The organism is Luteimonas sp. e5, assembly GCF_054031035.1.
This window is the reverse complement of sequence record NZ_JBSTRX010000001.1, coordinates 872462-930132: the sequence shown is the minus strand read 5'-3', so window position 1 is coordinate 930132 and position 57671 is coordinate 872462. Positions and strand designations below refer to the sequence as shown.

General features: G+C 66.6%; 48 protein-coding genes, 2 tRNA genes and 1 pseudogene (2 of these 51 running past the window's edge). 22 read left to right on the top strand and 29 right to left on the bottom strand.

All coding sequences use genetic code 11. The annotated features are described in order from the left end of the window. The 3 genes and pseudogenes from moeB to ACW11F_RS04365 all read left to right on the top strand — a co-directional run. On the top strand, positions 1–285 hold the 3' portion of the coding sequence (gene moeB, locus ACW11F_RS04375) for a molybdopterin-synthase adenylyltransferase MoeB (protein ID WP_456995647.1). 795 nt of this gene lie to the left of the window's left edge; 285 of the gene's 1080 nt are visible here — the last part of the coding sequence; its start codon lies off the left edge, out of view; it ends in the stop codon at positions 283–285. Positions 286–359: 74 nt separating this feature from the next. Continuing rightward, positions 360–656 (top strand): annotated as a pseudogene (locus tag ACW11F_RS04370) (DUF1428 domain-containing protein); the annotation flags it as partial. Positions 657–674: 18 nt separating this feature from the next. Beyond that, positions 675–1076 carry a DUF1428 domain-containing protein gene (locus ACW11F_RS04365; protein ID WP_456995881.1) on the top strand — a complete coding sequence of 134 codons (402 nt, stop codon included), beginning with the start codon at positions 675–677 and terminating at the stop codon, positions 1074–1076. 50 nt (positions 1077–1126) lie between these two features. Here the strand turns inward: ACW11F_RS04365 and ACW11F_RS04360 are convergent, their stop codons facing one another. Next, complete coding sequence (locus ACW11F_RS04360) at positions 1127–1924, bottom strand: alpha/beta hydrolase (RefSeq protein WP_456995646.1); 798 nt, start codon at positions 1922–1924, stop codon at positions 1127–1129. A gap of 65 nt (positions 1925–1989) precedes the next feature. Here ACW11F_RS04360 and folD point away from each other — a divergent pair, with 65 nt between their 5' ends. The 4 genes from folD (at position 1990) to ACW11F_RS04340 (ending at position 6843) form a co-directional block, all read left to right on the top strand. Next, positions 1990–2853, top strand: coding sequence for a bifunctional methylenetetrahydrofolate dehydrogenase/methenyltetrahydrofolate cyclohydrolase FolD (gene folD / locus ACW11F_RS04355; protein WP_456995645.1), 864 nt, complete (start codon positions 1990–1992; stop codon positions 2851–2853). Positions 2854–2944: 91 nt separating this feature from the next. Beyond that, positions 2945–4405, top strand: a complete 1461-nt coding sequence (gene guaB, locus ACW11F_RS04350; RefSeq protein ID WP_456995644.1) for an IMP dehydrogenase — start codon at positions 2945–2947, stop codon at positions 4403–4405. Positions 4406–4485: 80 nt separating this feature from the next. Continuing rightward, complete coding sequence (guaA, locus tag ACW11F_RS04345) at positions 4486–6054, top strand: glutamine-hydrolyzing GMP synthase (protein WP_456995643.1); 1569 nt, start codon at positions 4486–4488, stop codon at positions 6052–6054. Positions 6055–6381: 327 nt separating this feature from the next. Beyond that, positions 6382–6843 carry an RDD family protein gene (locus tag ACW11F_RS04340; RefSeq protein WP_456995642.1) on the top strand — a complete coding sequence of 154 codons (462 nt, stop codon included), beginning with the start codon at positions 6382–6384 and terminating at the stop codon, positions 6841–6843. Between the two features lie 115 nt (positions 6844–6958). On the opposite strand, the gene uvrB is transcribed toward ACW11F_RS04340, so the two are convergent. Beyond that, positions 6959–8992 (bottom strand): excinuclease ABC subunit UvrB, encoded by a 2034-nt coding sequence (gene uvrB / locus ACW11F_RS04335; RefSeq protein WP_456995641.1) that lies wholly within the window; start codon positions 8990–8992, stop codon positions 6959–6961. A 210-nt stretch (positions 8993–9202) separates the two neighbouring features. On the opposite strand from uvrB, the gene ACW11F_RS04330 reads away from it, so the two are divergent. Beyond that, a complete protein-coding gene (locus ACW11F_RS04330) occupies positions 9203–9733 on the top strand; it encodes a GspH/FimT family pseudopilin (protein WP_456995640.1) in 531 nt (176 codons plus the stop codon). A 319-nt stretch (positions 9734–10052) separates the two neighbouring features. Further along, positions 10053–10129 (top strand) — tRNA-Asn (locus ACW11F_RS04325). Positions 10130–10252: 123 nt separating this feature from the next. On the opposite strand, the gene ACW11F_RS04320 is transcribed toward ACW11F_RS04325, so the two are convergent. Next, positions 10253–11176 carry a hypothetical protein gene (locus tag ACW11F_RS04320; RefSeq protein WP_456995639.1) on the bottom strand — a complete coding sequence of 308 codons (924 nt, stop codon included), beginning with the start codon at positions 11174–11176 and terminating at the stop codon, positions 10253–10255. 72 nt (positions 11177–11248) lie between these two features. On the opposite strand from ACW11F_RS04320, the gene purT reads away from it, so the two are divergent. Further along, positions 11249–12454, top strand: a complete 1206-nt coding sequence (gene purT / locus ACW11F_RS04315) for a formate-dependent phosphoribosylglycinamide formyltransferase (RefSeq protein ID WP_456995638.1) — start codon at positions 11249–11251, stop codon at positions 12452–12454. Between the two features lie 3 nt (positions 12455–12457). Beyond that, complete coding sequence (locus ACW11F_RS04310) at positions 12458–12952, top strand: hypothetical protein (protein ID WP_456995637.1); 495 nt, start codon at positions 12458–12460, stop codon at positions 12950–12952. 21 nt (positions 12953–12973) lie between these two features. Here ACW11F_RS04310 and ACW11F_RS04305 read toward each other — a convergent pair whose 3' ends face one another. Together ACW11F_RS04305 and ACW11F_RS04300 are read right to left on the bottom strand one after the other, a co-directional pair. After that, on the bottom strand, positions 12974–14104 hold the full coding sequence (locus tag ACW11F_RS04305; protein ID WP_456995880.1) for an endonuclease/exonuclease/phosphatase family protein: 1131 nt from the start codon (positions 14102–14104) through the stop codon (positions 12974–12976). A gap of 119 nt (positions 14105–14223) precedes the next feature. Continuing rightward, entirely contained in the window at positions 14224–14970 is a 747-nt protein-coding gene (locus ACW11F_RS04300; RefSeq protein WP_456995636.1) for an arginyltransferase, read from the bottom strand. A 146-nt stretch (positions 14971–15116) separates the two neighbouring features. Between ACW11F_RS04300 and ACW11F_RS04295 the strand changes: the two genes are divergently transcribed. After that, the gene (locus tag ACW11F_RS04295; RefSeq protein WP_456995635.1) at positions 15117–15719 is read left to right on the top strand and encodes an EF-hand domain-containing protein; all 603 of its coding nucleotides are present in this window, start codon (positions 15117–15119) and stop codon (positions 15717–15719) included. A 72-nt stretch (positions 15720–15791) separates the two neighbouring features. Here ACW11F_RS04295 and ACW11F_RS04290 read toward each other — a convergent pair whose 3' ends face one another. The 3 genes from ACW11F_RS04290 to ACW11F_RS04280 all read right to left on the bottom strand — a co-directional run bounded on the left by ACW11F_RS04290 (position 15792) and on the right by ACW11F_RS04280 (position 18138). Beyond that, positions 15792–16607: a putative signal transducing protein gene (locus ACW11F_RS04290; protein ID WP_456995634.1), complete on the bottom strand. Its 816-nt coding sequence runs from the start codon at positions 16605–16607 to the stop codon at positions 15792–15794. Then, entirely contained in the window at positions 16607–17482 is an 876-nt protein-coding gene (locus ACW11F_RS04285) for an acyl-CoA thioesterase (RefSeq protein WP_456995633.1), read from the bottom strand. Before ACW11F_RS04285 ends, ACW11F_RS04290 begins: the two co-directional genes overlap by 1 nt. Positions 17483–17553: 71 nt before the next feature. Next, entirely contained in the window at positions 17554–18138 is a 585-nt protein-coding gene (locus ACW11F_RS04280) for an N-acetylmuramoyl-L-alanine amidase (protein WP_456995632.1), read from the bottom strand. 50 nt (positions 18139–18188) lie between these two features. Here ACW11F_RS04280 and ACW11F_RS04275 point away from each other — a divergent pair, with 50 nt between their 5' ends. Further along, the gene (locus tag ACW11F_RS04275) at positions 18189–18713 is read left to right on the top strand and encodes an alpha/beta family hydrolase (RefSeq protein WP_456995631.1); all 525 of its coding nucleotides are present in this window, start codon (positions 18189–18191) and stop codon (positions 18711–18713) included. Between the two features lie 31 nt (positions 18714–18744). Beyond that, positions 18745–20949: a bifunctional 23S rRNA (guanine(2069)-N(7))-methyltransferase RlmK/23S rRNA (guanine(2445)-N(2))-methyltransferase RlmL gene (gene rlmKL / locus ACW11F_RS04270; protein ID WP_456995630.1), complete on the top strand. Its 2205-nt coding sequence runs from the start codon at positions 18745–18747 to the stop codon at positions 20947–20949. Here the strand turns inward: rlmKL and ACW11F_RS04265 are convergent. The 4 genes from ACW11F_RS04265 to ACW11F_RS04250 all read right to left on the bottom strand — a co-directional run bounded on the left by ACW11F_RS04265 (position 20923) and on the right by ACW11F_RS04250 (position 22844). After that, positions 20923–21366 carry a hypothetical protein gene (locus ACW11F_RS04265; protein WP_456995629.1) on the bottom strand — a complete coding sequence of 148 codons (444 nt, stop codon included), beginning with the start codon at positions 21364–21366 and terminating at the stop codon, positions 20923–20925. The genes rlmKL and ACW11F_RS04265 overlap by 27 nt on opposite strands. A gap of 134 nt (positions 21367–21500) precedes the next feature. Then, on the bottom strand, positions 21501–21932 hold the full coding sequence (locus tag ACW11F_RS04260; protein WP_456995628.1) for a hypothetical protein: 432 nt from the start codon (positions 21930–21932) through the stop codon (positions 21501–21503). Continuing rightward, the gene (nfi, locus tag ACW11F_RS04255; RefSeq protein ID WP_456995627.1) at positions 21929–22675 is read right to left on the bottom strand and encodes a deoxyribonuclease V; all 747 of its coding nucleotides are present in this window, start codon (positions 22673–22675) and stop codon (positions 21929–21931) included. The genes ACW11F_RS04260 and nfi overlap by 4 nt, the downstream gene beginning before the upstream one ends. A 93-nt stretch (positions 22676–22768) precedes the next feature. After that, positions 22769–22844: transfer RNA gene (locus ACW11F_RS04250), tRNA-Ala, on the bottom strand. A gap of 203 nt (positions 22845–23047) precedes the next feature. On the opposite strand from ACW11F_RS04250, the gene ACW11F_RS04245 reads away from it, so the two are divergent. Next, entirely contained in the window at positions 23048–25939 is a 2892-nt protein-coding gene (locus tag ACW11F_RS04245; protein WP_456995626.1) for a TonB-dependent receptor plug domain-containing protein, read from the top strand. A gap of 81 nt (positions 25940–26020) precedes the next feature. On the opposite strand, the gene ACW11F_RS04240 is transcribed toward ACW11F_RS04245, so the two are convergent. The 4 genes from ACW11F_RS04240 to ACW11F_RS04225 form a co-directional block, all read right to left on the bottom strand. Further along, entirely contained in the window at positions 26021–27277 is a 1257-nt protein-coding gene (locus ACW11F_RS04240; RefSeq protein WP_456995625.1) for a dicarboxylate/amino acid:cation symporter, read from the bottom strand. A gap of 91 nt (positions 27278–27368) precedes the next feature. Then, complete coding sequence (locus ACW11F_RS04235) at positions 27369–28229, bottom strand: MurR/RpiR family transcriptional regulator (protein ID WP_456995624.1); 861 nt, start codon at positions 28227–28229, stop codon at positions 27369–27371. Between the two features lie 3 nt (positions 28230–28232). After that, positions 28233–29336: a dipeptide epimerase gene (locus ACW11F_RS04230; RefSeq protein WP_456995623.1), complete on the bottom strand. Its 1104-nt coding sequence runs from the start codon at positions 29334–29336 to the stop codon at positions 28233–28235. Positions 29337–29376: 40 nt separating this feature from the next. Next, positions 29377–30804 (bottom strand): C40 family peptidase, encoded by a 1428-nt coding sequence (locus ACW11F_RS04225; RefSeq protein WP_456995622.1) that lies wholly within the window; start codon positions 30802–30804, stop codon positions 29377–29379. A 284-nt stretch (positions 30805–31088) separates the two neighbouring features. Between ACW11F_RS04225 and ACW11F_RS04220 the strand changes: the two genes are divergently transcribed. Together ACW11F_RS04220 and ACW11F_RS04215 are read left to right on the top strand one after the other, a co-directional pair. Beyond that, a complete protein-coding gene (locus ACW11F_RS04220; RefSeq protein WP_456995621.1) occupies positions 31089–34073 on the top strand; it encodes a TonB-dependent receptor in 2985 nt (994 codons plus the stop codon). A 3-nt stretch (positions 34074–34076) separates the two neighbouring features. Continuing rightward, on the top strand, positions 34077–35702 hold the full coding sequence (locus tag ACW11F_RS04215) for a serine hydrolase domain-containing protein (protein WP_456995620.1): 1626 nt from the start codon (positions 34077–34079) through the stop codon (positions 35700–35702). Positions 35703–35724: 22 nt separating this feature from the next. On the opposite strand, the gene ACW11F_RS04210 is transcribed toward ACW11F_RS04215, so the two are convergent. The 3 genes from ACW11F_RS04210 to ACW11F_RS04200 form a co-directional block, all read right to left on the bottom strand. Continuing rightward, positions 35725–36882, bottom strand: a complete 1158-nt coding sequence (locus tag ACW11F_RS04210) for an isovaleryl-CoA dehydrogenase (RefSeq protein WP_456995619.1) — start codon at positions 36880–36882, stop codon at positions 35725–35727. A 68-nt stretch (positions 36883–36950) separates the two neighbouring features. Further along, positions 36951–38051, bottom strand: coding sequence for a Glu/Leu/Phe/Val dehydrogenase dimerization domain-containing protein (locus ACW11F_RS04205; protein WP_456995618.1), 1101 nt, complete (start codon positions 38049–38051; stop codon positions 36951–36953). Positions 38052–38197: 146 nt separating this feature from the next. Then, positions 38198–39013 (bottom strand): ChaN family lipoprotein, encoded by an 816-nt coding sequence (locus tag ACW11F_RS04200; RefSeq protein ID WP_456995617.1) that lies wholly within the window; start codon positions 39011–39013, stop codon positions 38198–38200. A gap of 101 nt (positions 39014–39114) precedes the next feature. Between ACW11F_RS04200 and ACW11F_RS04195 the strand changes: the two genes are divergently transcribed. The 4 genes from ACW11F_RS04195 to ACW11F_RS04180 all read left to right on the top strand — a co-directional run bounded on the left by ACW11F_RS04195 (position 39115) and on the right by ACW11F_RS04180 (position 46169). Continuing rightward, positions 39115–42630, top strand: coding sequence for a methylmalonyl-CoA mutase family protein (locus ACW11F_RS04195; protein WP_456995616.1), 3516 nt, complete (start codon positions 39115–39117; stop codon positions 42628–42630). 426 nt (positions 42631–43056) lie between these two features. Continuing rightward, the gene (dcm, locus tag ACW11F_RS04190; protein WP_456995615.1) at positions 43057–44298 is read left to right on the top strand and encodes a DNA (cytosine-5-)-methyltransferase; all 1242 of its coding nucleotides are present in this window, start codon (positions 43057–43059) and stop codon (positions 44296–44298) included. A gap of 6 nt (positions 44299–44304) precedes the next feature. Further along, the gene (locus ACW11F_RS04185; RefSeq protein ID WP_456995614.1) at positions 44305–44724 is read left to right on the top strand and encodes a very short patch repair endonuclease; all 420 of its coding nucleotides are present in this window, start codon (positions 44305–44307) and stop codon (positions 44722–44724) included. A 29-nt stretch (positions 44725–44753) separates the two neighbouring features. Further along, positions 44754–46169 (top strand): MvaI/BcnI family restriction endonuclease, encoded by a 1416-nt coding sequence (locus ACW11F_RS04180; RefSeq protein WP_456995613.1) that lies wholly within the window; start codon positions 44754–44756, stop codon positions 46167–46169. A gap of 27 nt (positions 46170–46196) precedes the next feature. Here ACW11F_RS04180 and ACW11F_RS04175 read toward each other — a convergent pair whose 3' ends face one another. Next, positions 46197–46811 carry an outer membrane beta-barrel protein gene (locus ACW11F_RS04175; RefSeq protein ID WP_456995612.1) on the bottom strand — a complete coding sequence of 205 codons (615 nt, stop codon included), beginning with the start codon at positions 46809–46811 and terminating at the stop codon, positions 46197–46199. A 150-nt stretch (positions 46812–46961) separates the two neighbouring features. On the opposite strand from ACW11F_RS04175, the gene ACW11F_RS04170 reads away from it, so the two are divergent. After that, positions 46962–48014 carry a S66 peptidase family protein gene (locus tag ACW11F_RS04170; protein ID WP_456995611.1) on the top strand — a complete coding sequence of 351 codons (1053 nt, stop codon included), beginning with the start codon at positions 46962–46964 and terminating at the stop codon, positions 48012–48014. Positions 48015–48029: 15 nt separating this feature from the next. Here the strand turns inward: ACW11F_RS04170 and sstT are convergent, their stop codons facing one another. The 9 genes from sstT to ACW11F_RS04125 all read right to left on the bottom strand — a co-directional run. Further along, positions 48030–49238: a serine/threonine transporter SstT gene (gene sstT / locus ACW11F_RS04165; protein WP_456995610.1), complete on the bottom strand. Its 1209-nt coding sequence runs from the start codon at positions 49236–49238 to the stop codon at positions 48030–48032. 138 nt (positions 49239–49376) lie between these two features. After that, a complete protein-coding gene (locus ACW11F_RS04160; protein WP_456995609.1) occupies positions 49377–50429 on the bottom strand; it encodes a glutathione synthetase in 1053 nt (350 codons plus the stop codon). After that, positions 50426–52330, bottom strand: coding sequence for a flavohemoglobin expression-modulating QEGLA motif protein (locus ACW11F_RS04155; protein WP_456995608.1), 1905 nt, complete (start codon positions 52328–52330; stop codon positions 50426–50428). The genes ACW11F_RS04160 and ACW11F_RS04155 overlap by 4 nt, the downstream gene beginning before the upstream one ends. Next, complete coding sequence (locus tag ACW11F_RS04150; RefSeq protein WP_456995607.1) at positions 52327–53136, bottom strand: N-formylglutamate amidohydrolase; 810 nt, start codon at positions 53134–53136, stop codon at positions 52327–52329. The genes ACW11F_RS04155 and ACW11F_RS04150 overlap by 4 nt, the downstream gene beginning before the upstream one ends. A 48-nt stretch (positions 53137–53184) precedes the next feature. After that, a complete protein-coding gene (locus ACW11F_RS04145; RefSeq protein ID WP_456995606.1) occupies positions 53185–54531 on the bottom strand; it encodes an FAD-dependent oxidoreductase in 1347 nt (448 codons plus the stop codon). Next, positions 54521–55798, bottom strand: a complete 1278-nt coding sequence (gene kynU / locus ACW11F_RS04140) for a kynureninase (RefSeq protein WP_456995605.1) — start codon at positions 55796–55798, stop codon at positions 54521–54523. The genes ACW11F_RS04145 and kynU overlap by 11 nt, the downstream gene beginning before the upstream one ends. Then, on the bottom strand, positions 55795–56820 hold the full coding sequence (locus ACW11F_RS04135; RefSeq protein WP_456995604.1) for an amidohydrolase family protein: 1026 nt from the start codon (positions 56818–56820) through the stop codon (positions 55795–55797). The genes kynU and ACW11F_RS04135 overlap by 4 nt, the downstream gene beginning before the upstream one ends. Positions 56821–56825: 5 nt before the next feature. After that, a complete protein-coding gene (locus ACW11F_RS04130; protein ID WP_456995603.1) occupies positions 56826–57377 on the bottom strand; it encodes a 3-hydroxyanthranilate 3,4-dioxygenase in 552 nt (183 codons plus the stop codon). Positions 57378–57417: 40 nt separating this feature from the next. Next, positions 57418–57671, bottom strand: partial view of a RidA family protein gene (locus ACW11F_RS04125; protein ID WP_456995602.1) — the 3' portion only. It continues 184 nt past the right edge of the window; the window shows 254 of its 438 coding nt (coding positions 185–438); the start codon falls outside the window, past its right edge — the gene reads right to left on this strand; the stop codon is at positions 57418–57420.

Below are 57671 nucleotides of genomic sequence, written 5' to 3'. Positions count from 1 at the left end.
GTGTTCGATGCCGGCCGCCAGCCTGGCGTCTCGCCCTGTTACCGCTGCCTGTTCCCGGAGGCGCCGGTGGACGCCCCCAATTGCGCCGAAGCCGGCGTGCTGGGCGTGGTGCCGGGCATCATCGGCCTGATCCAGGCCACCGAAGCGATCAAGCTGATTCTCGACATCGGCGAGTCGCTGGTCGGACGCCTGCTGCAGTTCGACGCCCTCGCCATGCGCTGGCGCGAAGCGCGGCTGCATGCCGATCCGGACTGCCCCGCCTGCGGCAGCGCGGCACGTCGCTGAGCCGGCAGCCGCACCTTCACCAGCGAATCATGGGGCCGGGCGCATAGTCGAGCCTCCGTACCGGAAGCCCGCCGATGAGTTATTTCGAAGGCTTCGTCAGCGCCGTCGTCGGTGACGACAAGGCGGCGTACCTGCAACATGCACGCCAAGCGTTGCAGCTGGTGAGGCAGCACGGCGTCGTGCGCATGGTGGAAAACTGGGAAGACGAGATCGCCGACGGCTCGCGCACGGATTTCCGTCGTGCGGTGCAGGCCAGGCCGGATGAGCGCATCGTGCTCGGCTGGTTCGAGTATCCCGACCGTGCGGCACGTGATGCGGCCAATCGCGCGCTGGCGGATGACCCGCAGATGCGCGCGCTGGGGGAATCGATGCCATTCGACGGCCAGCGCATGATCTTCGGCGGTTTCGCCGCGATCCTCGACGTGGGCGATGGCACGGCGGAGGCCGGTTATGTCGACGGCATGGTGCTGCCGGTGCCGCAGGACAACCGCGCGGCCTACCTCGACCTTGCGAAGAAAACCGCGGACACGTTCGCGGCAGCGGGCGCCTTGCGCGTGGTCGAGACCTGGTCCGATGACGTGCCGGAGGGCCGCGTCACCGACTTCCGTCGCGCCGTACTGGCCGAGCCCGGGGAAGCGGTGGTGTTCTCGTTCATCCAGTGGCCGGACAAGGCCACCCGCGACGATGCCTGGCAGGCGCTGATGGCCGACCCCGAGACGGAGGCAAACGAGATGCCGTTCGACGGGCGGCGCATGTTCTGGGGTGGTTTCCGCCCGTTGCTCGAAGGCTGAGCCACGGCGCGCAGGCGATGACTGCGCCCCGCGGGGGCATGAGCCTTGGTTCAGCGCAGGAACTCGCTCAATGCCGCATGCCAGACCGGGTGTTCGGAAACGCTGTCATGGTCGCTGCCCGGCACGGTGACCTCGGTCAGCTGCGCCTTCGGCAGCGCGTGCAGCAAGGCGTCGGTGCTGGCGGCTGGCACCACGTGATCGTGCTCGGCGCGGATCACCAGAATCGGCATGCGCGCGTCGTGCAACCAGCCGGCGCTGTCGTAATCCTCGCGCAGCAGCCAGCGCACCGGCAGCCAGGGCATGTGCAGGCGGGCAAGGTGGCGCATGCGGTCATACGGCGTGACCAGCACCAGGCGGTCGATCGGGCGCTGGCTGGCCACATGCGCGGCGATGCCGCTGCCCAGACTGCGCCCGACCACGCTGATGCGCTGGCCCGGATGGCGTCGCGCCACCTCGTCATGCAGGGCCAGGGCGTCGGCCAGCAAGGCATCGCGCGCCGGCTCGCCATCGCTGGCGCCATAGCCGCGATAGGCCGGCAAGTACAATGGCCGCGTGCCGCAGCACACCGCGAACGCGTGGCGCGCATGCTGCACCGATTCGGCATTGCCGCCGAAATACAGGATCGGGTCGCGCGCATGTGTGCGCAGCTGCCAGCCGCGCAGCACCGCATCGGGCCGCTGCAGGGCGAAATCGGTCTGCTCCGTCGGCACCCGTGTGTGCTGCGGGAAATACAGCAGTTGCCGCTGGCGCAGGAACATCCAGGTGCAGGCGAGGGCGTACAGGGCCGCGAGCACGGCGAGTGCGACGAGGATGAAGCGCGCGGTCGCTGGCACGGCAGGATGCCCCATGTGGTCTGGCCCCGGCAGGGGATCGGTGATAATAGCGCGGTGTTTTCGCCACCGGCCCCGAGCCCATGAGCCACGCCCGCATCCTTGACGGCAAACGCATCGCCGATGAAGCCCTGCTGGAAATGAAAGCCGAGGTCGATGCCCGTGTCGCCGCCGGCAAGCCACGTCCGGGGCTGGCGGTGATCCTGGTCGGCGATGATCCGGCCTCGCAGTCCTACGTGCGCAACAAGCGCCGCGCTGCCGGCATCGTCGGCATCCGCACCCTCGATTACAACCTCGACAGCACCACCGAAGCCGACCTGCTTGCGCTGATCGACCAGCTCAACGCCGACCCCGAGGTGGACGGCATCCTGGTGCAGCTGCCGTTGCCGGGCATCCCGGATGCTTCGCGGCTGATCGAGCGCATCGACCCGCGCAAGGACGTCGACGGCTTCCATCCGCAGAACGTCGGCCACCTGGCGCTGCGCCAGTTCGGTCTGCGCCCGTGCACCCCGCGCGGGATCATGCACCTGCTCAAGGCGACCGGCGAGCCGATCCGCGGCGCCAACGCCACCATCGTCGGCGTCTCCAACCATGTCGGCCGGCCGATGGCGATGGAACTGCTGATCGCCGGTTGCACGGTGACCTGCTGCCACCGCTTCACCCCGCCCGAAGTGCTGGAAGCCTCGGTGCGCAACGCCGACATCCTGGTGGTCGCGGTCGGCAAGCCGGCGCTGGTGCCGGGCGAGTGGGTCAAGCCCGGCGCGGTGGTGATCGATGTCGGCATCAACCGCACCGATGATGGGCGTCTGGTCGGCGATGTCGGCTTCGACGCCGCGGTCGAACGCGCCGGCTGGATCACCCCGGTGCCCGGTGGCGTCGGGCCGATGACCGTGGCCACGCTGATGCGCAACACGCTGGAAGCGGCCGAACTCGGCGACGCGGACTGAGCCCGCGCCCGGCACGAATCACCCACCGGGGCCGCTTGCAGGCAGCGCTTTGCGGTAGAATGACGCGCTTCCCAATGCCGCCGGACACACCATGCTCCGCATCCTGGCCGAAGCGCTCACCTACGACGACGTCTCGCTGGTTCCCGCCCATTCCACGGTGCTGCCCAACGAGGTTTCGCTGGCCAGCAAGCTGACCAATTCCCTGAAGTTGAACCTGCCGCTGGTATCCGCGGCGATGGACACGGTGACCGATGCGCGCCTCGCGATCGCCATGGCCCAGCTCGGCGGCATCGGCATCCTGCACAAGAACATGAGCTGGCAGGACCAGGCCGACAGCGTGCGTCAGGTCAAGAACTTCGAATCCGGCATCATCCGCGAGCCGTTCACCGTTACCCCCGATACCACCATCGGCGAGGTGCTCAAGCTGACCCGTGCGCGCAACATCTCCGGCGTGCCGGTGGTGGATCGCGACGGGCAGCTGGTCGGCATCGTCACCAGCCGCGACATGCGCTTCGAGAAGAAGCTCGACGATCCGGTCTACAACATCATGACGCGCAAGGAAAAGCTGGTCACGGTGAAGGAAGACGCCAGCGACGAAGAAGTGATGGCGCTGCTGCACAAGCACCGCATCGAGAAGGTGCTGGTGGTCAACGATGACTTCGCGCTGCGCGGGCTGATCACGGTGAAGGACATCCAGAAGAAGCTGGACAATCCGAACGCCGCCTACGATGTGGACGAGCAGTTGCTGGTCGGCGCCGCAGTCGGCGTCGGTGGCGACACCGAGCAGCGCATCGAGGCGCTGGTGGCGGCGGAAGTGGACGCGATCATCGTCGATACCGCGCACGGCCATTCGCAGGGCGTGATCGAACGCGTGGCCTGGGCCAAGAAGCGTTACCCGAAGCTGCAGGTGATCGGCGGCAACATCGTCACCGCCGAAGCGGCGCTGGCGCTGCTCGATGCCGGCGCGGATGCGGTCAAGGTCGGCGTCGGCCCCGGCTCGATCTGCACCACGCGCGTGGTGGCCGGCGTCGGCGTGCCGCAGATCACCGCGATCTCGATGGTGGCCGAGGCGCTGCAGGACCGCATCCCGCTGATCGCCGATGGCGGCATTCGCTATTCCGGTGACCTCGGCAAGGCCCTCGCCGCCGGCGCGTCCACGATCATGATCGGCGGCCTGTTCGCCGGTACCGAGGAAAGTCCCGGCGAATACGAGCTGTACCAGGGCCGCAGCTACAAGAGCTATCGCGGCATGGGTTCGCTCGGTGCGATGGAGAAGGGCAGCAAGGACCGTTACTTCCAGGACAGCGCCGAGGCCGACAAGCTGGTGCCCGAAGGCATCGAAGGCCGCGTGCCGTACCGTGGTCCGCTGGCCGGGGTGGTGCACCAGCTGGCCGGTGGCCTGCGCGCCACCATGGGCTATGTCGGCTGCGCCACCGTGGAAGAAATGCGCCGCAAGCCGCAGATGGTCAAGGTCACCGGTGCCGGCATGCGCGAATCGCACGTGCACGACGTGCAGATCACCAAGGAACCGCCGAACTACCGCGCCGGCTGAACCGCCTGCCGCCACGCGCGGCGCGTTGCCCCGCCATCGCGGATCCGGCGCCGGGTCCGCGGCCTTTCCGGAACCCCGACATGTCCCAGCCGATCGACATCCATCGCGACAGGATCCTGATCCTCGATTACGGCGCGCAGTACACCCAGCTGATCGCGCGCCGCATCCGCGAGATCGGCGTGTATTGCGAAATCTGGGCCTGGGATCATGACCCGGACGACATCGCCGCGTTCGCGCCGAAGGGCATCGTGCTTTCCGGTGGCCCCGAGTCCACGCTGGCGGCGAACTGCCCTAGCATCCCGCAGCAGGTGTTCGATGCCGGCGTGCCGCTGCTCGGCATCTGCTACGGCATGCAGGCGCTGGCGCGCCAGTTGGGCGGTGCCACCGAGGCCGGCAACCAGCGCGAGTTCGGCCATGCCGAGCTGGAACTGGTGGGTGAGGATCGCCTGCTCTCGGTGCTGCGCAGCGTGCCCGATGGCGCCAATGTGTGGATGAGCCATGGCGACCATGTCGCGCAGGCGCCGCCCGGCTTTGCCGTCACCGCGCGCACCGAGCGTCTGGACATCGCCGCCTTCGCCGACGAGACGCGCCGCATCTGGGGCGTGCAGTTCCATCCGGAAGTCACCCATACCCGCGGTGGCGAGGCGCTGCTGCGCCAGTTCGTCACCGACATCTGCGAATGCCGCACGCTGTGGACGCCGGCACAGATCATCGAGGACCAGATCGCCCGCGTGCGCGAGACGGTCGGCAGCGACCATGTCATCCTCGGCCTGTCCGGTGGCGTCGATTCCTCGGTGGTGGCGGCCCTGCTGCACCGCGCCATCGGCGAGCAGCTGACCTGCGTGTTCGTCGATACCGGCCTGCTGCGCTGGCAGGAAGGCGACCAGGTGATGGCCACCTTCGCCGAACACCTCGGCGTCAAGGTGATCCGCGTGGATGCCGCCGAACGTTATTTCCAGGCACTGGCCGGCGTCACCGATCCCGAGGCCAAGCGCAAGATCATCGGCAACCTGTTCGTCGAAATCTTCGATGAAGAATCGGCCAGGCTGGACAACGCCAAGTGGCTGGCGCAGGGCACCATCTACCCGGACGTGATCGAATCGGCCGGCAGTGGCACCGGCAAGGCGCATGTGATCAAGAGCCACCACAACGTCGGCGGCCTGCCCGAGGACATGAAGCTGGGCCTGGTCGAGCCCTTGCGCGAACTGTTCAAGGACGAAGTGCGCCGGCTCGGCGTGGAGCTTGGCCTGCCGCGCGAAATGGTTTACCGCCACCCGTTCCCCGGCCCGGGCCTGGGCGTGCGCATCCTCGGCGAGGTCAAGCGCGAATACGCCGAACTGCTGGCGCAGGCCGACCACATCTACATCGACGAGCTGCGCAAGGCCGGCCTGTACGACAAGACCAGCCAGGCCTTTGCCGTGTTCCTGCCGGTGAAGTCGGTCGGCGTGGTCGGCGACGCCCGCGCCTACGAATGGGTCATCGCCCTGCGCGCGGTGGAAACCATCGACTTCATGACCGCGCACTGGGCGCATCTGCCGTACGACTTTCTCGGCAAGGTCTCCAACCGCATCATCAATGAACTGCGCGGCGTCTCGCGCGTGGTCTACGACATCAGCGGAAAACCCCCGGCGACGATCGAGTGGGAATGAGGCGCTGACCGGCGCGCGTCGTCCGATCACGTCGCGGACCGAGGCGCGATCGCGCGCGGCTATGCAGTGGCCCGTTTTCCAGTTCGCGCGTGCTGCGTGCCGAATTCCACGGTCATGCGCATCGGAAGATGCATGTGGAGCCGGAACGCAAGGCGACGGTGCCGGCCGTACCCGCATCGGCGAGCGTCGCAAGCAGGAAGCCGCACGCAGCCGGGCTGTTCGAACATTACAATCGAATGGGCGCACGACGTGTCGCTGGCGCCAAGCGCTCAAGTCGGAATCGTGCGGAAGCGAGTTTCACTATCAACCTCGGGGGAGGGGGCTCTGATGGAGCAGCAGCAAATGGAGTACGTCGGCTTCTGGCCACGGGTGGTCGCCAGCGTGGTGGACGCGCTATTGATGGGGATCATCATCTACCCGCCGCTCACCTTGATCTACGGTGCGGACTATTGGAGCAGCAACGCATTGGTTCATGGTCCGGCCGACTTCCTGCTCAGTTGGGTCCTGCCTGCCATCGCAGTGGTGTGGTTCTGGGTCGCCAAGGGCGCGACGCCGGGCAAGATGGTGATCGGCGCGCGCATCGTGGACGCGGCGACAGGCAAGGACATCTCGCTCGGCAAAGCGGCAGCCCGCTATCTGGGTTATTTCCCGAGTGCGATCGTCTTGTTCCTCGGATGCATCTGGGTCGGTTTCGATGCGCGGAAACAAGGCTGGCACGACCATATCGCCGGCACCGTGGTGATTCGCAACAAGAACCGTGGTCCGCAGCCGGTCCGATTCGAAGGCTGAACCGCGACCCGTACCGGGTTCACTGTACGGACGGTTGCCCAGTCACCCGCACGGGCCGGACATGGCGAGTTGATCCATGGGTCCGCGCTGCCTGCACCCGTACGCAGGCAGCCGTTCACCTCGCCGCTTCGCGCAGGCGCTGCAGTTCGTCGCGCACGCGCGCGGCGTCCTCGAATTCGAGGTCGCGGGCGTGGCGATACATGGCGTCTTCCAGTTCCCTGATCTTCGCCGCCTGCTGCTGCGGGCTCATGCGGCGGTAGTCCTCGGCGGCATCGGCCACGCGTCGGCTGCCGCCGCGTCCGCGGCCGGCACGGGCTTCGGCGGCATCCTCGCGTGCGCCTTCCATGATGTCGGCGATTTCGCGCACCACCGATTGCGGGGTGATGCCGTGCTCGGCATTGTGCTCGAGCTGCTTCTCGCGGCGACGCCCGGTTTCGTCCAGCGCCGCCTGCATCGAGCGGGTGATGCGGTCGGCATACAGGATCGCCTTGCCGCGCACGTTGCGCGCGGCGCGGCCGATGGTCTGGATCAGCGAGCCGGTGGAGCGCAGGAAGCCCTCCTTGTCGGCATCGAGGATCGCCACCAGCGAGACTTCCGGCATGTCCAGCCCCTCGCGCAGCAGGTTGATGCCGACCAGCACGTCGAACTTGCCCAGACGCAGGTCGCGGATGATCTCGACCCGCTCCACGGTGTCGATGTCCGAGTGCAGATAGCGCACGCGCACGTCGTGCTCGGCGAGGTATTCGGTGAGGTTCTCGGCCATGCGCTTGGTCAGCGTGGTGACCAGCACGCGGTCGCCCATCGCCACGCGCTCGTGGATCTCGGAGAGCAGGTCATCGACCTGGGTTGCCACCGGGCGGATTTCCACCGGCGGGTCGACGAGGCCGGTCGGGCGCACCACCAGTTCCACCACCTGGTGTTCGGTCTTGTCCAGCTCGTAAGGGCCGGGCGTGGCGGAGACGAAGATGGTGCGCGGCGAGCGTTCCTCCCATTCCTCGAAGCGCAGCGGGCGGTTGTCCAGTGCCGAGGGCAGGCGGAAGCCGAACTCGACCAGGGTTTCCTTGCGCGCGCGGTCGCCGCGGTACATCGCGCCGATCTGCGGCACGGTGACGTGTGATTCATCGACCACCAGCAGCGCGTCGCCGGGCAGGTAATCGAACAGCGTCGGCGGCGGCTCGCCCGGTTCGCGCCGGGTGAGGTGGCGGGAATAGTTCTCGATGCCGGTGCAGAAGCCCACTTCGGCCATCATTTCCAGGTCGAAGCGGGTGCGTTGCTGCAGGCGCTGCGCCTCGACCAGCTTGTTCTGCGCGTACAGATACTCCAGTCGTTCGGCGAGCTCCACCTTGATGCTTTCGATCGCGTTGAGCACGCTCTCGCGGGTGCTGGCGTAATGCGTCTTCGGATAGACGGTGTAGCGCGGGATGCGTCGCTGCACTTCGCCGGTCAGCGGGTCGAACAGGGCGAGTTGCTCGATCTCGCCATCGAACAGCTCGATGCGCAGGGCTTCGCTTTCGGATTCGGCGGGGTGCACGTCGATCACCTCGCCGCGCACGCGATAGCTGCCGCGGCGCAGTTCGACGTCGTTGCGCACATACTGCAGTTCGGTCAGGTGGCGGATCAGCTCGCGCTGGCCGATGCGTTCGCCACGCGCCAGGATCAGGCGCAGCTTCAGATAATCCTCGGGATCGCCGAGGCCGTAGATCGCGGACACGGTGGCGACGATGATCGCGTCGCGCCGCGAGAGCAGGGCCTTGGTCGCCGACAGCCGCATCTGCTCGATGTGTTCATTGGTCGAGCTGTCCTTCTCGATGTAGGTGTCCGAGGAGGGCACGTAGGCTTCGGGCTGGTAGTAGTCGTAATAGCTGACGAAATATTCCACCGCGTTGTGCGGGAAGAAGCTCTTGAATTCGCCATACAACTGCGCCGCCAGCGTCTTGTTGTGCGCCATGACCAGGGTCGGGCGCTGCACCTGTTCGATCACGTTGGCGATGGTGAAGGTCTTGCCCGAACCGGTGACACCGAGCAGGGTCTGGTGGGCGAGGCCGTCCTCGAAGCCGGCCACCAGCTGGCGGATCGCCTGCGGCTGGTCGCCGGCCGGTGCGTAGGGCGAAACGAGGCGGAAGCCGGCATCGGAATCGTGGTCACGCATCCGCACAATGATACGGATACCGGCGCCGCGGCGATGAACCCGCGGTGGCTGCGCTTGTGTTGCATGCCGGCCTCGGCAGGCGCGCGGGCGTAGTCGGGCGAAATCCGCTGCGGCTTTTCAGGGTTTTCCGATGTCCGGCTGCGGCTGCGGCCGATGCCCGTCAACGCTTGCGGCAGGCAGGCTGTCGGCAACCCTCAATGGAGTGCGGCCATGGCCAGGTTCATCCCTCGCTGCTCCGGTTTCACCTTGGTGGAAGCCTGCATCAGCCTCGCCGTGCTCGCACTGATCACGGGCATCGGCCTGCCCGGATTCCAGCAGCTGCTCGCAGCCAACCGGGTGCGCGCGGCCAGCCACGAACTCAGCGCCGGCTTTGCCTCGGCGCGGCTGGCTGCGGTCAGCCGCAACATCGCGGTGGTGGCCTGTCCGGGCGACGGGCTGCGCTGCCAGGACGACAGCGACTGGAGTCGCGGCTGGATGGTGTTCCATGACCCGGACCGCGACCTGCAGCCGAATCGGCTCGAAGACATCCTCAGCGTGCACCAGCCGCGCAGCGACCGCCTGCGCGTGGTCAGCAGCCAGGGCCGCCGGCAGTTGCGTTATCTGCCTAGCGGGCGCAGTCATGGCAGCAACCTGACCGTGAGCATCTGTGAAGGCGGGCGCCTGCATGCGCGGGTGATCGTCAACAACGTCGGCCGCGTGCGCAGCGAACAGGTCCGGCCGGCGCGGGATTGCCCGGCATGAGGCATGCCGTCAGGTCGCCGTGTGCTGATGGGAGCGCACGGCGGGTTGCGACGTGATGTGGTGATCTGGTGATGCGGCTCGAATGCGGAAGTGGCTGCCTGCATCGGCCACCGCGGCCGATGCCAACGGGCAGGGTGGGGTTGAATGCCAATGGCTGCCGAGCGTTGGAAACCGCTCATTGCAAGCCGCCGGGCCTTGTCCCGCCGTACAGTCAGGGGTCCATCCGCCAGCGGGCACTGGGTGGCGCCTTGGGAGCGCTGCAATGGCCCCTTTCCGCTTGACCCTGTCCGGTGGCGCCACTAAGATGTGCGGCCACCCCGCCCGAATAGCTCAGCTGGTTAGAGCACTTGACTGTTAATCAGGGGGTCGTTGGTTCGAGTCCAACTTCGGGCGCCATTTTTCAAGGGGTTGCAGCGGTTTCGCTCCCCCGGGCTGTCTACTATTCCGGCTCCTGTGCACTATTTTCCGGATTCACGACGTGGGCCTGTCGGCCCTTCGGCGTGTCTGCGTGAGCGCCGCTCAACGCACGTAGGGCAGGTACAGGATCGGTGCCGGGCTGAATTCACCGCTGGCGAAGATGCCGTGTCCGCCATGTGACCAGGCCACGGCCTCGGGTTGCGGCAGCAGGTGCAGGCGCACCACCAGTGGCGGGCTGGCCAGGGCACGTGGCCAATCGAGTTCCGCATCGCGGCGGTACACCAGCAGGTTGTCATAGGTCAGCACGGCGATCGCATCGCGTTCCGGTGCGATGTCGGCGGCGGTGACCTGGCTGCGCAGGCGTGCCATTTGCGGATTGTCACGACGCTCCGCGGCACTGGCCTGGGGGACGCCGACGAGGGTGCCGGCAAGGCGCGCGGTCAGCGTGCGCGGGGCGTCCGCGCGCGGGCGCAGCGGCAGAATGAACAACTGCGGCGGCTGGCGCTTCTTGCTGATCAGCAGGATTTCGTCGCGCACGGCATCCACGGCCACCGCCTCGCAGTCGCGAGCGCCATCCGGCCAGCGGAATTCGATGCTGCGCTCGGGCCGCAGCACGCCACCGGCCCCAACATCCTCCGGTTCGCGCAGGAAATGCAGGTGCAGGGTCTTGCGGATGCCGCCGTTGTCACCGGTATCGGCGATCAACAGCCACGGCTCGCCGTCCAGCTCGAAGCTGGCGATATCCTCCCAATCCTGGTTGATGGCACCTTCGATGTCGAAGGTGCCAAGCACGCGCCCGCGCCGGCTGAGCGCGTACAGGCGCGCGGGATTGCCGCTGTCCTGGATCGCCCAGAGCAGGTCCGGCGCCCGCCGTGAAGCGGCGATGCCGCTGATTTCGTCCAGTTCCTGGTCGGTCACCAGCCCGGCGATCTGCACGTCCGGCAGTTCCGGCGGCTGTCCGCAGCCGGCCAGCACGAGCAGGCACGTCAGGACGGCGAGCAACAGGCGGGGGGCGGGGCCGGGCATGCGCAAAGGATGACAGATCATGCCCAGCGCATACACTGGTCGCTTTCTCCCGCCGAGAGCCATGATTCAGGCATGACCACACTGGGCACCCCGCTTTCCCCGCACGCGATGCGCGTGCTGCTGCTTGGCTCGGGCGAGCTGGGCAAGGAAGTCGCCATCGAACTGCAACGCTTCGGCGTCGAGGTGATCGCCGCCGACCGCTATGCCGATGCACCGGCGATGCAGGTCGCGCACCGCTCGCATGTGCTGGACATGCTCGATGGCGCGGCCTTGCGCGCATTGATCGAGGCCGAGAAGCCGCATCTGGTGGTGCCCGAGATCGAGGCGATCCACACCCCGACCCTGGTCGAACTGGAGCGCGATGCCGGCTTGCGGGTGGTGCCGACCGCGCGTGCGGCGTGGCTGACCATGGACCGCGAGGGCATCCGCCGGCTTGCCGCAGAGGAGCTGGCTGTCCCGACCTCGCCTTACCGTTTCGTCGACGAATACCAGGACTACCGCGCCGCGGTGCGGGACATCGGCTTTCCGTGCGTGGTCAAGCCGGTGATGTCCTCGTCGGGCAAGGGCCAGTCGCTGCTGCGTGGCGAGGACGACATCGATCCGGCCTGGAACTACGCGCAAACCGGTGGCCGTGCGGGCAAGGGGCGGGTGATCGTCGAGGGGTTCATCGATTTCGATTACGAGATCACCCTGCTGACCGTGCGTCATGCCGGCGGCATCGCCTTCTGTGCGCCGATCGGGCATACCCAGGAAGACGGTGACTACCGCGAGAGCTGGCAACCGCAGCCGATGTCGCCGACCGCGTTGGCGCGTGCGCAGGAGATGGCGGCCAAGGTCGCCGACAACCTCGGTGGCTGGGGCGTGTTCGGCATGGAATTCTTCGTCAAGGGCGACCAGGTCTGGTTTTCCGAGGTCAGTCCGCGACCGCACGATACCGGTCTGGTCACCCTGGTGTCGCAGGATCTGTCCGAGTTCGCCCTGCATGCGCGTGCAATCCTCGGCCTGCCGCTGGGCGAGGACGAGCAGGGACGGATTGCCAACCGGGCGCCTTCGGCCTCCTGCGCGGTGCTGGCGCGCGGCGAGGGTGTGCCGGTGTTCGATGATGTCGCCGCCGCGCTGCAAGGCCGGGATGTCGCACTGCGTCTGTTCGGCAAGCCGCGCGTGGCCGGCACGCGTCGCGTCGCGGTCACCCTTGCACGTGCAGACTCGGTGGATGCCGCACGACAGGCAGCAACGGCTGCCGCGGCGGCACTTGGCATCCGCCTGCAGGAGGAATGAGTGATGAGTCAGGAAATCGGCGACACGCAGGACGACGGGCACGAGGAGGCACAGGCGTCGGCCGATTGGCGCGGACGTCCCGGTGCGGGTGCCGAAGTCAAGCAGACCCTGCAGCCGCCGGCGCCGATCGAACCACGTGCGGCGCCGGAAGCGGCGCCTGAAGCCGAGGCTGCCGTGGCGCCGGCTGCGCTGCCGGCCACTCGCGTCATGCCCAACAGCGGCTATGCGGTGTTCTTCTTCCCGCAGGCGATCGAAGCATTGGGCGCCGTGGTCACGCCGTACCTGGTACTCGACAACGGCGAGCCGCATCTGCTTTGCCGCGAGGTCGATACCGCTGGCGCGTTCATCGAGCTGACGCTGGCGGTGGAGGGCGAGGACGGCGTGCCGCAGCAGGTCGATCTGATGGTGCCGGCCAACATGGTGCGGCTGATCGCCTCGGTGCGCACCGACGGCGTGTTCGGCTTCGCACGCAGGACGGGTGGCAACCTGGCGTATTGATATCCGGCCTGTCCGGTCCGGTCACCGTCCCAGCACGTCCACCCACACCGCATGATGGTCGCTGCCATCGGCATGGCGTGCCGCCTCGCTGCCGGGAGCCGGCCAGTACACGCCGGCCTCGCGCACGCGCAGCGAACGTGATGGCAGCACGTAGTCGATGCGCAGGGTGCCCACGCGCGGGCCGAAGTCACCGGTATGGGTGGACGGGTCACCGCTGCGCGGCAAGCCGTAGCTCCGCGCCCGTGCGCGGCCACCCGCGGCACGCGGGATCGGCTCGGCGCGGATACGCGGATGCTCGAGCAGCTGCCGGATCGCCCCCGGCTGCGAATCCCCATCCAGCGGGTCGGCATTGAGGTCGCCGGCGATCACGAACGCGGCGCCATCGGGCAGGCCGCCGCAGCGACCGTCGTCATCGCACAGCCATGGCACCTCGGCAGCGGAAACGTATTCGGCCCACAGCCGGATTTCGTCCGCATTGCGCGCACCGTTGCGGTCTTCCGGGCCATCGAAGGTGGGCGGCGTCGGGTGTGAAACGAGGAAGTGGATCTCGCCCTGCGGCGTGCGTACCGGCACGTCCCAATGCGATTTGGACGAAAGCCGCAGTTGCTTCCAGACCACGTCGGGATAAAACGCTTGTCCGCTGAGCGGATCGCGCGGCATGCGCGCATCCGGCATCGACGCCCATTTGAACAGGCGGAAACTGCGCACCCGCGCACGGTCCAGCGGATAGCGCGACAGCACCAGCATGCCGTACTGGCCCGGGTGCAGGCCATAGCCCCAGGCATCATTGCCGTATGCGCGGCCGCTGCCCCCAACACGGCCATCGCCGTCCAGATCCAGGCCGCTGGCGACGCCGGTATTGACCTCGGCGAAGTAACGATACGGGTAGTGCAGCGGGGTGCCGCCGTACTGCGAAACACCGAGGTAGTCGCGCTGGAACAGATCGGCGGCATGGCCTTCGGGGTCGTAGTCGAACTCGTTGAGCAGCAGCACGTCGGCGCGCACCCGCTGCAGCACCGCGGCCACCTTGCGCGCGTCCTCGTCACCCGCAGCCAGGCGCCGGGCAAGGCCGCCGGCCTCGTCGCTGTACAGCGAGACGTTGTAGCTGGCGAAGCGCACGGGTGGCAGCGAATCGTGGATCACCCGCTGCATGGGGCCGGGTAAGCGTTCGAGCGCCTGCGGGTCGGGCTCCCCCTGCACGTTGACGCGCACGCAGGCTGCGGTGGCGAGCAGCAGACCGAGCAGGGCCGGCAAGCGCAACATCAAGCTCATCAGCGTGGATCCAGCAATTGCCAGGAGTGGCCATCGTAGCCCTGCAAGGGTTGCAGGCGCCGCTTGTAGTCCATCTTGGGATGGCCGGCGATCCAGTAACCCAGATACAGGTGGCGTCGACCTTCGCGCTGCGCCCAGGCGATCTGTTGCAGCAGCGCGAACACGCCGAGGCCGCGTTCGGCATGCTGCGGGTCATAAAAGGTGTACACCGCCGACAGCGCGTCCGGCACAAGGTCGGTGACCGCCAGCGCCAGCAGCGGGCCGCATTCGCCGGCGTGTTTGCGACGGATTTCGAGGAAGCGGGTATCCGACCAGTCGCCGGAGAGAAACTGGTCGAATTGCGTCGGGCCGTGATCGTCCATGCCACCGCCGGCATGGCGTCCGCGCAGGTAGCGCCGATACAGCTCGAATTGCTCGTCGGTACGCCGCGCCGGCAGCACACGCGCGACCAGGTCGGTGTTGCGCTTGAGGTTGCGGCGCTGACTGCGTGTGGGGTGGAACTCCCGTACTGGCAGGCGCACCGGCATGCATTGGCGGCAGCCGTGGCAATGCGGCCGGTACAGCAGATCGCCGGAGCGGCGGAAGCCCAGTTCCAGCATGCGTGGATAGGCCGCCGCCAGACGCGGGTCACCCGGCTCCAGCACCAGATCGCGTGCCACCCGTTGCGGCCAATAGCCACAGGCGTGGTCGGTGGTGTGGAACAGGCGGATATCCGGGGATGTCCGCGTGTGCGAAGCCGCGCTCATGTCGCCAGCATATCGCCGTGCGGTCGCAGCTGGCGAGACCGCACGCAAGCTGAACACGCCGTGGACAGCGTCAACCCGACCGCGCAGTGGGCGTTGATGGACATGTCACTTCCACGGCCACAAGGCCGACTCCCAAGGAGATCACCATGCGCATCAAGCCGCTCCATCTCGCCCTTGCCACCGGCCTTGCCGCTGTGGCCGGCATCGCCATCGCCGCACCGCAGGCGGCGCAGACCGACGCCGGCACGCCGCGCCCGATGCTGCGTGCGGATACCAACAATGACGGCTTCATCGACCGCAACGAGGCCGCTGGCCACCCGATGCTGTTGCAGCGCTTCGACCAGCTCGATGCGAACAAGGATGGCCGTCTGTCCGCCGATGAATTGCGCGCCATGCGCGGTACAGGGATGCGTGGCCCCGGCAAGGCTGCCGGCATGGGCATGCGTGGCGACTACAGCCAGCTCGATACCGACAAGGATGGCCGCATCAGCCGTGCCGAAGCCGCACAGCGGCCGCAATTCGCCGCACGCTTCGATCAGCTCGACGTGAACAAGGACGGCTACATCGATGCCAAGGATCGCGAGCTGCGCATGCAGGCGCGCCAGACGCAGATGTTCGAGGCCATGGACAGCAACAAGGATGGCCAGATTTCGCGCGCCGAGTTCGATGCCTTCCATGCCAAGCGGGCCGCGGATCGCCGGCAGGGCATGAGGCAACGCGGCGGGGCCGGTGGTCCGCCGGTCAAATAAGTCTCGAATCGATCGTTTGTCGGGGGTTGCCCCGCGGTGCACGGCATCGCGGGGCTCTTTTTTGTCTGCTGCTCAGCCTGCCGGCCCTTCGACATGCCAGTCGAAGCCCTCGCGCCGCACCTGCAGGTCCTGTTCGTGTTCGGCCACGTCGACCTGCAACCGTACCCGTGCCTGACCGCTGCCGGAGCCATCGGTGCGGTAATCACCGGCGTCGATGCGTGCCGGCGGGCTGTCCGCGGCCGAGCAGTCCGTTGGCGGGAGGATGCGCGGCGCCTGCTCGAGCTGCGCCAGTGCGGCCAGCACGGTGTCACCGGGTGCGGCGCCATCGACGCGCAGGCAGGCCTCGTGCACGCCATGTTCGGCGGCGATGCGTGCAGCCAGCAGGGCGGCCAGTGCCGAGGGCATGTCGGCGCGGTAGATGGTCGGCGCGGGAACGGTGTCGGCGGCCGTCGGAAGCGTGGCGCGGCGCAGCGGCGATGGCGCCTCGCGCGGTGTCGGGCGCAACACCATCGCCGCGATCAGTGCGCCGATCCCCACCAGCAACAGCACGCGCACGCGCCCGGGGCCGCTGCCGCGACGTGGCGATGGCTGTGCGGAGGGACGCAGGTGCATCGGCAGATAGCTGTCGCCGGCGGCGGGCCGTTCGCTGTCGATCAGCCCGGCCTCGCGCAGCAGTCGGCGCGCCTCGGGCAGGTCGTCGGCATGCACCACCCAGACCGAAGGCCGCGACGACGCGTCCGCCGTGCCCTGGCTGTAGCTGACGTTGCGCCGGTAGCCTCCCTTGTACGAGCGCCCGTTGCGCAACACGGTTTCGATGCCGGCCTCGGCCAGCATCCGCGACACACCCTCGGCGTTCTCGAGTCGGGCGCTGGAAAACACCAGGCGCATCAGGCGTCGTCCTGCTTGACGCGGATCATGCCTTCCTGTGCGCTGGATGCCACCAGGCGGCCGGCGAGGTCGAAGATCTGCCCGCGCGCCAGGCCGCGCGATTCCTGCGCACTGGGGCTGTCGATCGAATACAGCAGCCATTCGTCGGCGCGGAACGGACGATGGAACCACAGCGCATGATCGAGCGAAGCCATCTGCACGCCGGGCTGGTAATAGCTGATGCCATGCGGGAAGTTGGCGGTGCCGAGCAGGTGGAAGTCACTGGCATAGGCGAGCAGCGCGCGATGCAGTTCCGGTGCATCGCCGACCTTGTCCGCGAGGCGGAACCAGACCTGCTGGAACGGCGGGCGCTTGGGCGGGTTGAGTTCGTCGCGCGGATAGACATGGCGAAATTCGAACGGGCCGGTGCGGTCCAGCCAGCGCTGGATCTTGATCGGCAGATGTTCGAGCACCGCCTCGGGCACCGGCTCGGCAGGGGCGAGGTCTTCGGGACGCGGCACTTCCGGCATCGACAGTTGATGCGTGGCGCCGGCCTCATGGCGGTGGAACGAGGCCGCGGCGAAGAAGATCACCTGACCATGCTGGATCGCGGTCACCCGGCGCACCGAGAAGCTGCCGCCATCGCGGGTGCGATCGACCTGGTACACGATCGGCGCATCGATGTCGCCCGCGCGCAGGAAGTAGGCGTGCAGCGAATGCGCTTCGCGCAGCGGCTCGCGGTCGATGGTGGCCTGTGCCGCCGACAGCGCCTGGCCCAGCACCTGGCCGCCGAACACGTACTTGGTGCCGATGTCGCGGCTCTGGCCGCGGAACAGGTTGTTTTCCAGGCGTTCCAGCGCAAGCAGCTGGACCAGTTCGGCGACGGGAGGCGTCATGGTGGCGGTGCAGACGGACGGGCGCTCATTGTATCGGGCCACGGCGGCAAGGCCGTGGCCACGCCCGGGCTTCATGCCGGATCCGGTGGCGTGCCGATGCGCTCCAGGCCGCATGCCGCGAGCACCTGCGGCCACGGGAAGTGCGGCCCCGGGTCGCGCTTGCGGCGCACGCGCACGGCGGGATCGTCGCTGGCGGCGACGTCCTCGCGATCCAGGTCCTCGTGGCCGGCAATCTGCTGCAAGGAGGGGAAGCGGCGGCGCAGATCGGCCAGCAACCGGAGCAGGGCGGCAATCTGCGGCGCGGGGTAGGGCTCGGCCATCGCCTGCCGGCGCGAATCCAGCCAGTCCGGCCAGCGTCCGGTATTGACCAGCTCGATGCCGATCGAATGCGCATTGCAGCCACGCACATGGTGTGCGATGCGGGTTTCCTCGACCCAGCGCTCGCAGTGTCCGTCACGGTCGATGTACCAGTGGCCGCTGTTGCCGGTGCCCGACGCCGCGTACAGCACGCGCTCGCCGAACTCGCGCGCGGTGGCGAGGTCGGGCAATTCGGTGCAGTGGATCACCAGCAGCCGGATATCGCCGGCATCGCGCCGCGCAAGCCGGGGCGCATAGGGCAGCGGACGGTCGTCGAAGGGCAGGCCGGGGGCAGGCATGGACCCATGCTATCGCGGGACGGACATCGGCAGGCGCCTACAATGGCGGCATGAAAGGTCATTGCATCCTCTCCCACGGCTTTGAAAGCGGACCGGACGCGACCAAGGTCAGTGCGCTGGCCGAGGCCGCGCAAGCCTTGGGCTGGAGCCACGAGCGCCCGGACTACACCGATCTGGATGCACAGCACGAGGTCAGCCAGCTCGGCAACGTGCCGCAGCGGCTGCAACGCCTGCTGCAGCGCGCGCGCGAGGCGGCCGCGCGCGGGCCGCTGGTGCTGGCCGGTTCCAGCCTCGGCGCGTGGATTTCGGCGCAGGTTTCGCTCGAGGTGCCGGTGGCCGGGCTGTTCCTGCTGGCGCCGCCGGTGCGCATGGGCGAAGCCGCACCACTGCAGGCAGCGGACGTGCCGACCTCGATCGTGCATGGTTGGCGTGATGAATTGATCCCTGCCGACGAGGTGATCATGTGGGCGCAGATGCGTCGCGACCGCCTGCTGCTGGTGGACGACTCGCATCGGCTGAGTGCCCACGTGGAAACCGGAAAACTGGCGTTCGCCGCCCTGCTCGCGGAACTGTAAGCCACCGCCGGCGATCGTCGAGGAGCCCGTCATGCCCCGTTTTTTCGCCAGTTGCGGCAAGGGTCTGGAATACCTGCTGGCCGACGAGCTGCTGGCGCTCGGCTGTGCCTCGGCGAAGGCGACCACCGCCGGCGTCAATGCCGAAGGCACGTTGCGCGATGCGCAGCGCGCGGTGCTGCATTCGCGCTTTGCCAGCCGCATCCTGTGGCCGCTGGCCGGGTTCGACTGCCCGGACGAAGCCATGCTGTATGCACAGACGCGTGCGCTGGACTGGGCACGCCACCTCGATGCCGGGATGACCCTGGCGGTGGATGCGCATGTCTCCGGAGCCGCGATCACCCACGCCCGTTTTGCCGCGCAGCGGGTCAAGGATGCGGTGGTCGATGTGCTGCGCGAGGCCAGCGGGGAACGCCCGTCGGTGGATGCCGAGCACCCCGACCTGCGCCTCAATCTGGTGCTGCGCCGCGGTCGCGCGATCGTCTCGGTCGATCTGTCCGGCGGGCCGATGCATCGCCGCGGCTGGCGTGAAGCGCAGGGCGAAGCCCCCTTGAAGGAGAACCTGGCCGCCGCGGTGCTGGCGCGTGGCGGCTGGCCGGCGCGTTATCGCGAAGGCGGCGCCTTGCTGGATCCGATGTGCGGCAGCGGCACGTTGCTGATCGAAGGTGCGTTGATGGCGGCGGACGTGGCGCCGGGTCTGCAGCGCCATGGCAATGAACTGCCGAGCCGCTGGAAAGGTTTCGATGGCGAAGCCTGGCGGCAGCTGCATGCCGACGCCGGGCAGCGCGCCGTGGCCGGCCTCGCCGCCTTGCGTCCGGTGCTCTTCGGCCGCGACATTGATCCGCGCATGATCGCGGCAGCGCGGCGCAATGCGCAGGCGGCCGGCGTCGGCGAGTGGATCCGCTTCGAAGTCGGTGCGCTCGATGGTGGCTTCTTTACCACGTCCGAGGTCGATGCACCGCAGCCCGCGGAATTGCCGGGTCTGGTGGCCTGCAACCCGCCCTACGATGCGCGGCTGGCGGCCGATCCACGGCTGTACCGCGAACTGGGCGATGCCCTGCGCCGGGAATTGCCGCACTGGTCGGCGAGCCTGTTGTGCGGCAACGACGAGCTGGCGCGTGCGACTGGCCTGCATGCGCGCAAGCGCTATCGCGTGTTCAACGGCGCGCTGGAGTGTGCCCTGATCGCGGTGGATGCGCCGCTGAGCGGCGAGCGTGATGATCCCGCGCAGCCCAAGCCCCTGTCCGACGGCGCGCGCATGGTCGCCAACCGCATCGAGAAAAACCTGCGCCGGCTTGCACGTTGGCGTGATCGCGAAGCGGTGAGTTGTTTTCGTGCCTACGACGCGGACATCCCGGAATATGCGGCGGCCATCGATGTCTACAGCGAGGCCGATGGTGGCCAGCGTTGGCTGCACGTGCAGGAATATGCCGCGCCCTCGAGCGTGCCACCGGCACTGGCACGCCGGCGTCTGGGCGAGCTGCTGGCCGCGGCACGCGAGGTGCTGGAAGTGCCGCGTGAACGGGTCGCGCTGAAGACCCGGGAAACCGGCAAGGGCGGCAGCAAATACGGCCGCTTCGCCGATAGCGGAGCCATGCTCGAGGTGCGCGAGGGGCCGGCGCGGCTGCGCGTCAACCTGTTCGATTATCTCGATACGGGACTGTTCCTCGACCACCGCCCGCTGCGTCGGCGAATGGCTGCCGAAGCCGCCGGCAAGCGCTTCCTCAACCTGTTCTGCTACACCGGCGTGGCCACGGTGCAGGCCGCGCTGGGCGGCGCGGCGCACACCACCAGCGTGGATCTGTCGGCGACTTATCTGCAATGGCTGGCGGACAACCTGCGTTGCAATGGACTGGGTGGCAGTGCGCACCAACTGGTGCAGGCCGACGTGCTGGCCTGGCTGGAAGCCGAGCGCGAGCGCTTCGATCTGATCTTCTGCGACCCGCCCACCTTCTCCAACTCGAAGCGGGCGGGGGATTTCGATGTGCAGCAGGACCATGTACGCCTGCTGCGCGCGGCGATGGCGCGCCTGGCACCCGGCGGGGTGTTGTATTTCTCCAACAACTTCCGCCGCTTCCGCCTGGACCAGTCCACATTGGTCGAGTTCGCCGAGGTCGAGGACATCAGTCGCAGCACGATCCCGCCGGATTTCGAGCGCAATCCGCGCATCCACCGTGCATGGCGGCTGACCCCGCGCCGGCGGGGCGATGCCTCAATGGCGGCCGAAGTCGAGCGCTGAAATCTGCTCGTAGGCGCGTTGCAGTTCCTCGCCGGTATCCGCCTGCACGTTGAAGTAGGCCACCTCGCCGCCGGACAGGTCGATGCTGGTTTCGCGCGCCAGCAGATCCGGCTGCGTGGCGATCTCGGTGCGATACCAGAACACTTCCTGGCCATTGATGGTGATGCGCTCGGCACGCATGCTGCGGCTGCGCCGGAATGGCGAGCTGGGACTGATCGAAACGGTGAAGGCCTGCTGGCCGGCGTCATCCACCGCCTTGCAGAACAGCAGCCCCGGATGGGAGATCACCTCCCAGGTCAGGCCGCTGCCGCGTGGCAGCTGCGGGCACTGCGCGGCGGATTGCGCCCCTGCCACGGCGGGCAGGCACAGCAAAGCCAGCAGCGTGCTGCCGGCGAAAAATTTCCTGATGCGTCTCACAAGCGTGTTTTCCCCAAGCGATGCATGCGTCCCCGGACGCTGCCCAATGCCTATCGTTCCCGCGGAACCGTGTCAAGCGCAGAGCGCGATTACGTGATGCACATCACGTTTGTCCAGCTCGTGGACCGGGGTGCTCAGTGGATGCGGCAACCGCCGGTGGCGCCAGTGGCCTGCACCGGTTGCAGGCAGAAGCGTGCCCGCGGTGCCTTGTGCCGGCTCAGCGAGGTCAGGCTCAGTCGCCATTCGCCGAGCGTCACGGTCTGCGGCGAACCATGCAGGTTGTTGCGGTCGGTATTGATGCGGACTGCGCGAGGCGCTTCGTCGGCCACGCTCCAGCGCAGTTCGATCTCGGCATCCCCGGCGCGGATGCACTGCACGTTGAGCGGGCAACGCGAATCATCCAGCACGCGCAGATACTGCAATCGGCTGCCATCGGGAAGTTGCAGGCTCTGGCCCAGACGCAACGGGTATTCGCCCGCTGCGCTGGCGTTGCGTGGCGCCATGCTTTGGCAGCCGCCAAGCACCAGCGCGGCGAGGGTCACGAGGAGGAGCTCACGCGTTTTCATGCGTCCACGATACCCGAAGCAGGTGACTCCGCCAGTGGTGGCATCGGCCCGCGCCGCGAGGCCAGGCGGTCGGCCAGACGGGTTGGCTCGGGCAGGCGATAGCGGGTGACGAAGCGCATCACCAGTTCGGCGCAGGAAGCCATCGCCACCTTGTGTCCCGGTGAGACGAACAGCGGCAGGCAGCCAGGCTTGCTGCGCAGCGCCCAACCGATTTGCGGGCCGGGCGCGGCGCCGTCCGCAGCCAGCCGCAGCGGCGTGAATGCGCCACGCATTTCGTGCAACGAAGCGAATTCGCCGACCAGCTTTTTCTTCGCCACGCCGATGCTGGCCAGTCCGGTGCTCACCCCGAAGTGCGCCGCGATGCCAAGGCCGCGCGGATGGGCGATGCCATGGCCATCGATGAAGACGAGATCCGGCAGTCGCGGCAGTCCGCGCAGCGCCTCGATTAATGCCGGCAGTTCGCGGAAGGACAACAGCCCGGGAATGTACGGCATCCGCGTCGGCAGGCGTGCAACATGGCTGGCCAGTGGTTGCAGTGAATCGGCATCCAGCAGCACCGCCGCGGCACGGGTGGTGGCGCCGGCGTCCTCGAAACCGACATCGAAGCCCGCCACGGTCCGCACTGGCTGCGGGAAGTCGTCGCGCATGCACACGCGCTGCGCCAGCTCCGATTGCAGCGAGCGTGCGGCGCGCACGTCGCCATCCCAGGCGGGCATCGGCGGGAGGGCGCGCGGATCCTTCATGCGCGCAGTCTAGCCAGTCTTGCGTGATGCCCGCCGTGATGCATGTGCCGGCCAGCAACGACAAAGCCCGCACGAGGCGGGCTTTGCGTGAAATGGTGGAGCCAGGGAGGATCGAACTCCCGACCTCGTCATTGCGAACGACGCGCTCTCCCAGCTGAGCTATGGCCCCATGCAATCGGGAGGGGAAGTGTAGCGCCATCACGCGGCCGGTGCCAGCGCGCGCGATGGCCCGCGGCAGAACGCACCGGAGGGCCTGCAGGGCAGCATGACAGGCCGCCTCCGGGTGCGCTAGATTCGATGCTGCTGCCGGCTATTGCAGTTGCGTGACGGGAACACGCCCGGCATCACACCACATCGTCATCGGGGAACTTCATGTCAAGAAAGAGCACGATCCGTCTTCACCGCCTGTCCGTCGCGCTGTTGGCGGCGCTGGCCACGCCTGCCGCATTCGCACAGGATGCCGGCAGCAGTCAGGACAGCAGCAGCGGCGCCCTGGACCGGGTCACCGTCACCGGCTCGCGCATCCAGCGCACGCAGCAGGAGGAGGCACTGCCGATCACCACCATCCGCAAGGAGCAGATGGAACAGCAGGGCATCACCTCGGCCGAGCAGCTGCTGATGGCGCTCAACATCGCCGGCAACGGGTCGGACAACCTGTCGAGCAATGCCGGCATCGTGCATGAGGAGCAGCGCGGCAACAACGGCGTGTCCGGCGCCAACCTGCGCGGGCAGGGTGCGGATGCCACCCTGGTGCTGCTGAACGGGCGGCGCGTCGCCACCCATGGCCTCAAGGGCCGTGCGGTCGACCTGAACGCGATCCCGTTCGCCGCCATCGAACGCGTGGAAGTGCTGCGTGACGGCGCTTCGGCGATCTACGGCACCGATGCCATCGGTGGCGTGATCAACTTCATCACCCGCAGCGATTACCAGGGCTTGCAGGCCAACGCGTTCGTCGACATGACCGAGGCGGGTGGCGGCAACATGTACCGCGGCAGCCTGCTGTTCGGCCATGGCGATCTGGATACCGATCGCTGGAATGCCTTCGGTACGCTGAGCTACCGCAAGGTCGGCATCCTGCGCGGCTCGGATCGCGACTTCTCCAACACGTTCCAGCCCGCGCGCGGCCTGTCGCCGGATACCCGTGGCACGCCCCATGCCACCGTGTTCAGCCTCGGCACCAGCGCGATCGGCTCCAGCAGCATGCTCGGTACCGGCCTGCTCGATCCTTCCGGCGATGGCGTGCGCATGACCGCGATCAACACCGCCAACCTGCCCGGCGGCATCGGCTGCGAAGCCGCCGGCCCCGACATGGGTCCGTATGCGTACCGCCTGTGGGGCGTGGCGGGCTCGCGCTATGCCTGCGCCTGGGACTACCCGGCCGCGGCGGTCATCATCCAGCCGCAGGACAGCATCGATTTCATCGGTCGTGCCACGTTCCGCGTCGGCGAACAGCATCAGGCGTACGTGGAGCTGACCGGCTCGCGGGTCGAGGTGGCCAAGACCTTCGAGCCGCAGCAGATTTCGTCCAGCAGCTCGTTGGCGGAGACCTCGCTCGGGCCGAGCACCTGGTATCCGTTGAATGACATCACCCGGGCAACGTACGACCGCATCTACGGTGCGATCGCCGATTACTTCGGTACCGACGGGCTCAACTACGGTGCGCCCATCGCCTACCGCTGGCGCTGCGTGGATTGCGGTCCGCGCCAGATCCAGACCGACACCAAGGCCTACCGCTTCCTGGTCGGCATGAACGGTGCATTCGGCAACTGGGATTACGACGTCGGCCTTTCGCGCGCATCCAGTCGCTCGCATTCGACCCTTGGCAGCGGCTACCACTACACCGATGCCCTCAAGCAGGTGCTCGGCAGTGGCCTGATCAATCCCTTCCTGCTGCCGGGCGAGAGCCAGAGTGCGGAAGGCCTGGCCGCGCTGGAGGCCGCCTCGGCCCGCGGCGTGCGCCTGTACGGCGGTGAATCGCTGGTTACCCAGCTGGATGCCTCGATTTCCGGTGAGCTGGGCTTCAACCTGTGGGGTGGCCCGGTGGCCATGGCCGCGGGCGTGGACCTGCGCCGCGAGGAGTTCCGCTTCGAGGGCGACCAGCGCGGCGAACGTCGCCCGGTGTTCAACGCGCCGTTCGACGATGCCAATGCGCTGGACGATGTCAGCCGCAACGTGCGCGCGGTGTTCGTCGAGTTCGCCTTGCCGCTGTTCAAGGGCTTCGACCTCAACCTGGCCGGACGCCATGACCGCTATGACGGCTTCGGCAGTACCACCAATCCGAAGTATTCGTTCAAGTACCAGCCCAACGACAGCCTGCTGTTCCGCGGCGCGTACAGCACCGGCTTCAAGGTGCCCTCGTTCAACCAGCTCTACAATGGGGTCAGCGAGGTGCTGTACACCGGGCTTGACCTGGCCGATCCGGGAAGCTGCCCGGGCGGCCATGTGCAGCCGGGGGTTCCGGGCTGCGAGAGCATCCGCCCGGTGGAGTTGTTCGGTGGCAAGGACACGCTGCTGCCCGAAACCGCGAAGCAGAAGAGCCTGGGCATGGTGTTTTCGCCCAACGCCTACTTCAACATCGCGCTGGACTGGTGGGAGATCGAGCGCGAGAACACCATCCGCTCGGCGCCGCGCGACGTGCTGATCGAGTACTACGACCTGTTCCGCGACAACTGGATCCGCGATGCCAGCGGCGAAGTGGTGCAGCTCGACCGTCGTTACATCAACTCCGGTGGCAGCCTGATGCGCGGCATCGAGCTGGACGTCAACCTGCGCGGCGACATGGCCGGCGGGCGCTGGCACCTGGGCTGGAACGGCAGCTACATCGATACCTTCCGCACCAAGGCGCTGGAAACCCTGCCGTACACCTCGAACCTGGTCGGCGACTACGTGCGCTACTACAACCTGCCGATCCGCTGGAAGCACAGCCTCAACTTCAGCTGGAACCGCGGCGCGTGGACGCACACCCTGTCGCAGTTGTACCGCGACGGCTACTACGACGAGCGCCCGGTGAGCGTGCGCAATGACAGCTACCTGCCGCCGGAGTGGTCACAGCGGGTGGACAGCTACACCACCTACAACTACAGCCTGCAGTACACCGGCTTCCGCAACATGCGTCTGGGCTTCGGCATCAAGAACCTGTTCGATACCGATCCGCCGTTCACCGCGCACCAGAACGACTTTGCCGCCGGTGCCGCGTGGGAGCCGCGCATCGCCGATCCGCGCGGGCGTGCCTACACCCTCATGTTCGAGTACACGTTCTTCTGAGCACGCCGCTCACGACCAAAGGAGCAACAGTCGGAGGCCGCGCAATTGCGCGGCCTCCGTTCATATGCAAGGGGAAGTTTGTCAGGCGACCGGCGCGGTGCGTGGCCGTTCGCGGCCATCCACCAGTTCGGCGGCACTGACGTCGGCGGTGACGTTGCCGAGGGTGGCGAACACGTCGGGGATGGTGTCCACCGCCAGCAGCAGGCCGAGTGGCTCGACCGGCAACCCGAGCGCCTGGGTCACCGGCATGTTGGTGGCCATGAAGCTGACCTGGCCGGGCAGGCCGACCGAACCCAGGCTCACCACCACCGCCAGTGCGACCGCGGCCAGCCATTGCAGCGCACTGATTTCGATGCCGTAGGCCCAGGCGACGAAGGCGGCGACGCCGATGTATTGCACCGGGCTGGTCAGGCGGAACAGTGATACCGCCATCGGAATCACCAGCGACACCGTTGCCATCGGGATGCCGAGGCGGCGACTGCCGGCCTCGATCATCGCCGGGGTCGAGGCGAGCGAGGATTGCGTGCTCATCGCCACCGCCTGCGCCGGGAAGATGGCATTGGCGAACTCGCGGATGCCGCGGCCGGTCCACACCCGCACCAGCGGATAGACCATCGCCGTCACCACCAGGTACAGCACGCACAGCAGGCCGATGTAGATGCCCAGCGCCTTGAGCGTGGAGGCGCCGGCCTGGGCCGTTACCGCCAGCACCAGCGCGAACACGCCGATCGGCGCCACCAGCAGCACCCAGCGCACAATCACGATCATCACGTCGGCGATCCCCTGCACCAGTTCCAGCAGGCGTTCGCGGCGCTGTGCATCGATCTGCACCAGTGCGAAGCCGAAGAACAGGGAGAACACCACCAGCGGCAGCATCGCGCTGGCCGCGGCCGCGGCGATGGCATTGCTCGGCACCATTCCGGTCAGCCAGTCCGACAGGCGCGGCGGTTCCACGTTCGCGGGCACGCCGGCGGCACCCTTGAGCGCGGCGGTCAGCTCCGGACTGGGCGGGATCAGGCCGAGCAGGGCGGGCGCGGCGAAGGCGGCAAAGGTCGCCGCCAGGGTCAGCAGGACGAGGAAGATCACGATCGCGCGGCGCGCAATGCGCCCCGAAGCGGCGGCATCGCTGGCGGTGGCGACGCCGAGGATGACCAGCGCACCGACCAGCGGCACCACGGTCATCTGCAAGGCATTGAGCCAGACCTTGCCGACCGGCTGGGCGATGGCCACCGCGCGCTCGGCGGCGGCCGGAGCGAGCCAGGCCAGGGCGAGGCCGACCACGGCGGCGGAGGCGAGAGCAAGCAGAACGCGGGTGGTGGTGGAGAACGGCAACTTCATCGTTGGATGCTCGACGTGGAATCGGTGGAAGGAGGATGCAGCGGGGCAAGGATGGCGTGCACCGGCGAACCGGCGCGGTCCTGCCACCTGCTCATGGCGAAAGGATCTCGTGCATGCGTTCGAGGTTGGCGCCGACCGCCGCCTTGGACTGCTTGCGCGCCTCGCAAAGCAGCACGAAGATCACATCGAGCAGGTGCTGCAGCGCGGCCTGGTACAGCAGCGGCTCGATGTGCGGACGCTCGTCATGCGCGGCGACCAGCAGTGACAGGTCGGCCTGCGCGCGCAACGGGTTGGGCGTATGCCGGGTGACGCTGACCACATGGCCGATGCGCGGCTGGAAGTCGTCCAGCATGCGGCTCAGCATCGGCTGCTGGCCTTGTTCTGAGAACAGCAGCAGCACGTCGTTGCGCCCGGCGCCGGACAGCCCGGCGGCCATCAATGCCGGGTCGAAGTGATGCACCGCGAGGATGCCGAGCAGCGAGAGTTTCATCGCGAACGCACGCGCCGGGATGCCGTCCTCGCCAAGCCCGATCACGAATACCGCGTTGGCACGGTGGATCGCGCGCGCGACCGCATCCAGGCTTTCCGGCGGGTTCAGCAGGCGGGTTTCCTGTTCGGCCTGTGCCTTCAGCCGCCACAGCGCGTCCGCGGTCTGCGCATGCGGATGCAATGGCACGCTTTCATCGGGTGCCTGGGTGGTGGCATCGCCATCGCCGTTGCCGGCTTCGCGCGCCAACGCCTGACCGATCGAGTACTTGAGGTCGGGGTAGCCCTTGAAGCCCAGGCGCTGTGCGAACTTGATGATCGATGACTGGCTGATGCCCAGCGCGTCGGCAAGTTGCTGCGAAGAGTAGTCACGCAGGTAGTGCGCGTTGTCGACGATGTAATCGGCGATGCGCCGATCCATCGCCGACATCTGGTCACGCGCGGCGCGAATGCGCAGCAGCGGCATGCGTCAGCCGCCTGCCACCGGCAGCAGGTCGGGCACGTCGATGACGCCGAAGCCCGGACGCGTGCCCAGGGTGATTTCGGACTCGTTGAACTGGGTGTCGGCGAGCACCGGGTCATGCAGGCACAGCGACGGACCATCCAGATCGACCTTGGTGATGACCTGCGACATCGCGGCCACCAGGTGCGCCGCGGCAGCCACGCTGACCGACGATTCCAGCATGCAGCCCATCATGCAATCGATGCCGTGTTCGGCAGCAATGTCGGCGATGCGGATCGCATTGGACAGTCCTCCGGTCTTCATCAGCTTGATGTTGATGATGTCGGCAGCGCGCAGACGGATCAACTCGATCACCTCGGGCGGGCCGAACACCGACTCGTCGGCCATCACCGGGGTGTTGACGCGGTCGGAAACGAACTTCAGGCCCATCAGGTCGCGCGCCGGTACCGGCTGCTCGACCAGCTCCAGGTGCACGCCGCTGTCCTCGAGCTTGCGCAGCGCGTAGACCGCCTGTTTGGCGGTCCAGCCCTGGTTGGCATCCAGCCGCAGCAGCGCGCGCCCTTCGACCGCGGCATGGATCGCGCGCACGCGGTCGATGTCCACGCCGATGTCCTTGCCGACCTTGATCTTGAGCGAGGAGAAGCCACGCTCCACTGCACTGATCGAATCGGCGACCATCTTGTCGATGTAATCGACGCTGATGGTGATGTCGGTATTGACCACCGGATCGCCACCGCCGAGCAGTTGGTAGGCCGGCGCGCCATGTAGCTGGCCGAACAGGTCATACAGCGCGATCTCGACCGCCGCCTTGGCCGAGGTGTTGCGCTCCAGCGCCCCCTGGATCAGCGCGATGTTGCGATTGTGTTCGGCGATCGGACGGCCGATCAGCCGTGGCGCGATGTAGTCGCGGATCGCGGCGACGATCGAGCCGTGCGTGTCGCCGGTGATGACCGCCGTGGCCGGCGCGCCGCCCCAGCCGATGGCGTCTTCACGGTCGGTGCGCATGCGCACGATGATGTCTTCCACATGGTCGACGCTGCGCAGGGCGGTCTTGAACGGGGTTTTCAGCGGGACCCGCAGCAGGCCGAGTTCGATGGCGGTGATTTTCATGGGCGTGGCCGAAGTTGCGAATGAAGGGTGTCGAGTGGCATCAGCGACGCATGCGCTGCACGCTGTAGATGCTGTCGATGTAGTAACCGTCCTCGCCCAGTTGCAGCGGTTCAAGCGGCGTCACCGACACCGCGTTGAGCGGATAGCGGGTGCTGTTGCCGTGCTCGTCGCGGTAGCGCACCCCCGGGGTATCGTGGATGACGTAGGTCAGACCATCCTCGTGGCCGAGCACCATCATCACGTGGCCGGGAATGTAGATCAGGTCGCCGGCCTGCAGTGTCTTCATCAGTTCGATGCGTTCTTCGCGTGACATCGACTCGGGCACTTCCAGCGTGTTGAAGGCCGGGCTTTTGCCCTGATCGGAGGTGTTGCGTGGCATCTGCACACCGAAGCCGGCATAGACCTCGGAGACGAAGCCGCTGCAGTCGCGCGCGTCGTAGCTGTGGCCCCAGCCATAACGCTCGCCGAGGAACTTGAAGCCCTGGGTCAGCAGGGTGCGGGTGGTCAGCGGCAGGTAGTGAGTGGACACGTCCGAGGACCTGGGCAGCAACGCGGGCGAGAGCCGCAGGCGACCGTCGGCATCGCGCACCGGCAGTTCGATCACCCACGCGCCCGCTGGCAGCTGGCCGTTGACCGCACGGTTCGCCGGCCAGTCGGTCAGCAGCGGGACGCGGGTGCCCATGTCCAGCGAAAGGCGCGAAAGCTGCGGCTGTTCCGGTGCGTACACGGTTTCCGCACGCGCGCCGGTCACGATCAGCCATGGCCTGCGTTCGGCATAGCCGAACACGTCGGCGGCCACACCCTCGGCGAGGTGGTCGCTGCGCATCCACGCGGCATAGCGCGGCGAAATCACGAACACCCACTCGCCATCGCGGCTGTGATGCAGCGGCAACACCGGGGTACCGGGGAACACGGCGCTTTCCTGGAAGCGGTCGATGTCGGTATCACCGACGCGGCTGAAGACGCGGGTGGCGGTGGGAAAGGTACGCAGGTCCGCACGGCGCGTCACCAGTGCATGGCGCACGCTCACTTCGGTCGGGATCGCGGCGATGTTGGCATCGCGCACCCATGCCTCGATGCGTGCAGCGGGGATCGGCTTGCCGTCGATGTCGTACAGCGTGCGCGAAGGCGCCTTGGACAGGGACTCGATGCGCTTGCGCACGTCGCTGCCGGGCAGGCGCGCGGGCACCGCGCGCAGGTCATGCATGCTCGGGTCTTCGGCATACAGGCGCGCATTCTGCGCGGCGATGGCCTCGGCATCGAGCAGTGCCGAGTCCGGCGCCTGGCTGCGCCGGGCCCAGTACTCGGGTGTCAGTTGCGCACGGCTGACATGCGGAATGATCTGCTCCTGCGCGCTGGCTTGTGCGGCAGGTACGCTCGGGGCGTCCTGGCTGCGCGGCGTGGCACTGGCGCAGGCGGCCGCCAGCAGCAGCATCGGCAGCAAGCCGGCGCGCGCCGCGCGGGACATGAAAGAGGGAACGGCGGGTCGGATGCTTGGGGTCTTCACGATGGCGGCTCGTGGTGTGGAATAGGTATTCTTATATCACGCATTCATGGAATAAATTATTGACCGGCTGCACTGTGCATGCTACACAGAGCACATCCACAGTCTGGAACAAGTGCGAAATCGACATGGTCTGCAACTTTTCCGCAATGTGGCACCACCCGGCCCGGGGAAGGCCGAAAGCAACATTCCATGCCGTCGTCGCGCCCGTGGCGCCGGCTTTCAGCAAGTGATCGGGAGGACAGGGCATGAAGACGATCAAGCGTTCAGTGTTGTCGGCGATGGTAGGCGCTTGCCTCTACGCCATGGTCGGCACGCAGCCGCTGCTGGCGCAGGGAGCGACCGGCGCAGTGACCGGACGCGCCGCGCCCGGTGCGCAGGTCACCATCATCAACCCGGCCACCGGCTTCCAGCGTACGGTCACCGCCGGCAGCGATGGCAGCTATCGCCTGAGCCAGTTGCCAATCGGTGACTACACCATCCAGTCCGGTGATCAGACCTACCAGATCAACGTCACCGTCGGCGGCACCACCACCGCCAACCTGGAACCCAGCGGTGCGCTGGACCGGGTCAACGTGGTCGGCAGCCGCATCATCAACCGTGTGGACGTGCATTCGATCGAGTCGGCCACGGTGATGAATCGCGAGGAGATCGCGCGCATCCCGGTCGGCCAGAGCCTGGGTTCGGTGGCGATGCTCGCGCCGGGCGTGATCGGCGGCAACTCGAGCTTCGGCGGCATTTCCTTCGGTGGTTCGTCGGTGGCCGAGAACTCGGTGTTCATCAACGGCTTGAACGTCACCGACTTCTATCGCCGGCAGAGCTGGTCGGCCGCGCCGTTTGCGTTCTTCCAGGAGTTCCAGGTCAAGACCGGCGGCTACTCGGTCGAGTTCGGCCGCAGCACCGGTGGCGTGATCAACGCGGTGACCCGCTCGGGCAGCAACGAATTCCATGGTGGCGTGGAAGTCACCTGGCAGCCGGAATGGGGGCGCGAAGCGCCGCGTGACCGCTGGTACAACGACGGGACCCTGCGCCAGCGCGGCAGCCACGACAAGTCGCATTTCCTGAAGACCAACGTCTGGGCCTCGGGTCCGATCGTCAAGGACCGGCTGTTCTTCTTCGCCATGTACGAGGATCGCGACAGCCGCAGCACCTATACCAACAACAGCGGCACCACGTTCTACAAGGGCAAGGACGACGGGGACGGCTTCTGGGGTGCCAAGCTCGATTGGCAGATCACCGATAACCACCTGCTGGAACTGCTGGCGTTCTCCGACGAAGCCAAGTCGGTGACCACCGCATGGAACTACGACTTCGATACCCGCACCCGTACCGGCGATGGCAGCAACAGCTACAGCGAAAGTGGCGGCAAGAACTGGTCGGTCACCTATACCGGCCACTTCGGCGACAACTTCACCGCCCGCGCGTTGTACGGCGTCAACCAGAGCCAGGCGTTCGGGCGTTCGCCGGTGGATGGCATCTGTGACTGGGTGACCTACAACGTGGCCAGCTATGGCGCGGCGTACGCCGCCATGGGCTCGCCATCGCTGGGCTGCCATACCGGCGGCAGCGTGCTCAGCCATGCCGACGAACGCAAGGCCGCACGCCTCGACTTCGAATGGCAGCTGGGCAATCACCTGCTGCGTTTCGGCCTGGATCGTGAAGTGATGAGCACCGATCGCAGTTCGTTCTACCCGGGCAGCGGCGTGCAGTACGTGGCCTATGGCCGCACCAGCCCGAACCAGGAGCTCGACAACGGCACGCTGCTGCCGCCGGGCGTTGACGCCTTTCTGATGGGGCGCCGACGCATCGACGGCGGCGTGTTCGAAACCACCGCCAATGCCTGGTACCTGGAAGACAACTGGAACGTCACGCCGAATCTGCTGATCAACCTCGGCGTTCGTGTCGATGCATTCGACAACAAGACCGCAGCGGGCGGCAGCTTCATCAAGATGGACAATCTGGTGTCGCCGCGTCTGGGTTTCTCCTGGGACATGAAGGGTGATGGCAGCAGCAAGCTGTTCGGCAATCTGGGTCGCTACTACCTGCCGGTCACCAACAACATCAACTACACCTTTGCCGGCGGGCTGACCGACGAGCGCACCTTCCACGTGCTCGAAGGCTGGACCCAGCAAGTGCATCCGGTGACCGGTGCGCCGTACATGGCGCCGATCATCGGCGCACAGATCGGGCCGGTGGACGACAGCTACAACATCGGCGTCGACGACCTGCGGCAGAGCGTCAGCCGCGATCTGGATGCGGTGTATCAGGATGAAATGATCCTCGGCTACCAGGCCATGCTCAGCCCGGCGTGGTCCTGGGGCGTCAACGGCACCTATCGCCGGATGAAGAACGCGCTTGACGACATGCGCATCAACGCGCTGTGCGGCGTGCGCCACGGCAATCTGTGGCCGATCGCCAACCCCGGCAAGGAAGTCACCCTGTGGGGCACTACCGACATGGGTTGTGCGCAGGATGGCTGGGTCACCATCGACACCTCGAAAGAGGGCTACATGAAGGGCGGCAGCAACGAGATCGTCGGCTACGCCACGCCCAAGCGCACCTACAAGGCGGTGGAGTTCCAGATCGACCGTGCCTGGGACGAGAAGTGGTCGTTCAACGCTTCCTACCTGTGGTCGAAGTTGGAAGGCAACCACGAGGGCCCGGTCAACTCCGACACCAACTACGGTGACACCGGCATGGTCCAGCACTGGGACCACCCGGCCAACAACGAAAGCTACGGCTTCCTGTTCAATGACCGCCGCCACCAGATCAAGCTGCGCGGCAGCTATGCGTTCAACGAGCAGTGGAGCGTTGGCGGCAGCCTGACCGGCCAGTCCGGCGGCCCGCTCACCGCGCTCGGCGTGACCTGGCCCAACGACACCATCGGTGCCGGCAGCTTCGTCACCGAGGGTTCGGGTGGTGGTTCCGCGTGGATCTGCGTGGCCAACTGCAGCGATCCGCTGAACCGCGTGCTGGAGTGGACCCCACGTGGCTCCAAGGGCCGTCTGCCGTGGACCTGGACCCTGGGTGCCAGCCTCAACTGGCACAAGTCGCTCGGCAGCTCGGATCTGCGCGCGCGCTTCTCGGTGCACAACCTGACCAACAACCAGCGCGTGATCAACGTGCACTCGCGCTACGAAGCGGGTCCGGGCGTGTATCGCGAGACCTGGGGTCAGGGCACGCGCTGGCAGGGGCCGCGCTGGAGCGAGCTGGTCGTGAGCTGGAGCTTCTGAGCAGTGTCGAGCACTGACCGCGTCCGTCGCCTGCGCCTGACGACGACACTGGCCCTTTTCGGGCTGGTGTCGCCGTTACCCCTGCTGGCGCAGGCGGCGGACGCAACTGCCAGCTTCATCGATCGCGAAGTGGATGCCGCAGTGGAGCGCTATTCCCTGCCGGGCATTGCCGTGGGCGTGGTGCGCGATGGTGAAGTGATCCATCGCGCCACGCGTGGCGAGCTGGTGGCCGGAAGTGGCCGCGCGATCGATGCCGACAGCCTGTTCAAGATCGCCTCCAATTCCAAGGCGATGACCGGTGCGATGCTTGCGCGTCTGGTCGACCAGGGCAAATTGAACTGGGATGACCCGGTGATCCGGCACCTGCCGGACTTCCGCATGCACGAGGACTGGGTCAGCCGCGAAATCCAGGTGCGCGACCTGCTGATCCACAACAGTGGTCTGCCGGCGGGGGCGGGCGATCTGATGCTGTGGCCCGAGCCGAATCACTTCACCCGTGCCGACGTGTTGCACGGCATGCGCTACCTGCGGCCGAAGTGGAGCTTCCGTTCGCGCTATGCCTACGACAACACGCTGTACATCGTGGCCGGTGAAGTGGCAGCGGCGGCAGCGGGTGCCAGCTACGAAACCCTGATGCAGCGCGAGGTGTTCCAGCCTCTGGGACTCACGCGGTGCCATGCCGGCGGTTTCGCACGCGACGAGGTCGGCAACGTGGCGCAGCCGCATCGGCGCCGTGACGACAGGAATGTCGTGGTCAATGCCGATCCGGAACAGGTGCCGGAAACCACCATGGCCGCGGCCGGGGGAGTGCGCTGCAGCCTCAACGACATGCTGCGTTGGGCCTCGATGTGGCTCGATCCCGAGCACGTGGGCGTGCAGGCCGATGGCCGGCCGTGGCTGTCCGCGACGCAACGCGAGGCGGTCTGGGCCGCGCAGCAACCGATGCCGTTGACGGCGCGCATGCGGCGCTGGGATGGCAGTCATTACAGTGCCTACGGCTACGGCTGGCGGTTGTCCGACGTCGATGGCACGCAACGGGTGGCACATACCGGCACCCTGTCGGGCATGTATTCGGCACTGACCCTGCTGCCGGAACGCAATGTCGGCATCGTGCTGCTGATCAACGGCAATGCCGGTGAAGCGCGCACCGTGCTGATGCAAAGCCTGACCAAGCACTTCACCCGGCCCGAGGCCAATCCCGGCGTGGCCGGTTATGCGCGACTGCTGGCCGAGGAGCGCGCGGCGGCGGCCGAAGGCAAGCCCGCCACCAGTGGCGCCGCAGCGCGCGATGCGCGACGTCCGGCGCGTGCGGGCGAGCTTGCCGAGGTACTCGGGGTGTGGCGCGATGCCTGGTTCGGCGAGGTGCGGATTTGCCCGCAGGGCCAGGGCGTGCACTTCGCCTCCAGCAAGTCGCCACGTCTGAAGGGGCCGGTGATGCGCAGCGGCGAGGGCTGGCTGGTGGCCTGGGAAGGCAGCCCGGCGGGTGATGCCTGGCTGCGTCCGCAGCCGCGTCGCGAGGGGCAGCCCGCGCGGCTGTTGATGGCCAAGTTCGACCCGGCGGGCGATTTCAGCGACGACTTCGAGGATCTCGACTTCGAGCGCGTCGCCGAGTGCACGCCGACGCGGTGATGCATGTTCGCCGCGCCGCGGCTCAGCCGTGGCCGGCGAACAATTCGCGGCCGATCAGCATGCGGCGGATCTCGTTGGTGCCCGCACCGATCGCATACAGTTTGGCATCACGCAGCAGGCGGCCGGTCGGGAACTCGTTGATGTAACCGTTGCCGCCAAGCGCCTGGATCGCCTCCAGCGTGACCTGCACCGCCGCTTCGCTGGCGTGCATCAGACATGCGGCGGCATCCACGCGGCTGTTGCGGCCGGCATCGTAATCACGCGCCACCTGATAGGCGAATGCGCGGCTGGATGCCAGCGCGGTGTACATGTCGGCGATCTTCGCCTGCATCAGCTGGAAGGTGCCGATCGGCACGTCGAACTGCTTGCGTTCGCGGACATAGGGCAGGGCGATGTCGAGTGCGGCCTGCATCAGGCCGATCGGGCCGCCGGACAGCACCAGACGTTCGGTATTGAGCCCGGCCATCAGCACCTTGACCCCCTGGTTGACCTCGCCGAGCACGTTCTCCGCGGGGATTTCGCAGTCTTCGAACACCAGTTCGCAAGTGTTGGAGCCACGCATGCCCAGCTTGTCGAGTTTCTGCGCGGTGGAAAAGCCTTTCATTCCGCGCTCGACGATGAAGGCGGTCATGCCGCGGCTGCCGGCTTCCTTCGGCGCGGTGCGCATGTACACCACCAGCACATCGGCCTCCGGGCCGTTGGTGATCCACATCTTGTTGCCGTTGGCGATCCACACGTCGCCGCGCAATTCGGCGCGACAGCTCATCGAACCGACCACGTCGGAGCCGGCACCCGGCTCACTCATCGCCAATGCGCCGACGTGCTCGCCACTGCACAACTTCGGCAGGTATTTCTCGCGTTGCGCCGGGTTGCCGCTCGCATGCAGGTTGTTGAGGCAGAGGTTGGAGTGCGCGCCGTAGGACAGGCCGATCGAGCCGGAAGCGCGGGAGATTTCCTCCATCGCCACCAGATGCGCGAGGTAGCCCATTTCGCTGCCGCCGAACTCGGCCGACACGGTCATGCCCAACAGGCCCATTTCGCCGAGCTTGGGCCACAGTTCCTGCGGAAACTCGTTGTCATGGTCGGCGCGTTCGGCACGCGGCGCGATCTCGGCCTCGGCGAAACGGCGCACGGCATCACGCAGCGCGTCGATTTCCTCGTTGATCTTCGGCATGTGCATGGTTCACCCCTGCGCAAATGAAAAGGGCGAGGTCGATCCGGCCTCGCCCCCGGTGGAACATGGATGGCTCAGTTGCCGCGGATGCGGCCCTGGAAGCGCGGCGCGCCGCGGCCCATGGACAGCTTGAGCTTGCCCATCTTGTCGATGCGCTCCTCGGCCATGCGGTCGGCTGCCTGGTAGGTGGGGATCGAATCGCGCTCGGCGATCTCGTAGATGCGCGTCAGGTTGTGGTAGATCGTGCGCATCATGCGCATGGCGCGCTCGCGGTTGTAGCCATCCAGCTCCAGCGCCACGTTCATCACGCCGCCGGCGTTGACCGCGTAGTCCGGCGCATACAGCACGCCGCGGCGGGTCAGCTCATCACCGATGGCATTGGTGGCGAGCTGGTTGTTGGCGGCGCCACAGATGACCTTGGCCTTGATCCGGTCGATGGTCTTCTCGTTCAGCGTGCCGCCCAGTGCGCAAGGCGAATAGACGTCGGCCTCGACATCGTAGATTTCGTCCAGGCCCACCGCTTCGGCACCGAACTCCTCGACCGCGCGCTCGACCAGCTTCTGGTTGATGTCGGTGACGAACACCTTGGCGCCGCGCTCGTGCAGCAGCTTGACGAATTCCATGCCGACGTGGCCGAGACCCTGCACCGCGAACGAATACTTGCCCACTTCCTCGTCGCCGAACTTGCGGTTGAGGGTGGCCATCAGCGCCTGCAGCGTGCCGTAAGCGGTGAACGGCGAGGGGTCGCCCGAGCCGCCGTGCACCTGATGCACGCCGGTCACGTATTCGGTCTCGCGATAGACATATTCCATGTCGTTGACGTCGATGCCGACGTCTTCGGCGGTGATGTAGCGGCCGCCGAGCGATTCGACGAACTGGCCGAATGCGCGGAACAGCGCCTCGGACTTGTCCTTGGCCGGATCGCCGATGATCACCGCCTTGCCGCCGCCCAGGTTGAGGCCGGCCACCGCGCTCTTGTAGGTCATGCCGCGCGACAGGCGCAGCACGTCGGTCAGCGCTTCGTTTTCGTTCTCATACGGCCACATGCGGGTGCCGCCCAGCGCCGGGCCGAGCACGGTGCTGTGGATGGCGATGATCGCCTTCAGCCCGGCGTCCTTGTTGTGGCAATACACCACCTGCTCGTGGTTGCTCTGCTCGATCTGCTCGAAAACCATGCGAAAACTCCGTTGCGCGACGGCATCGACTGCCGCTGCGGATGGGGCAGGGCCGGCAGGCCCCGCTGGGTTGGGAAAGTCCGCTAGTTTAGTCCATCCCCTGCCTGCAGCCGTACCGCGGCGCAACGTGAAAGGCAGGTGCGCATTCAGCGAAAGGCCGCGCAGGGGTCGGGTCGGGGGTGCGCCGGGAGCACCTGCTGCTGGTCGAACTGCGTTGCCGGCGACTCGCCGAAGCCGATGCTCCGCACGCGCGCGTCCGTCCGCGTGCGCAGCCAGAACGGCACGCCGATGTCGCGCCGCACGTGACCGTTGCCGGCGATCAGCACCACGTCTCCGGCATGTGCGAGCAGCACATCGGCCATCACCACGTCGCGGGCGACCTGCGCGCGTGCCATCGGTTCGACCATCGCCTCGGGCAGCATTCCGCAGTGACCCTCGCGCACCTCATGTGCTTGTGCGGCCAGCACGTCGGCGGGCAGCGCGCGATCCAGGCCGAAGAGCAGGATCTGCTCCTCGTCCAGCACCGCGGCGAACCCGTCCTTCATCACCACTGCGGCGTCGTTGCGCGAAAGATTGGCGGCGAGCAGGGGCAGGCGATGCTGCAGGGCGAGCTCGATCAGTGGCCGATACAAGGGCCATTGCCAGCCGCTGCCGGCACCGGCCTGTTCGATCACGCAGTCGGCATCCGCGCAGCGGGCCTGTGCCGCGGTCAATGTCGCCTGCTGCCCCACATCGAACTGCTCCATGGCGATGGCCGGCCGCCAGCCGGCCTCGATGCGCTCGCGCAGCAAGGCGAGGCGCGCCTCATGCACCGCGGGGTTGTCGTGAACCTCACCCAGCAGCAGGATTTCCCGTGCAGTGGATGCGGCGGGCGGCGCGCTGGCGCAGGCCAGCAGCAGTGCGGCCAGCGCCGTGCCCGACGCCATGCGGATGAAGCGCGGCAGCAAGCGGGTTCCCGCCATGGCATGTCCTCCCGAGGTCAGCGTCCAGCATAGCGCGGGCACAGCCCGTCGCAGGAGCAGGCGATACAATGAGGAATCGCAATTCCTGCCGGAAATCGCCCATGAGCACGCCTGCCGCCAACGTCCCCGCGAGCCAGCCGGAGCGCTCGCCGCTGCGTTTCGTCACCGCCGCCAGCCTGTTCGACGGCCACGACGCGGCGATCAACATCATGCGCCGCCTGATCCAGGGCCAAGGCGCGGAAGTGATCCACCTCGGTCACAACCGCAGCGTGGAGGACGTGGTTCGCGCCGCGCTGCAGGAGGATGCCGACGCCATCGCACTTTCCAGCTATCAGGGCGGGCACGTCGAATACTTCAAATACATGGTGGACATGCTCGCCGAGCGTGGCGCGGGGCATGTGCGCGTGTTCGGCGGCGGCGGCGGCACCATCACCCCGGAGGAAATCCGCGAGCTGCAGGACTACGGCGTCGAGCGCATCTACCACCCCAACGACGGCATGAAGATGGGCTTGGTGGAGATGATCGAGGACGTGGTCAAGCGCGCCGAAGCGGCGCGGCAGCCGGTCCAAGCGCCGCAGGAGGTCACCGCCGATGACGAGATCGCGGTCGGGCGCATGCTCTCGGCGATCGAGGACGGCCTGCTGGACGAGGCCGAACTGTCGAAGCTGCGCAAGCAGTGGCAGCTGGCCGGCGGCAAGACCCCGGTGATCGGCATCACCGGCACCGGCGGCGCCGGCAAATCCTCGGTCACCGATGAGCTGCTCAATCGCTTCCTTGCCCATTTCCCGGAGATGCGCATCGCCGTGGTTTCGGTCGACCCCACCCGCCGCCGCACCGGCGGTGCGCTGCTGGGCGACCGCATCCGCATGAATTCGCTGCGCTCCAAACGCGTGTTCATGCGTTCGATGGCGACCCGCCGCCAGCACGCCGCGACCAATCTGGTGCTGAAGGATTCCATCGGCTTCCTGAAGTCGCTGGGCTATGACCTGGTGATCGTGGAAACCGCCGGCATCGGTCAGAGCGATTCGGAAATCGTCGATCTGGTCGATTTCCCGATGTACGTGATGACCAGCGATTACGGCGCGGCCAGCCAGCTGGAGAAGATCGACATGCTCGACTTCGCCGAACTGGTGGTGCTGAACAAGTTCGACAAGCGTGGCGCCGAGGACGCGCTGCGCGACGTGCGCAAGCAGTGGAAGCGCAACCGGGTCGCGTTCCAGACGCCGGACGAAGACGTACCGGTGTACCCGACCATCGCCAGCCAGTTCAACGACCCCGGCATCAGCTGGATGTTCGCCAACCTGACCCGCCTGCTGCGCGAGAAGCTGTCGCTGCCGGCCGCGCAGTGGACGCCGGACATCGACACCACACTGAAATCGCCACGGGCCACGGTGCTGATCCCCGGTGCGCGGGTGCGTTATCTGGCCGAAATCGCTGAAGCTGGCCGCGCCATCAATGCGCGGATCGAATCGCAGGCCGAGATCGCCGACCGCGCGCAGTCGCTGTGGCAGGCGCTGCACGAACTGGGCGATACCAAGTTGCCGGAACAGCTGGCGCTGTACGCCGGCGAAGCGCTGACCGAGGCGGGCGACAAGTCGCTGACCACCCTGCGCCAACGCTACAACGACGCGGTGCAGTCGCTGGATTCGGATGCGCTGAAGCTGCTGCGCGACTGGCCGGCGCGGCTGAAGTCGATCACCGACGAAGTCAACGAATACGAGGTGCGCGGCAAGACCATCCGCGTCGAGAACTACCGCGAATCGCTCAGCCACCAGCTGATCCCGAAGATCGCCGCGCCCACCTACAAGAGCTGGGGCGAGCTGCTGACCTTCCTGCAGAAGGAAAACCTGCCCGGCTCCTATCCGTACACCGGCGGCGTGTATCCGTACCGGCGCACCGGCGAGGACCCGATCCGCATGTTCGCCGGAGAAGGCACGCCCGAACGCACCAACCGCCGCTTCCACTACCTGAGCCTCGGCCAGCCGGCGGCGCGCCTGTCCACCGCCTTCGACAGCGTGACCCTGTACGGCGAAGACCCGGCGCCGCGCCCGGACATCTACGGCAAGATCGGCAACTCCGGGGTCAACATCGCCAGCCTCGACGACATGAAGAAGCTGTATTCCGGCTTCGACCTGTGCGCGCCGACCACCAGCGTGTCGATGACCATCAACGGCCCGGCGCCGATCATCCTGGCGATGTTCATGAACACCGCCATCGACCAGCAGGTGGAGAAGTACCTGAAGGCCGACGAGGCACGCTGGAAACAGGCCGAAGCCACCATCAACGAGCTGTTCGAAGGCCGCGAACGGCCGTGCTACGGCGGTGAACTGCCCGAAGGCAACGACGGCCTCGGCCTTGGCCTGCTTGGCGTAACCGGCGACCAGGTGGTGGATGCGGACACCTATGCGCGGATCAAGGCCGAAACGCTGAAAACCGTGCGTGGCACGGTGCAGGCCGACATCCTGAAGGAAGACCAGGCGCAGAATACCTGCATCTTCAGCACCGAGTTCGCGCTGCGCATGATGGGCGACATCCAGCAGTATTTCGTCGACCACGGCGTGCGCAACTTCTACTCGGTGTCGATTTCCGGTTATCACATCGCCGAAGCCGGGGCCAACCCGATCTCGCAGCTGGCCTTCACCCTGTCCAACGGCTTCACCATCGTCGAGTATTACCTCGCGCGCGGGATGAAGATCGACGACTTTGCGCCCAACCTGTCGTTCTTCTTCTCCAACGGCATGGACCCGGAATACACCGTGATCGGCCGCGTCGCCCGTCGCATCTGGGCGCGCGCCATGCGCGAGCGCTACGGCGCCTCAAGCCGCTCGCAGATGATGAAGTACCACATCCAGACCAGCGGCCGTTCGCTGCACGCGCAGGAAATCCAGTTCAACGACATCCGCACCACGCTGCAGGCGCTGTACGCGCTGTTCGACAACTGCAACAGCCTGCACACCAATGCCTATGACGAAGCGATCACCACGCCGACCGAGGAATCGGTGCGCCGCGCGGTGGCGATCCAGATGATCATCAACAAGGAGCTGGGGCTGAACTTCTGCGAAAACCCGTGGCAGGGCAGCTTCATCGTCGACAAGCTGACCGACCTGGTGGAAGAAGCCGTGTACCAGGAATTCGAAGCGATCAGCAATCGCGGCGGCGTGCTCGGCGCGATGGACACCATGTACCAGCGCGGCAAGATCCAAGAAGAATCGTTGTACTACGAACAGAAGAAGCACGACGGCAGCCTGCCACTGGTCGGCGTCAACACCTTCCTCGGCAAGGACGGTCATTCCGACGTCGCCACCGAGATCGAACTGATCCGCTCCACGCCGGAGGAAAAGCAGCAGCAGATCGACAACGTGCGCCGCTTCCAGGACGCCCGCAACGCCCTGGCACCGCGCGGCGAAACCGACCACAGCCACGTCATCGACGGCGACGCCGAAGCCGAAGCCGCCGCCGAAGCCCACGACGGCCACGGCCTGGCCTTCCTGCAACGCACCGCCCGCGAACGCCGCAACGTGTTCGAAGCACTGGTCGAAGCGGTCAAGACCCACAGCCTCGGCCAGATCAGCCACGCCCTGTATGACGTGGGTGGGGAGTATCGGAGGAACATGTAAGGCGCTGTCGGCGCCGATCGCGCCAGTAGTCGCCTGCGCGGACGCAGCTTACTGCTGCGCCAGCATTTGCGCTCGGTGCTGCTGCACGAACTCGGGTCTGGGCAGGAAGCGTTCGGGCGTTTCGATCGGGTGATCCTCGATCGGCCAGAAAACGTCGCGCAGGTTCGATGATCTGCAGGTCGCGGCTGTGCGACTTGCCGAGCGGCGTCCGGTAACGGCAATGAAACGCTAGTTTGAGCTGCCTGAGGGAGCATGGCCCCTTGTCGGGAAATGTGTCGGGCGCGGGACTCGTCATCATCGGGACGGCCCAAGCACTCCACGCAGGCTCGGGGGTGAATGCGCACCATGGTTCGGTTGCAAGGGTCTCAACACGTGAGACAGAAGTAGGACATACTGTCCGCATTCCGTCCCGCCGAGATGACTGCCATGGAAGATGCCCGCCAACTGCTTTCGACCCTGCGTGGGCGCTACAACCAGCGCGAACTGGCCTACGCCCTGGGAGTGACGACACGCACTTTGCGCCGCTGGCAGATCGGGGAAACCGAGCCGCCGCCCTACGCGGCAGACGCTATCCGTCAGCGGCTGCTGCCCTTGGCGAGCACTGACGACGCGGCCACCGATTTCCGTTTCATAGACCTGTTCGCGGGCATCGGTGGCATCCGAATGGCTTTCGAGGCACATGGCGGGCAGTGCGTGTTCACCAGCGAGTGGGACGCCTTCGCTCAGAAGACATATCTTGCCAACTTCCCGCAATCTGCCCACACGTTGACTGGCGACATAACTCGGGTTGACGAAAACGACATTCCCGATCATGACGTGTTGCTGGCCGGCTTTCCGTGTCAGCCGTTCTCCATCGCCGGTGTGTCGAAGAAGAACGCACTTGGCCTTGCTCACGGCTTTGCGGACGAGACCCAAGGCACGTTGTTCTTCGACGTTGCGCGGATCATCGCGGCCAAGCGTCCGGCCGCCTTTCTGTTGGAGAACGTCAAGAACCTGGTCAGTCACGACAAGGGCAATACTTTCCGTGTCATCAAGAAGGTGCTGCAGGACGATCTCGGATATCACATCAGCTATCGGGTGGTGGACGGCTCGCACTTCGTCCCGCAAGGCCGGCAACGCATCCTGATCGTCGGTTTCCGCGAACCGACCGACTTCGACTTCGACGACCTGCATCTTCCCGTGGACAAGCCGACAATGGCGACCATCCTGCATCCGCAGGACGGCAGTGAAGCGTCTGAAGCGCACTACACCACCGGCCCGAAAGCCAAGGTCGATGCGCGTTACACGCTGACCCCGAAGCTGTGGGCGTATCTGCAGGCCTATGCCGCGAAGCACCGCGCGGCAGGCAACGGGTTCGGGTATGGTCTGGTAGGGCCGGACAGCGTCGCTCGCACGCTGTCGGCACGGTATTACAAGGACGGGTCGGAGATTCTGGTGTCACAAGGCAGCCGCAAGCGTCCTCGCCGGTTGACCCCTCGCGAGTGCGCCCGTCTCATGGGTTTCCCCGATGACTTCGTCATTCCGGTCAGTGATACGCAGGCCTACAAGCAGTTCGGCAACAGCGTGGTCGTGCCGATGATGGAGGAGGTGGCCCGCGTCATGAAGCCGCGAATTCTCGAGGTCATGGACCCTGAGAGGGCAAAGCAGAAGTCGCTGCTGGCTGCCTGATTTCCCGTGGACGTCGTTGATCCGGCCACACGCAGCAGGATGATGTCCGGCATTCGTGGCAAGAACACGAAGCCGGAACTCGTCGTCCGCAAGCATCTGCACCGTGCCGGGCTTCGGTTCCGACTGCATGCCGGATTGCCAGGCAGGCCGGACTTGGTATTCCCGAAGTACCGGGCCGTCGTGTTCGTGCATGGATGTTTCTGGCATCGGCATTCGGGATGTCGTTATGCAACGACGCCAGCCAACAATGCACTTTTCTGGCAGGAGAAGTTCGAAGCCAACGTTCAGCGGGATGTGCGCGTCACCCGACAGTTGCAGGACGCTGGCTGGCGAGTCCTGGTAGTGTGGTCATGCCGGACGAGCGCGGCCGAGCTTGATCAATTGGTTGCAGAGATACGCGGCAGTCATCACGAGGGGGCGGAATGATGTGCGAGGGGAGTGGCAGGGATCAGTGGTTGACGCAGATCGATCTGGAAACGGTCTTCTCCATGTTCCGCGACAACGGTGTGAGCGAAATCCTGTTCAAGGTATTGCCGCAAAACGCGAACAGCAAGAATCAGGTCTATCTGGGTGGCAAGGATCCGTCAGAGTTCGCCAAGATTCCGACGGGTGAGATGATTGCGCATGCATCCACGTCCATGAAGAGTGGAGTGCAGGAAGCCGTTTTCCATGCCGCGCTGGACTTCCATTGGTTGACGGAGCAGGGCGGCTTGACCCATGCACCCCACGCCAAGATGATCTTTTATCCGCAGTACCCGGAGGTAAGATTCTCGGGTTTCTTGAGAGGTTGCAGAGACGCGCCTGCAACGCTTTGGTCGCGGGAGAAGCGCGGGACCGAGCCGGGTCGAATTCTGTTGTTGGGGCTGGGCAACGGCAGCAAGGTGATCGGCTTGACGCTGCCGCCGGAAGCACCTGCCGCCAGAGAAATCATCGCGACTGGCCCGCACCCCGCATACGAGGTCATGAGCATCCTGGCAATGCCGGGCCAGCATCGGGTCAATGGCTTCGACCAGTTGATGGCTGCGTTGTGCAACATCCACCGTCTTGATTGGGTGGACTCTCGGCGGCTCGATTCCACAGGCGCCGTGGTGCCGTGCAGGGCCAGCAACTGCAACGGAAACACCTTGGAGGCATTGTTGGGCATCCGCTCCAACGGATACTCGTTGCCTGACTTCATGGGTTGGGAGGTCAAGGCCAGGCAGGTGCCGAATATCGAGAAACCCGGCGCGTCGGTGGTGACGCTTTTCACACCGGAGCCGGCGCTTGGTTACTACGTTGACGTCGGCATCGAGGCCTACATTCGGAGGTACGGGTATGTGGACAAGAAGGGGCGGCCGGATCGCTTGAATTTCGGTGGCACCTACAGCACCACGAAAGGGGCGCACGCCGATACCGGTCTTCGACTCGTGTTGGACGGCTTCGACCCGGAAACGATGGCATATGCAGCCACCGGTGGTGTGCTGCTGATCGACCGGAAGGACAATGTCGCTGCCGGGTGGCCGTTCGCGAAGCTGCTGAACCATTGGAAGGTCAAGCATGCTCAAGCTGCTTTCGTTCCGTGCCAGATGCGACGTGATCCACAGTTGCAGTATCGGTACGGGCGCAGTGTTTTTCTGGGTGAAGGAGCCGAATTCAAGTTGCTCTTGAACGCCTTCCATGAGGGGAAGGTCTATTACGACCCCGGCATCAAACTGGAGAACGCTTCGACTCCGAATCCGACCTGGAAGAAGCGGAGCCAGTTCCGCACGAGCAGCTTGGCGCTGTCGTCGCTGTATGGGGAAAGCCGGATGGTGGATGTTTGTGAGCAGGCGGCCGGAAGCAGCGATACTCGCGGAACCGAGTCGCTGGGTCAGGGGCATGTCACAGGTTGATTGGCCCGAAAAAGGCGGTTTTTCAGCTCAAAACCGATACTCCGCCACCAGGTCCACGCTGTGGGCGCTGCGTTTGTCACTGGAGATGCGGTAGCGGCCGCTGGTGTCGTCGCGGGCGATGTGGCCGATGCGGTAGCGGTTGACCATCAGGCTGACGTCCAGCAGCGGCAGGACGGTGGTGCCGATGCCGGCGCCGAGGTAGTCGCCGCCGCTGCGATGGCTGCTGCGCACCCATGCCGAATCGGCGTCCACGCCACCTTGTTCCAGGCGATGGCGCACGCCGATGTAACCGGCGCGGGCGATGAACTGCACCGGCAGCAACGGCGGCTTGATGCGGGCGTTGGCGCCGATGCTGAGGTGGTCGGCGCTGGCGGTGAAGGCCGGCCCGCTGGTGGCCTCATCGCGATGGCCGCGGGTCTCGCCGATGCGGCCGATGCCGGCTTCGATCCCGGCCTTGAACGGGCCGATGCCCCAGCGATGGCCGCCGCCGAGTTGCAGCAGGGTGCTGCTGTCCTTGTCCAGCGCCTCGTTGTCCTGCGTGATGTGGCCGATGCCTGCATTGACGAAGGTTTCGCCAGCGTGGACCCGCGGGGCGGAAATCAGGCAGGCGGCAAAGAGGGCAGTGGTGATGAAGTTGCGCATGGTGTTACCGCGTTTGTGGGGTGCAAAGCATATCGTCTGCGCATCGTCATCGGTGCAGGCATGTGAAGCCCGGCAATCATCGCGGGTCAGCGTTGTCGTGGCAGGGAGCGATTGCTAGTCTGTGGCGATCCCAACTTGACAGGTGCATCGATGGAGCGTCGCAGTTTCCTGATTGGCAGTGCGCTGGCCGCGGCATCGCTGCCCTTGCTCGGCACCGGCAGTGCCCTTGCCCAAGCGCGCCGCGGTGCAGTGCGACAGGCATTGCCGCCGGCGCTGAATCCGGGTGACACCGTGGGTCTGGTCAGCCCCTCGGGTGCGGTGGATGATGGCGACAGCCTCGATTATTCCCGCGAAGTGCTCGAAGCGCTTGGCTTCAAGGTCAAGCTGGGGCGGCACTACGGCAGTCGCTACGGGCATCTGGCCGGTACCGATGCCGAGCGTGCTGGCGATCTCAATGCGATGTTCGCCGACCGTGAGGTCAAGGGCATCGTCTGCGTGCGTGGCGGCTCCGGCGCGGCGCGGCTGCTGCCGCTGCTGGATTACCGCAGCATCGCGCGCAATCCCAAGGTGTTGCTCGGCTATTCGGACATCACCGCACTGCACTGCGCGATCCAGGCCAAGACCGGGCTGGTCACCTTCCATGGCCCGATCGCCGCAGCCAGCTGGAACCGCTTCAACGTCGATCAGTTCCGCCGCGTGTTCTTCGAGCGCGAGCTGATGGAATATCGCAACAAGGCCGATGGCGGTGACGAGCTGGTATCCAGGCGCAATCGAATCCACACCCTGCATGGCGGCAAGGCGCGCGGTCGCCTGCTGGGCGGCAACCTGACGGTGCTGACCGCGCTGGCCGGCTCGCCCTATCTGCCGGACTTCGACGGCAGCATCCTGTTCCTCGAAGACGTGTCCGAGGCGCCGTACCGCATCGACCGCATGCTCAGCACGCTCAAGCTGATGGGTGCGCTGGATCGCATCGCCGGTTTCATCTTCGGCGAATGCACCGACTGCACGCCGGGCAACGGCTATGGCTCGCTGAACCTGCCGCAGATCTTCGATGACCACATCAAGCCGCTGGGCATCCCCGCCTATCGCGGCGCGATGATCGGACACATCCGCGAGCAGTTCATCGTGCCGGTCGGCGGCGAGGTGGAAATGGATGCCGACGACGGCAGCTTCCGCCTGCTGTCCCCGGTGTTTGCCGGCTGATCGCGGGCAGGCCGTTCAGGCCGAATACTTCGGGTCCGCCGCGGCGGTGAACAGGATGTCGGTGGAGGAATTGAGCGCGGTTTCCACCGAGTCCTGGACCACGCCGATGATGAAGCCGATCGCCACCACCTGCATGGCCACGTCACCGGGGATGTTGAACAGGCTCGCGGCCAACGGAATCAGCAGCAGCGAGCCGCCGGCGACGCCGGAGGCACCGCAGGCGCCGAGGGTGGCGACCACGCTCAACAGCAGCGCCGAACCGAAGTCCACCGGGATGCCGAGGGTATGCGCGGCGGCCAGGGTCATCACGTTGATGGTGATCGCCGCACCGGCCATGTTGATGGTCGCACCCAGCGGGATGGTCACCGAATAGGTGTCCTCGTGCAGGCCCAGCTTGCGCGCCAGGTTCATGTTGACCGGGATGTTGGCCGCCGAGCTGCGGGTGAAGAACGCGGTCAGGCCGGATTCGCGCAGGCAGGTGAACACCAGCGGGTAGGGATTGCGCCGGGTGCGCACGAACACGATCAGCGGATTGACCACCAGCGCGATGAACAGCATCGCCCCGACCAGCACCGCCAGCAGCCGCGCATAGCCGGCCAGCGATTCAAAGCCGGTCTGCGCCACCGTGCCGGCGACCAGGCCCAGGATGCCCAGCGGCGCGGTCGCGATCACCCACTTGACCACCTGCGACACCGCGTCGGCGGCGTCGCCGACGAATTCCTTGCTGCGCTCGCCGGCGCTGCGCAGGGCGATGCCCAGCAGCACCGCCCAGGCGAGGATGCCGATGTAATTGGCTTCGGCGATGGCCGCGACCGGGTTGGCGACCACGTTCATCAGCAAGTTGGTCAGCACTTCCTGCAGCCCGGTGGGCGCCGCGGCCTCGGTGCCGGCGATGTCCATCAGCACCAGCCGGGTGGGGAACAGGAAGCTCGCCACCACCGCGGTCAGGGCGGCGAGGAAGGTGCCGGCCAGGTACATCAGCAGCACCGGGCGGATGTACAGCTGCGAGTTGGCACGGAAGCGGCAGATCGCGGCCAGCACCAGCACGAACACCAGCACCGGCGCCACCGCTTTCAGCGCCTGCACGAACAGCGTGCCCAGCAGCGCCAACGCATTGCCGGCCGCCGGCCACAGCCATCCGATCAGAAGGCCGAGCACCAGTGCGATGGCGATCTGCGGAACCAGGCCGATGCGGCGACGGGCGGGCGGTGGCGATGCGTGCATGGAAACTTCCCGACAAGGCAAGCGCCCAAGGGTACGTCAAAGCCGCGCCGAATCGCAGCCTGTGCAGTCCGTGCGGCTCGTGCAACTCGTGAAGATTGTTCGGCCACGCCCGCAGCGCCGCGGGCGCGGGCAGGGCGCTTACATCACCGCCAGCTGGCCGTTGGTGAACTGGCCCGGGTACTGGTCGCGGATTTCCAGCTTGCGTTCGATCGACTGCATGATCATGCCGGCGAAGTTGATCCCGGCCATCTCGCTGCAGGTGAACAGGTTGCCGGGGCTGAACACGTTCACCTCGAGGATGGTGTCGCCGATGATGTCGATGCCGACCAGGAACATGCCATCGGCCAGCAGCTTGGGCCGGATCAGCTCGGCCAGACGCAGCTGGCGCTCGGTGATCTTCACCGGCTTGGCTTCGCCGCCGGCGTGGATGTTGCTGCGCATGTCGTCATCGGCACCGACCCGGCGCATCGCCGCGAACTTGCCGTCCTGTTGCAGTGGCACGCCGTTCATCAGGAACAGGCGGATGTCGCCCTTGTCGGCTTCGGGCACGTAGCTCTGCGCGATGATGTAGCCGTCGCGGCTGATCGCCTCGGTCATCTGGTTGAGGTTGCCGCGGGCGCGCGGGTTGAGCAGGAACACGCCCTGGCCGCCTGAGCCCTGCAGCGGCTTGAGCACGATGCGGTCGCCGTGCGCCTTGGCGAAGGCCTTGATGTCGGCCGGGTGGCGGGTGATCAGGGTGTCGGCGCGCACTTCGCGCGGGAACGACTGGAAATACAGCTTGTTGATCGCCAGCGACAGCGAATCCGGGTCGTTCAGCACCAGCACGCCGGCCTCGATCGCGCGCCGGCCGAACTGCACGCCGACGCTTTCCGCCCACGGCCGCTCGCCGGCATCGTTGGACGGGTCGTTGCGCAGCATCAGCACGTCGATGTCGGAAAGCGGAATGCGCTTGCTCTTCTTGCCGGCGCTCTTCAGGCGCTTGAAGAACTCCTCGCGGCTGCGCCCGCGCTTGCCCGCCGGCGGGATGATGCGCGCATGCACCTCCAGCGTGTCGTCCGGGCTGACCACGAAGTCGCCCGGGGTCAGGTAGCAGACCTCGTGGCCGCGGCGCGAGGCCTCGTGCGCCAGCACGGTGGTGGTGTAGCGCGGGTATTCGGTTTCGATGGAATTGACGAAGAAGGCGATCATCATGTCGGTGGGCTCCGCAGCAGGTCGACGAAATGCTCGCCCGCGCGCAACCGTGCCAGCGTGGCACGGGCGATCGGGCGCTCGAGGAACTCGGGGGTGACGCAGGGTGGGCGCAGCATGCCGCGCAGTCGCAGCTCTTCGACCACCGGCACGTGGCGGGCGGCGAACTTGCCATGCCAGAACGGATCCAGCGACTTGCCGGCGGCGACCCAGTCCAGCACTTCCTGGAAGCCGCGCAGGTAGATCGCGTCCTTGCTCAGGCCGCCGGAACGGAAGATGCGCGCGCAGATGTTGAATGCCGCGCGCGAGCTGAAACCATGTGTCGAACGCAGCAGTCGGTGGCATTCGACGAAGTCGGCACCGGACAACATCGCATCGACGATCAGCACCCGCGCCGCCAGCAGGCGCAGGCGCGCGGCGTTGAGCCCGCCGACGGCGAATTCCGCGAACACGCCCAAGCCTTCCTGGATGCCTTCGTAATCGGCAAGCCCGGCGGCGAAGATGCCCAGACCCTGCTGGCTGCCGTTGATGTAGGTCAGCAGGTGCACGCTGATCTCGTGCTGCAGCAGCGCATCGAGCCGTGCCGAGGACATGCGCGTGGCCTCGGAAATCAGCAGCTCGTCGCCGCTGACCATCATCCCCGGGCCGATGTCGGCACGCAGGCAGGCCTCGGCGCTGGCGAAGGCGGGCGTGGCCTCGTGGTAGCGGGCGATCATCTTTCGCGCCCCTGCCAGCACCTGTTCGGCGCCGATGCGCGGCGCATCGCAGGCCTTGGCCGGAACCTTGTCCAGGATCACCTGCGCCTGCTCCAGCAGGCCATGCTCGACGCCACCGTACTGCAGCACGCTCAGCTCGCGGAAACCCGGCTCGTTGCGACGCTGCAGCATCATCAGCTGCTGGTCCAGTTCCTCGCGTTTTTCGCGGAACAGGGTTTCCAGCACCGGGTCTTCCACTGCACGCAGGTTGATCCGGTACAGGCGGCGTTTGAGCAGGTCGGGGCTGACGCTGAGCGGGCGGTAATGGAAGTCCGGCATCTGCTTGCGCCCGCCGGATTCGAACTGCTCGAACGCCTGCATGGTGTTGATCGGCGACAGCGCCAGCAGGAAGTCGAAGCTGGCGCTGATCCCGGCCAGCGCCTTGTCCGCACGCAGCGCGGCGCGCAGGAAATGGCTGCGGCCATAGGCACGATGATGCGAGGCCGCCGCCTCGGCCGAGTCGTCGCCCTCGTCCTGCGCCCCGACGAACGCGGCCACCGCACGCAGCAGCGCATCGAACACCGAGCGCTCCATCTGCTGATAGATCATCGGATACAGCTGCCGATCGCCATGCCCGGGGATGCGGTGGATCTGCGGGATACCCAGCGAAATGCGCGAAATGCAGGCGCTGTCGTCTTCGCCCAGCTGCTGCAGCCAGGGCGAGCTGGCGTCCAGTTCGGCATCATCGATGTCGGCTTCGCGCAGGTCGATGCACAACTCATCAAGCGCCTCGCGCAGGTCGGCGGCGGCAGCTTCGGCCGCTGCGTCGTCGGAATGGGCCAGGGTGAAGCGGAACGGCTCCAGCCGCGGGCTTTCCTCGTCCAGGCTGGCATCGCGCGGCAAATCGTGCAGGTCGATCAGCAGCAGCCGCGGGAACTCGTCGGCCAGCATGCTGCGCAGTTGCGTCAGCAGCGCTTCGGCTTCGGCATCGGCCTTGTCGCCACCGGCGCGCGGCCAGATCACGCTGGCGGCGCTGATCGAGGCCACCCGCCGCGCCAGGCTGAAGGCTTCGCCGCCGTGGTGGGCCAGCACCACGAAGGGCAGGGCGCGGTCCAGATGCACGCGGCCACCATGCTGCAGGCGCCGGCGCCAAGCCTTGCCCGGCTCGAAACTCGGTGCCAGCGTGGTCGGGGAGGTGTCGGCGCTCATGCCGCTTCGCCGAGCAACCGTCGGCAAGTGTCGGCCACGTGTTCGATGAAGCCGCGCATCGCGGCCAGTTCTTCCGGGTAGGGCTCGCCGCGCCATTCGTCCATGTAGAACTTCTTGAACTCGATGGCGATGGCACAGCCCTGCCGCGGCCAGTGCTCGTGCACGAAGCGGGTCAATGCCCCCTTGCCCTGGAAGGCGATGTTCTCGCGCACGTCCAGACGGCGGCCGTTGAAGTCGAAACCGCGCATCGCCTCGATCAAGGGATCGAGCAGGAAGGCCCAGTGATCGCGCGGCATCGAGAAGGTGCCGATGTTGATGTCCGGGGCATCGTCCTGCGGCGTCGGCGCGGCGTCCGGCCCGTCGCGGCGATGGTTGTAGCTGTGCACGTCCAGCAGCACGAACCGCGTGTGGCGTGCGGCCAGCTCGTCCAGCTGTGCGCGCATGCTGGCGTAGAAGGCGCGGTGGTAGCCGTGCAACTGCTGCAGCAATGCCGCGTCCGGCGGCTGACGCCAGACCTCCAGGCCCCAGCTTTGCTCGGGCGTCAGATAGACGGCCGCGTCCAGTTCGCGGTTGAGGTCACATTCGAAGCGCGAGCGCCGCACCACCACGTGCGAGGGCAGGCCGCGGATCGCCTGGCCGGTATGCGGGTCCTCCTCGCGCAGGCGTCCGGCATCATCCAGCGCCATCCGCGCCGCACTGGCCGCGGACAGGCCGTGGCCGTCGTGGATGGCGGTGGCGATGACCGGATCCTCGCCGTTGAATTGCAGGTGCCACCAGGGATGGGTGTCGGGGCAGGTCGAAGACATGCGCCGCAGTGTGTCGCCGCAGGCGTCGGCGCTGCGTGTAGGGCCGGATCAGAGTGGCGGCAGCAATTGCGTGATGCGCGCGTCGAGTTCGGCGAGATCGACCTCGTCCAGCCGGGTCTTGCCGGCGGTGGCTTCCACCAGCAGCTCGCGCTGGATGTGCCCGCGCTCGAAGGCCAGCGCATAGGGGATGTGGGTGAAGGTGACCATTGCGTAGCGCGGGATGAAACGGCCGGGGTGGCGCTGTTCCAGCAGCAGCTCCAGTTCGCGCTGCAGGATGTAGTCGGCATCGTCCACGTGGTCGCGCATTTCCAGATAGTTTTCCAGCGCCATCGCCTGGATAGCGAGTGCATTGGGCCGGCGCTCGCGCTCGTAGTCCTCGAACGCGGTGGCGAGGTCGGGCGCGGCCAACAGGTGTTCGGCCAGCGCGGCGCAATCCTCGAATGCGCAATTCATGCCCTGACCGTGGAACGGCACCATGGCATGTGCGGCATCGCCGACCAGCACCGCCTGCCCGCCCAGCCGCCAGCGCTCGAGGTAGAGCGTGCCCAGGGTGCCGATGGGGTTGCGCTCGAAGTCACGCTTGAGTTCGGGGATGAAGGGCAGCGCATCGGGAAATTGCTGCTCGAACAGTTGCTGCGCCTCGGCGCCGTTGCGCACCGTGGCAAAGCTCGGATGACCGCCTTCGTTGGGCATGAACAGGGTGACGGTGAAGGTGCGCTCGTCATTGGGCAGGGCGATGCACATGTAGCGGCCGCGCGGCCAGATGTGCAGTGCATTGGGTTCGATCTGGAAGCCGCCGTCGAACCCGGGGGGGATTTCCAGCTCCTTGTAGCCATGCCCGAGCCATTCGCTGTGCGCCCCCAGCGACTGCACCTTTTCCATTTCCGCGCGCAGGGTGGAGCCGGCGCCATCGCAGCCGATCAGGGCATTGAAAGCATGCCGGCGCGGCCCGGCGGGGCCATCGAAGAGGGCGATGCCGGCATCGAAATCGACCTCCTCCAGCCCGCAGTCGAAGTGCAGCGTCGCGCCGGAGGCTTCGGCGATGTCGAGCAGGGTGATGTTGAGTTCGCCGCGGCTGACCGACCAGTTCACTTCCGAGTCGTCGCGGCCATAGCGTTGCAGGTTCGGCGCCTCGCCCAGCGGATGCACCATGCGCCCGCGCATCATCACCGCCTGCGCCAGCACCGCTTGGTCGGCTTCGGCCTGACGCAGCGCATGCAGGCCGCGTTCGGCCAGTGCCAGATTGATCGAGCGGCCGCCGGCATAGCCATGCACGCGCGGGTCGCCACGGCGCTCGAACACCTCGACGCGGAAGCCGCGCTGTGCCAGCAATGCCGCCAGCAGGGCACCGGCCAGGCCGGCGCCGACGATGCTCAGATGGCGCTCAGCGTGCATCGGCCCAAGCCCTTGCCGCCTGCGCGAAGCGCAGCACGTCCTGGTGGTGGTTGTACAGCGGCGCCGGCGAGATGCGGATCACGTCCGGCTCACGCCAATCGCCCAGCACGCCCTGTGACTGCAGGTGAGTGAACAGGCTGCGCCCGGCATCGCGGCCTGCGCGCACGCGCAGGGAAAGCTGCGCACCGCGTTGTGCCGCATCACGCGGGGTGACGACCTCGATCACGTCGCCCAGCCTGGCATCGATCAATTTTTCGAGATACCCGGTCAGCCGGCGCGATTTCTCGCGCAAGGCCTGCATGCCCGCGCGCTGGAACTGATCCAGTGCCGCACGCAGCGGAGCAAGGCCGAGGATCGGCGGATTGGACAGCTGCCAGCCATCCGCGCCGGGCGTCGGGCTGAACTCCGGGCCCATCTTGAAGCGCACGGCGGGATCGTTGCCCCACCAGCCGGCGAAGCGCGGACGCTCGGTGCGCGCATGCCGCTCATGCACGAAGCAGCCGGCCACCGCGCCGGGGCCCGAGTTCATGTACTTGTAATGGCACCACACCGCGAAGTCGGCGCCGCAGTCGTGCAGCGCCAGCGGCAGGTTGCCCACCGCATGCGCGAGGTCGAAGCCGACGATCGCGCCGGCGGCATGCCCCAGGCGGGTGATCTCGGCCAGATCGAAGGCCTGACCGCTGCGGTACTGCACGCCCGGCCACAGCACCAGCGCCAGACGCTTGCGGTTGTCGTGGATGGCGCGGGCGATGGCCTCCATCGAGAACACGCCACCGGGCAGGTCCGGCTCGACCTCGATCAGGGTCAGTTCGGGCGGCAGACCGCGGTATTGCAGCTGTGAAGCCGCGGCATAACGGTCGGACGGAAAGCTGCCGACCTCGATCAGGATTGCGGTGCGCTCGATGGTCGGCTGGTAGAAGCTGACCATCATCAGATGCAGGTTGGCGGTGAGCGAGTTCATGGCCACCACTTCGGACGGCTCGGCGCCGACCACGGCGGCGAGCGGCTTGCGCACCAGCTCGTGGTAGGACATCCATTGCGCCTGTCCGCTGAAGTGGCCTTCGACCGCCTCATGTGCCCACTTGTCCAGCACTTCCTCCACCTGCGCACGCGCGCCGCGCGGCTGCAGGCCGAGCGAATTGCCGCAGAAATAGGCTTGCTCACCCTCGCCATGGCGCGGGATCAGGAACTCGTCGCGGAAGTCGCGCAGCGGGCAGGCGGCATCAAGTGCGCGCGCATGCGCCATGGAGAAAATGTCGTCGCTCATGCAAACCTCGAGGCCGGCAGGCCGAGCCATTCCAGCGCGGTGCCGTGGTACAGGCGGGCTTCCTCGGACGGACTCAGCCCGAGGCGGCGGATGCCTTCGCCAGGTTCCTGCTCGCCCAGGGGGAAGGGGTAGTCGGTACCGAGCATCACCCGGTCACTGCCGCAGGCTTCCAGCAGGTAGCGCAGCGCGGCGTCATCGGCGACCCAGGAATCGAAATACAGGCGTTTGAGGTACTCGCGCGGATTGCGGAAGTTGTCGGTCGCCACCAGATCCGGGCGCATGCGGAAGCCATGCTCGATGCGGCCGATGGTGTAGGGGAAGCTGCCGCCGCCATGGGCCATGCACACCTTCAGCTTCGGCAGCCGCTCCAGCACGCCGCCGAAGATCAGGCAGCAGGCAGCGCGCGACTGCTCGGCGGGCATGCCGACCAGCCATGGCAGCCAGTATTTGGGCATCGATTCGGTGCCCATCATGTCCCAGGGATGCACCAGAATCGCGGCCCCCAGCTCGGCCGCGGCTTCGAAGAACGGGAACAGCTCGGGTGCGTCGAGATTCCAGTGGCCGCCATCGGACAGATGCAGATGCGAGCCGATCTGCACACCCTGCAGGCCCAACTCGTCCATGCAGCGTTCCAGCTCGCGGATCGCCAGTTGCGGCGACTGCAGCGGCACCGTGCCGATGCCGGCGTAATGCCGCGGATAGCGCCGCACCGCCTCGGCCATGTGGTCGTTCAGCGCCTGGTGCAGCTCCAGCGCATGGTTGGCGCGCGCCCAGTAGCTGAACATCACCGGCACCGTCGACAGCACCTGCACCTGCACGCCGAACTCGGCGTACTCGCGGATGCGCAGCTCCGGGTCCCAGGTCTTGGGCCAGATTTCGCGGAAGAAGCGGCCATCGCGATAGATGCGGCTGCGCCCGTCCTCGCCATGGTGGATCACCGGAAAGCGCGCATCACCGTACTTCGCGGCCAGATCGGGCCAGTCGCGCGGCAGGTAATGGGCGTGGATGTCGATCTTGAGCACGGCGGTCAGGTGATGTCGGCGCGGCTGTCGGCCTGCATTTCATAATGCGACGGGCGCGGGTTGAGCGTGCCGCAGCGCTTGCAGGTGCGCAGGCTGTCGTCGCGGTAGAAGGTTTCGAACACGCGGAAGAAGTCCTGTTCGATGTCCTTGAGGTGGAAGTATTCCTCGTACAGCTTGTGGTTGCATTCGATGCAATACCACATCAGCGCATCCTCCTCGTGCGGCAGGCGCTTGCGTTCGATCACCAGCCCGACCGAGTTTTCCATGCGCTGCGGCGAATGCGGCACGCGTGGCGGCAGATAGAAGGTTTCGCCGGCGCGGATCGGGATATCGCGCGCGGCACCGTCCTCCTGGATGCGCAGCACCATTTCGCCCTCGAGCTGGTAGAACCACTCCGGGCCTTCTTCCCAGTGGTAATCGGTGCGGCTGTTGGGCCCGCCGACGATCATCACGATGAAGTCCTCCTGCACGATGCACTTGTTGCCCACCGGCGGCTTCAGCAGGTGGCGGTGCTCGTCGATCCAGGCTTGCAGGTTGAACGCGGCGGGTAGCGGCATGGCGTGAAGTCCTCCGGGCGTTGCAGGTTGCTGGCGACGGTCAGTCGTTGCCGCGCAACCGTGCCACGCATTTGAGTTCGATCGCGATCGGGGTGGGCAGGGCGCTGATACCCAGGGTGGTGCGGCAGGGCGCGTGGTTGATGTCGGGGAAATACTCGGCCCAGATCGCGTTGTAGGTGGCGAAGTCGCGCGCCATGTCGGTCAGGTACACGGTGACGTCGATCAGGTCTTCCCAGCGCGCGCCGCAGGCTTCCAGCACGGCGCGCACATTGGCGAACACGGCATGGGTCTGCG

Coding starts and splice junctions, on each gene's coding strand:
- ACW11F_RS04365 (WP_456995881.1), top strand. CDS start 675: ATGATCTTCGGCGGTTTCGCCGCGATCCTCGACGTGGGCGATGGCACG.
- ACW11F_RS04360 (WP_456995646.1), bottom strand. CDS start 1,924: ATGGGGCATCCTGCCGTGCCAGCGACCGCGCGCTTCATCCTCGTCGCA.
- folD (WP_456995645.1), top strand. CDS start 1,990: ATGAGCCACGCCCGCATCCTTGACGGCAAACGCATCGCCGATGAAGCC.
- guaB (WP_456995644.1), top strand. CDS start 2,945: ATGCTCCGCATCCTGGCCGAAGCGCTCACCTACGACGACGTCTCGCTG.
- guaA (WP_456995643.1), top strand. CDS start 4,486: ATGTCCCAGCCGATCGACATCCATCGCGACAGGATCCTGATCCTCGAT.
- ACW11F_RS04340 (WP_456995642.1), top strand. CDS start 6,382: ATGGAGCAGCAGCAAATGGAGTACGTCGGCTTCTGGCCACGGGTGGTC.
- uvrB (WP_456995641.1), bottom strand. CDS start 8,992: ATGCGTGACCACGATTCCGATGCCGGCTTCCGCCTCGTTTCGCCCTAC.
- ACW11F_RS04330 (WP_456995640.1), top strand. CDS start 9,203: ATGGCCAGGTTCATCCCTCGCTGCTCCGGTTTCACCTTGGTGGAAGCC.
- ACW11F_RS04320 (WP_456995639.1), bottom strand. CDS start 11,176: ATGCCCGGCCCCGCCCCCCGCCTGTTGCTCGCCGTCCTGACGTGCCTG.
- purT (WP_456995638.1), top strand. CDS start 11,249: ATGACCACACTGGGCACCCCGCTTTCCCCGCACGCGATGCGCGTGCTG.
- ACW11F_RS04310 (WP_456995637.1), top strand. CDS start 12,458: ATGAGTCAGGAAATCGGCGACACGCAGGACGACGGGCACGAGGAGGCA.
- ACW11F_RS04305 (WP_456995880.1), bottom strand. CDS start 14,104: ATGCAGCGGGTGATCCACGATTCGCTGCCACCCGTGCGCTTCGCCAGC.
- ACW11F_RS04300 (WP_456995636.1), bottom strand. CDS start 14,970: ATGAGCGCGGCTTCGCACACGCGGACATCCCCGGATATCCGCCTGTTC.
- ACW11F_RS04295 (WP_456995635.1), top strand. CDS start 15,117: ATGCGCATCAAGCCGCTCCATCTCGCCCTTGCCACCGGCCTTGCCGCT.
- ACW11F_RS04290 (WP_456995634.1), bottom strand. CDS start 16,607: ATGCGCCTGGTGTTTTCCAGCGCCCGACTCGAGAACGCCGAGGGTGTG.
- ACW11F_RS04285 (WP_456995633.1), bottom strand. CDS start 17,482: ATGACGCCTCCCGTCGCCGAACTGGTCCAGCTGCTTGCGCTGGAACGC.
- ACW11F_RS04280 (WP_456995632.1), bottom strand. CDS start 18,138: ATGCCTGCCCCCGGCCTGCCCTTCGACGACCGTCCGCTGCCCTATGCG.
- ACW11F_RS04275 (WP_456995631.1), top strand. CDS start 18,189: ATGAAAGGTCATTGCATCCTCTCCCACGGCTTTGAAAGCGGACCGGAC.
- rlmKL (WP_456995630.1), top strand. CDS start 18,745: ATGCCCCGTTTTTTCGCCAGTTGCGGCAAGGGTCTGGAATACCTGCTG.
- ACW11F_RS04260 (WP_456995628.1), bottom strand. CDS start 21,932: ATGAAAACGCGTGAGCTCCTCCTCGTGACCCTCGCCGCGCTGGTGCTT.
- nfi (WP_456995627.1), bottom strand. CDS start 22,675: ATGAAGGATCCGCGCGCCCTCCCGCCGATGCCCGCCTGGGATGGCGAC.
- ACW11F_RS04245 (WP_456995626.1), top strand. CDS start 23,048: ATGTCAAGAAAGAGCACGATCCGTCTTCACCGCCTGTCCGTCGCGCTG.
- ACW11F_RS04240 (WP_456995625.1), bottom strand. CDS start 27,277: ATGAAGTTGCCGTTCTCCACCACCACCCGCGTTCTGCTTGCTCTCGCC.
- ACW11F_RS04235 (WP_456995624.1), bottom strand. CDS start 28,229: ATGCCGCTGCTGCGCATTCGCGCCGCGCGTGACCAGATGTCGGCGATG.
- ACW11F_RS04230 (WP_456995623.1), bottom strand. CDS start 29,336: ATGAAAATCACCGCCATCGAACTCGGCCTGCTGCGGGTCCCGCTGAAA.
- ACW11F_RS04225 (WP_456995622.1), bottom strand. CDS start 30,804: ATGTCCCGCGCGGCGCGCGCCGGCTTGCTGCCGATGCTGCTGCTGGCG.
- ACW11F_RS04220 (WP_456995621.1), top strand. CDS start 31,089: ATGAAGACGATCAAGCGTTCAGTGTTGTCGGCGATGGTAGGCGCTTGC.
- ACW11F_RS04210 (WP_456995619.1), bottom strand. CDS start 36,882: ATGCACATGCCGAAGATCAACGAGGAAATCGACGCGCTGCGTGATGCC.
- ACW11F_RS04205 (WP_456995618.1), bottom strand. CDS start 38,051: ATGGTTTTCGAGCAGATCGAGCAGAGCAACCACGAGCAGGTGGTGTAT.
- ACW11F_RS04200 (WP_456995617.1), bottom strand. CDS start 39,013: ATGGCGGGAACCCGCTTGCTGCCGCGCTTCATCCGCATGGCGTCGGGC.
- ACW11F_RS04195 (WP_456995616.1), top strand. CDS start 39,115: ATGAGCACGCCTGCCGCCAACGTCCCCGCGAGCCAGCCGGAGCGCTCG.
- dcm (WP_456995615.1), top strand. CDS start 43,057: ATGGAAGATGCCCGCCAACTGCTTTCGACCCTGCGTGGGCGCTACAAC.
- ACW11F_RS04175 (WP_456995612.1), bottom strand. CDS start 46,811: ATGCGCAACTTCATCACCACTGCCCTCTTTGCCGCCTGCCTGATTTCC.
- ACW11F_RS04170 (WP_456995611.1), top strand. CDS start 46,962: ATGGAGCGTCGCAGTTTCCTGATTGGCAGTGCGCTGGCCGCGGCATCG.
- sstT (WP_456995610.1), bottom strand. CDS start 49,238: ATGCACGCATCGCCACCGCCCGCCCGTCGCCGCATCGGCCTGGTTCCG.
- ACW11F_RS04160 (WP_456995609.1), bottom strand. CDS start 50,429: ATGATGATCGCCTTCTTCGTCAATTCCATCGAAACCGAATACCCGCGC.
- ACW11F_RS04155 (WP_456995608.1), bottom strand. CDS start 52,330: ATGAGCGCCGACACCTCCCCGACCACGCTGGCACCGAGTTTCGAGCCG.
- ACW11F_RS04150 (WP_456995607.1), bottom strand. CDS start 53,136: ATGTCTTCGACCTGCCCCGACACCCATCCCTGGTGGCACCTGCAATTC.
- ACW11F_RS04145 (WP_456995606.1), bottom strand. CDS start 54,531: ATGCACGCTGAGCGCCATCTGAGCATCGTCGGCGCCGGCCTGGCCGGT.
- kynU (WP_456995605.1), bottom strand. CDS start 55,798: ATGAGCGACGACATTTTCTCCATGGCGCATGCGCGCGCACTTGATGCC.
- ACW11F_RS04130 (WP_456995603.1), bottom strand. CDS start 57,377: ATGCCGCTACCCGCCGCGTTCAACCTGCAAGCCTGGATCGACGAGCAC.